Genomic DNA, 56,335 nt, shown 5'->3' on the forward strand with positions numbered 1-56,335 from the left:
GAGAGGTCGGCCATCACCGTATCGGCATTCGCGCCTTCCACGATGATTTCGATGGTGTCGCCCTTGGCCGCGCCCAGCATCATGAGGCCGAGGATGGAGCCGCCCGCGGCCTCGTTATCGCCCTTGGCGACGCGGACCTTGCAGGTTTCCGGCAGCTCGGCGACAGCGCCCACGAACTTGGCACTGGCGCGTGCGTGCAGCCCGCGCTGGTTCACCACTTCGACCTGTTTCCTAATCTCGCTCAACTTGCCTTCCGCGCGCTGTCGAGGTCCTGGCCGAGGAATTCGCTTGCCACGGTGATGTAGTTGCGCCCGGCGGTCTGCGCTGCGCTGACGGCGTCGACCACATTCATGCTCTTGCGTGCGCCGGCGAGGCGGATGAGCATCGGCAGGTTGATGCCCGCGATCACCTCGATACGGCCCGTGTCGAGCAGCGATATGGCGAGGTTGGAGGGCGTGCCGCCGAACAGATCGGTCAGGATGATGGCGCCATCGCCCGTGTCGACGCTGGCAATCGCATCGGCGATGTCCTTGCGCCGCTGCTCCATGTCGTCATTGGGGCCGATGCAGATGGTGGCCACCCCATCCTGCTTGCCGACGACATGCTCCATCGCGTCGATGAAATGTTCGGCCAGCTTGCCGTGGGTAACGAGGATCATTCCGATCATGCGGTCACAAGCGTCCGTTGCGGGTCCCGAAAATATAGGCTCATCATATTAATCGTTGCTGGATTTCAGCGCCGCTCGAGCGGGTCGGCGGAGCGGCTTTCCAGATTGCGGTGCAGGACCGTGGGCGAAAATCCCGCCTCGCGCAAGACCCGCGCGGCGCGCTCTGCACTGTAAACCGACCGATGTCTCCCCCCGGTACAGCCGAAAGCGATGTTGAGATAGCTGCGGTCCTGCGCGGCGTAGCGCGGCAGCAGTTCGAGCAGCGTGTCGGCGATGCGGGCGAAGGCGGGTTCCAGAGCGGGGTCGGCCTCGATGTGTTTCGCGACCGGCTCGTCCTGGCCGGTGAGGTCGCGCAACTCCGGCTGCCAGTGCGGATTGTCGAGGAAGCGCATGTCGAAGAGCAGGTCGGCAAGCGGCGGCATGCCGCGGGCGAAGCCGAAACTGGAGACGGTGACCGTCATCTCGCGCGAGCCGCTCTTTCCGAAGCGTTCGCGCACGACCTGGCCGAGCTGGTTGGCGGAGAATTCGCTCGTATCGATGAGCACTTCGGCCCAGCTGCGCAGGGGTTCGAGCAGTTCGCGCTCGGCCTTGATACCGCCCGCAACGGGCCGTTCTCGCGCCATGGGATGCGGACGGCGGGTCTCGTTGTAGCGTCGTTCGAGCTCGCTCGAGGAGCAGTCGATGAAGAGCGTGGAGATGTCGACATCCTCGCTCGCGCCAAGCACTTCGCACTGGGCGATGATGTCGGCGGGCACGAAACCGCGGGTGCGCGAATCGAAGCCGATTGCGATGGGAGAGCGGCTTTCCGCATCGCTTCCGACGAGATTGGTCAGTAGCCGCAAGGGAAAGTTGTCGATGGCTTCCCAGCCGAGGTCTTCCAGTACCTGCAGCGCGGTCGACTTGCCCGCGCCCGACATGCCCGTGACGAGCAAGATCCGCTGGCGCGAGGGGCTGTCGCTCACTGCGCGGCCTCTTGCCCTTCGCCCGCCACGGCAAGGCCATGCTTGCCGAGCGCGAATTCGGCGCGCAATGCCTGCGTCGCGTCTCCGGGGCGGAAGAGGAGGACGGGAATGTCGACCCCGCCAAGCTGGGTGGTGGCGAGTTCCATCGGATAACGTGGGGCGAGCGTGGTCAGCTGTAGCACCAGCGCAATCGGCACTTCGGTGGTTTCGAGTTCGACCAGTCCGACATTGCGTACTTCGAGGAGGCCGCGCGTGGTCTTCGGCGGGCAGGCGACGGGGTGGCCGCTCTCGTCGTCGATGACGATGCCGTCATCGCCAATCAGCGTCGCGCCGCGGTCGATGAGCGCGAGCGCAAGCGACGACTTGCCCGCACCCGCCTCACCGGCAATCAGCAATCCGCGCCCGTCGATCGCGACGGCGGTGACATTGGGAAGCTTGGTTTTCATCTTTTGGCCGCCGGCAGGTCGAGTACGAAGCAGGCACCGTTTGCGCCGTCACTGCGGCCCTCGACATGGAGTGAGCCTTCATGCGCCTCGGCGATGGTGCGGCCGATGGCGAGGCCTAAGCCTGAGTGGTTGCCGAAATCCTCGCCCTCGGGGCGGTCGGAGTGGAAACGGTGGAACACTTTCTCTCGCTTTTCCTCCGGAATACCCGGACCTTCGTCGCAAACTGTCAGGAGCACACGCCCTTCGCGCCGGACAAGCCTCGCGTCAATAGTGCCTGCGGGCGGCGAGAAGGAGACGGCGTTGTCGAGCAGGTTCTCGATGATGCGTTCAAGACGCATGCCGACGCCGTTCACCACCAGCGCATCGCCGTCTGCAGAAACGGTGAGCGTGCGGCCCTCGTTCTCGCCGCGCTCCTCGCGGCTGGTGACGATGTTGTGGAGCAACTCGGCCATGTCGACCCGCTCGAATTCGGTGCGCGACATTTCGGCATCGATGCGGCTGGCGTCGGAAATTTCGGTCACCAGCCGGTCGATGCGGCGCACGTCGTGGGTGGCGATATCGAGAAGTTGGGCGCGCAGTTCGGGGTCGTCGACCTTGCCGAGGCTTTCGGTCGCGCTGCGCAAGCTCGCGAGCGGGTTCTTGATTTCATGCGCCACGTCGGCAGCGAAGCTTTCGACCGCGTCGATACGGTGGCGCAGCGCGGCGGTCATGTCCGACACGGCGCGCGCCAGCATGCCGATTTCGTCGCGCCGGTCGGGGAGGCGCGGGACCTCGACCTGCCGGTCGCGCCCCTGCCGCACGCGCACGGCGGCCTGGACCAGTTCGCGCAAGGGGCGCACGATGGTCTGCGCAAGGAAGAAGCTGAGCAGCGTCGAGACGGCGAGGAACAGGAGGACGATCATCGCCACGGTGGTACGCGCCTCGCGCACCGACTGGGTGATGTCGACCGGATTGCGTGTCAGCAGCAGCGTGTCGCCATCAAGGCCCACAGGTGCGGCGGCGTTGATGACATGGGTGCCGTCGGGCGCATCGCGCAGCACGATCTGGGTGAGGCTCTCCTCGCGCGCCCGGACGAGTTCGGGCCAGGCTGCGGCATTGTCGACTTCGGGCTGGCGATAGTCGGGGAGGGCCGGTGCGCCCACCACACGGTCGAACCAGCGGTCCATGCGCAGCGCGAAATCGCCTTGGTCGACCTCGGAGGGCTCGGGCAGGTCGAAGCTGGGCGGGGCAAGCTGGAAACTATCGGATTCAAGCTCGCCTTCTGGGCCATAGACGCGGATGCGCAGCCGCTGCTCCTTGCCAATCTGGATGAGCAGCGCTTCCTGCCGCTGCTGCGTCGCGCCCGCCAGCGCCTCGGCGGTAATCTGCGCCTCGACCAGCGCCAGCTTGAACCGTTCGTCGAGCAGCTGCTTGCGGTAGCTGTCGAGATAGAGCACGCCGCCGCCCAGCAGCACCAGCGGCAGGACGTTGACGAAGAGGATACGGCTGGTGAGGGTAAGGCGGCCCGACCAGCTCAGCTTGTCGGAAAGGTGTTCGCCCCGTGGGACGGGTTTCGTCTCAGCCATCGCTGAAGCTGTACCCCGCGCCGTAAAGCGTCTCGATGGCGCTGAATTCGCCGTCCACCTTGCGGAACTTGCGGCGCATGCGCTTGATGTGGCTGTCCACCGTGCGGTCGTCGACGAAGACGTCGTCGGGATAGGCGGCATCCATCAGCTGGTTGCGGCTCTTGATGACGCCGGGATGCGCGGCGAGCGCTTCCAGCAGCAGGAATTCGGTGACCGTGAGCGAGACGGGATTGCCGTCCCAGGTCACGTGGTGGCGCGCAGGGTCCATGCGCAACCGGCCGCGCTCGAGGACTTCGGCGGGCTTTTCGCCCGGCTCGATGGGCATCGGGCGGCGCGCGTCGGAGCGGCGCAGGATGGCACGGATGCGCGCGAGCAGGAGGCGCAGGCTGAACGGCTTGGCGATATAATCGTCCGCGCCCATCTGGAAACCGGCTTCCTCGTCCTGCTCGTCATCCTTGCTGGTGAGGAAGATGACCGGCAGCGGCGATTGCTCGCGCAGGCGGCGCAGCAGTTCCATTCCGTCCATCTTGGGCATCTTGATGTCGAAGATGGCAAGGTCGGGCGGATTGCCGAGGAGGGCATTCAATGCCTGCTCCCCGTCCGAATAGACGCGGGTTGCAAACCCTTCGGCCTGCAGCGCTATGGAGACGGTCGTGAGGATGTTGCGGTCGTCGTCGACCAGCGCGATGACCGTGCGGTCATCGTCCTGCGGGGGCGTGCCGGTTGCGGCTTCTGTTTCCATAAAACAGCCGACTACAGCCATTTGGCGGGCAACACAACGCGCGCTTCACTCGCCTCAAACGAAATTGGGGGCGCTGCGTTTGACGTTGCGGCAGCGCGGGACTAAAGGCGGGGTCGACGGGCGCGCATTCGTATGCGCGAATGATTCTCGACCTACAACTTGTCTCTTTGACGCTGGAGATTTCAGTGACCACCGCACTTTCCCACTCGCTTGCCGCGCAGGGCATCGAGACCGCTGCGACGATTCACCCCAACCTCACCTCGGAAGAGCTGACCGCCGCCGCGCTCGAGCGGGGTGAAGGCCGCCGCGCCAAGGACGGCCCGCTGGTGGTCGAAACCGGCAAGCACACCGGCCGCAGCGCGAAGGACAAGTTCATCGTCCGCAATGCCGAGACCGAAGACACGGTGTGGTGGGACAACAACGCCTCGATGACGCCCGAGCATTTCGCGGCGCTGAAGGAAGACTTCATGGCCGCCGTGGCCGACAAGTCGGACCTCTTCGTGGCCGACCTCTTCGGCGGCTCGCAGCCCGAATACCGCGTCAAAGTGCGCGTCATCAACGAACTCGCCTGGCACAACCAGTTCATCCGCACGCTGCTCGTGCGCCCGACGGCGGCAGAGCTCGAAGGCTTCACGCCCGAATACACCATCATCGACCTGCCGACCTTCCAGGCCGACCCGGAGCGCCACGGCACGCGCAGCGAGACGGTGATTGCGGTCAATCTCGAGGAAAAGCTGATCCTCATCGGCGGCACCAAATATGCCGGCGAAATGAAGAAGAGCGTCTTCGGCATCCTCAACTACCTGCTGCCGCCCAAGGGCGTGATGCCGATGCACTGCTCGGCCAATATCGGCCCCGATGGCAAGAGCGCGGTGTTCTTCGGCCTGTCGGGGACCGGCAAGACCACGCTTTCGGCCGACGCCAGCCGCACGCTCATCGGCGACGACGAGCACGGCTGGTCGGACACGGCGGTCTTCAACTTCGAAGGCGGCTGCTACGCCAAGATGATCCGCCTCGACCCCGAGAGCGAGCCGGAAATCTACGCCACCACCAAGATGGAGGGCACCGTCCTCGAGAACGTGGTGATGGACGAGAACGGCGAGATCGACCTCGACGACAACAGCCTCGCGGAGAACACCCGCGGCGCTTATCCGCTGTCCTCGATCCCCAACACCAGCGCCGACAATCTCGGCCCGCCGCCGTCGAACGTCATCATGCTGACCGCCGATGCCTTCGGCGTGCTGCCTCCGATCGCGCGTTTGACGCCCGACCAGGCGATGTACCACTTCCTGTCGGGCTACACTGCCAAGGTCGCCGGCACCGAAATCGGCGTGACCGAGCCGACCGCGACCTTCAGCACCTGCTTCGGCGCGCCCTTCATGCCGCGCCATCCGAGCGTTTACGGCAACCTGCTCAAGAAGCGCATCGCCGAAGGCGGCGCGCAGTGCTGGCTGGTCAACACCGGTTGGACCGGCGGCAAGTACGGCGTCGGCAACCGCATGCCGATCAAGGCAACCCGCGCGCTGCTCAACGCCGCGCTCGACGGTAGCCTGAACGATGCGGAATTCCGCAAGGACCCGAACTTCGGCTTTGAAGTGCCGGTCAGCGTTCCGGGCGTCGACAGCACCATTCTCGACCCGCGCGCGACGTGGGCCGACAAGGACGAATACGACCGCACTGCGCATAAGCTGGTGCAGCTGTTCGTGGACAATTTCGAACCCTTCGCCGCCCATGTCGACCAGGGCGTGCGCGACGCCGCTCCGGAAGCGGCCTAAAAAAGCGCTGCTCCCGAAGCAGCCTGACGAGACAGCCCGCTAGCCGGGCCACGAGTTGGAGAGGAGGCCCCCGGCCGCGCCAAGGAGAGAGGGCGCGGACCGGGGGCTTTAAATTTGCCGCTCCACGCTTCATGCTGCGGAAAGCCCCCATGCGCGATAGGACCGCCATGAATTTCCGCTCGTTCTTCCTGACCCTTCTCGCGCTCGGCTGCACCGTGCCGCTGTCTGCGCAGGAGGCCACGCCGCCGGTCGCGGTGGAGGAGGCATATAGCGGGCCTACGGTCTACAGGGCCGAAGTCCTTGCCACCTATCCGCACGATGCCAGCGCCTTCACCCAGGGCCTGCTATGGCACGATGGCGCGCTCTACGAGAGCACGGGACGCGAAGGCCAGTCGGTCGTGCGCAAGGTCGATCTGGCGAGTGGCGAGGCGCTGCAGGAGACTGCCATTCCTGCCGACCAGTTCGGCGAAGGGCTGGCTCTCGTGGGTGGTGATTTCGTCAGCCTGACATGGCGCGACGGTGTCATCCACCGCTGGGATGCGGATACGCTGGAGCACAAGACCTCGCGTGCTGAATATCCGCTCGAGGGCTGGGGCCTGACCACCTCGGATGAGGGCCTCGTCCATTCGGATGGCAGCGCTAAATTGCGCATTCTCGACCCCGACACCTACGAAGTGCGGCGCACTATCGACGTCACGATGAACGGCCGTCCGCTCCGCCGCCTCAACGAACTCGAGATGATCGACGGGCTGGTCTACGCCAATATCTGGGAGACGGCCTTCATTGTCGCCATCGACCCGGCAGATGGCGTGGTGAAGCGCCTCATCGACCTGCGCGCGCTCGCGCAGTCGGTGCCCGCGTCGGGCTCCGACGCGGTGCTCAACGGCATTGCCTGGGACGCGGACAACCGCCGTATGTTCGTCACCGGCAAGCTCTGGCCCAGCCTGTTCGAAATCCGGTTGGTCGAAACCGACGCCGAGGTGCGTTAGGAGCCGGTGGGCTTTTTTGCCGCACCCTCTGCCACGGGGTCCTTTGCCTCGTTGCCGGTGGCTTTCGCTTCACCTTCTTCAGGCTGCCACGGCGTGCCTTCCTCGGCCTTTTCGAGCTGTGCGACATAAAGCCGCGCGGTGTCGGCCAGTTCGCCGCCATGCGGATTGTTGGCCACCGGCGACAAGCCCACCAGCGCAAGGGCAATCTTGCCTTCGCCAGCCTGCATCATGGCCGCATTCATCGCCAGCGCCTTGTCGAAGGGAGCAAGCTGCGAGGCGCGCTCCAGCGCATGTCGGGCAGTTTCGCTAGGCTCGGCGCCGCGCTCGACGAAGCTTCGGTAGTAATGGATGAGCGGGACGGGGTGGTCGTTCTCCAGCCGGTTGAGGGCGCTGAAGGTCTCCATCGCCGTGGCATAGGCAGCGTCCTTGTCCTCGGCCTCCTCCGCTATCGAGAATTGCGCATAGCCCTTCTGCACGTAGGCATTGGGCCGCGAGGGGTCGAGCGCAATGGCGCGGTCGGCTGCAGCAATCGCGGCCTCGTTGAAACCGGCATCGAATTCCGCTTCGGCCAGGGCGACCTGCACGCCGGCATCATCGGGATATTTCGCGGCAATCTTGCGCGCTTCCTCGACCAAGTCGAGCGCCTCTTCACGCGTCACCCCGTGCTGTGAGACGATGCGCACGTCCATCATCTTGGCCTCGCCCTTGGGCAGTTCGCGCAATGTAACGGGACGGGTGGTGAGCTGGTCGGGACCGATGCGGAAGAGCGACATCCTCTTCTGCTTGAGGTATTTCTTCAGGTCCTTGTCCAGCTGCTCGAGATCGCCAAACGCCTGCTTGCCGGCCTCCAGCGAGTCTGTGCCTTCATTGAGCAGCCTCCAGTAGCTCGTCAGCTGGCCCTTCCGGGCATCGTCGAAAATCAGCATGTGGAACAGCGCCCAGCTCGCGCCGTAAAAGCTGCCCGAGGCTTCGCGGTCGCTTTCGACGAAGGCTTTCGGGTCGAGCAGGTATTCCACCGGCGGGATGCCGGCGTAGGAGATCTCGTTGGCCCGGTGACGGGCAGGCATGCCCAGCTGCATTCCGCCTTCGGAATCGAAACTGCTCGCGGCAAAGAATTCCGCCGCGCCTTCGCCCAGCCAGCGCGGCATGGAGTGGCGGGCGCTCGAAATCAGGAAGTGATGCGCATATTCATGCAGCAGGATGACGGTCGAGAAATGCGGATAGCCGCTCTTGTTGCGGATGGTCTGCACGAATGCGCGCGAGGCCCCGGCGCGCGCGACATAGAAGCCGCCCACCCACCGGCTGCCGGTGAGTTCGCGCATATCGCCCTTGCCCCCGGCAACGAAGATGACCACCCGGTTGGACGGGCTGGGGGTCTCGATAGCGCGCCCCGTGACGAGGCTCATCGCCGAATGATAGCGTTCGAGATTCTCGGCGAACCTCAGGATATCCTCCTCGCTATCGTCGGCATAGATGACGAAATGCTCGCTCGACGCCTCGTACCACTTGGCCTGTGCGGCAGTGCTGGCGAAAAGGGCCAGAAGCAGGGCTGCCAGGATCTTACGCAATTGGTGCTCCCCTCAAGTCAGGACGAATGTCTTACTTGCGAAACACCAATATAGACCACGTTTTCAAGAAATTGTGAAATCGAGGGAAAATTGCGGCGGCCGGGCGGGGGTGGCGTCAGACCTCGCTGGCGGGTGCGGCGAGCCTGTCGACATTGTCCCACACGCGGCTGACCACGACCGAGCCTTCTCCCACCGCGCTCGCCACGCGCTTGACCGAACCTGCGCGCACGTCGCCCACGGCAAAGATGCCGTCGGTGCCGGTTTCGAAGGGCGTTTCGCGGCCCACTTGGGCGCCGGTCCTCACGAAGCCTTTCTCGTCCACCTCGACCATGCCCGAAAGCCAGTCGGTGTTCGGCGCGGCGCCAATCATGATGAACAGCGCGCGTGTGTCGATGCGCCGCTCGCCGCCGGGATCGGAGAAGGTGACCGCTTCCAAGTGCCCGTCGCCGTGCAGCTCGGTCACCTCGGTGTTGTAGTGGATGGTAACCGAGGGGTCGGCTTCGAGCCGCTGGGTGAGGTAGCTCGACATGCTGGAGGCAAGGCTGTCACCGCGCACCACGAGATGCACATGCGCCGCGCTGCGGCTCAGATACATGGCCGCCTGCCCGGCCGAATTGCCGCCGCCAATGACCACCGCCTCGGTGCCGTGACAGAAGCGCGCTTCCATATCGGTCGCGGCGTAGAAGATGCCTGCGCCTTCCATGTCCTCCAGTCCCTCCAGCGGCAGGCGGCGGTACTGCACGCCGGTCGCCACGAGGATGGACTTGGCGCAAACCTCGTCGCCATCGTCGAGCGCGACGCAGAAACTGCCGTCCCCCTTCCGGGTGACGCCTTGGACGCTGCGCGGCATGGCGAAGCGGGTGCCGAATTTCATCGCCTGTATCTGTCCGCGATAGACGAGGTCCGCGCCGCTGATGCCGGTGGGGAAGCCCATGTAGTTTTCGATGCGGCTGCTGGTGCCTGCCTGCCCGCCGATGGCCGTGTCCTCGATGGTGAGCGCGCACAGCCCCTCGCTTCCCGCATAGACCGAGGCGGCGACCCCCGCCGGGCCGGCGCCGACGATGAGCACGTCGTAGAGCGTCTTGCGGCACACATCGAGGTCGAGCCCGAGGTGCTGCGCCATCTTTCGCGGGGTCGGGTCATCCATCACCTCGTCCTGCCCGAGGATGACCGAGGGCTTGTGGTCGGTGAGGTTGCAGGCCGCCAAGGTCTCGTCGTCGCGCCCGTCCATGTCGAGGCTCTGGAAGGGAATGCGGTTGCGGCTGAGGAATTGTTCGACCTTCTGCACCCTCGGATCGCGGTCGGCCCCGATGAGCTTCACATTGCTGTTCTTGAGTTCGAACTGGCGGCGGCGGCGGGCGGAAAAGACGCGGATGACATGGTCGGACAGCTCGGGCACGCGCGCCATCAGGTCGAGCATGTCCACGCGCGGCACTTCGAGCGTCCGCGTGGGCTTTGCTGCGCGCATCGGGAGGAAATAGGTGCCGGCGTTGAGGAAGGAGAGCTCGCCCATGAACTGGGTCGGGCCGAGCGAGCTATCGAGAAGGCGCGCTTCGGAATAGGGGTCTTTCACTTCGATTTCGCCGTCGAGGACATAGACGAAGGTGTCGACCGTATCGCCGATTTCGGCGACCATTTCGCCCGGCTCGTAGGTCCGCTCCGTGCCGATTTCGCGCAGCATGGCGACATGATTGTCGGCCAGCGGCACGCGCGGCATGGTTTCAAGATTCTCGCCCAGCGCTTCCATCAGGGTCCCCTTGGTATCAGCCCATAGATAGGGACGGTCAGGGCACGAAAAAGGTCCTAGCTGCGCGCGGCCTCGATGTAGCGGGTGACGTTGCGCTCCATGACATTCATCGGGGCATTGCCGCCGAGCACCACCGCGTCGTTGAACGCCCTGAAGTCATAGGCGCTGCCGAGTGCGGCCTCAGCGCGTTCGCGCTGTTCCACGATGCGGCTGTGGCCGAGCTTGTAGCCGGTCGCCTGTCCCGGCCAGCTGCAATAACGGTCGACTTCGCTGCCCACTTCGTCGGGGTTCGAGCCGTTGCGCTCGATGAAGAACTGGCGCGCCTTCTCACGGCTCCATCCCTTGGCGTGCAGGCCGGTGTCGACAACCATCCGGCAAGCGCGGAAGGCGAGGCTTTGGAGATAGCCGAGGCGGCCCACGGTAAAGTCGTCATAGGCACCCAGCTCGTCTGCCATCTGCTCGCCATAGAGCGCCCAGCCTTCGCTATAGGGATTGAAGGCGAGGATCGAACGGATGAGCGGCAGGCGGTTGGCGTATTCGCCCTGCCAGACATGGCCGGGGACCGCTTCGTGGAAGGTCAGGCTGGGGAGGTCGAACTTGCGGTGCAAGTCGGTTGAGCGCAGGTTGATCCAGAAGCGTCCGGGAATGGTCCCGTCCTTGCTGCCCGCGCCGCCATAGGCGCCCGCCGCGCCGGCTTCCTCGGCGACCGGGATGCGGACGACTTCGAGATTTGGGTCCACCAGCGTATTGAAAGCGCGAGGCATCTGCGCGCGGATCCAGTCGATACGCTCGTTGATGAAATCCATGATTTGAGCCCGGCCCGTGTCGCCGTCAGCGAATTTATAGCGGTCGTCCTGCGCCAATGCGGTCATGCGCTCGCCAACGCTTCCCTGCGTGTATCCGATGCTGCGCAGGATGGGGTCCATCCGGCCGTGAAGCGCCCCCAGCTCCTCGAGGCCCTGCTGGTGGACCTCGTCGGGCGTGAGCGTGGTCGTGGTGCTCGAGCGCAGCGCCCAGGCGTAGAATTCGTCGCCTTGCGGACGGGCTGACATGCCGGGTGCCGACGTTGCTACCGCGCGCTGCGCCCTAAGCTCGACCAACTGGCGGTTGAGCGCCTCGGCGATGGGGCCGATTTCGATGACGAGGGCCTGGTCGGCGCGCGTCGTCGGCAAGCTCGATGCGACAAGTTTTTTCCGCAAATCGGCAGAGAACAGTTCACCCTTACCAGCGCTCTCGATGGTCTGTTCCATCTGGGCGATAGCCTTGTCGAGCAGGAAATCGGGCGGCACCAGGCCCAGTGCGCGGGCCTTGCGGATGCGGGCCAGCTCGCCGCCGAACACTTGCGGCACCTGCTCCATCCGCTCGATATAGGCATCGGCATCCTGCGCCGTTTCCACCTTGTGGTCGCCCTGCATCGAGCGCGGCAGGAAGAGGTATTCGCCGCAATTCTGGATGACGGTGTAGGGCGCAGTGCGCCAGTTGCCGACGGGCGTATCGCCATATGGCAGGGCAAAGCCGTCGAGCGCCAGTTCATAGGCGCTTTCGACCACCTCGATATTGGTCAGGCTGTCGGTGTCGAGGCCTTCGCGGGGAAAAGCGCGTAGACGGGCAAGGTCGTCCTTGAGGGTAGAAGCGTAGGCCTGCTGTCCTTCCGGCGACTGGTCTTCCAGTTTGCCGCGCAGATAGGCGTGAGAACCTGTGTCCACGCCCAGTTCCGATGCACGCATCGGCTCGTGCCGGAGGAGGTTGTAGGCGACGCTTTCGAGAAGTTGGTCAACGTTCCCGCTGGATGCCCCGCGCGGCAGAGTGCTGCAACCACCAAGCGTGAGGGCGGTCGTCGCGCCGAGGCCTGCGAGGACCTGGCGGCGGGTGGCATCGAATGTCTGTGTGGTCATGCGGGAAGCATCTGCGCTTCCCGCCTAACACTGTCAAATCAATCGAGGAATTCGGCCGGGACCTTGCCGCCATTGGCCGAAAGTTCACGCATGGTGCGCTTGTGCAGCCAGATATTGTCTTCCGCACTCCCCGAATAGTCCTCGCGCCCGAGCTCGGTCGCCAGAGCCTTGCGGTTCTCGTAACTAGAATCGACCCCGATGAGTTTCATCAGGTCGACAATCGAGGTGCGCCAGTTCAACCGGTCCGCACCGGGCATGGAATCGAGGCTGTTCTCGACATCGACGATGGGCTTGGCCTGCGACTGGGTGACGGGGGCATCGGCCCAGGCATTGCCGGTCTTGGTTTCAACCGGGGCTTCGTTGGCCTTGGCTTCCTTGCCGAAGATGGCATCCTTGATCTTGCTGAAAATTCCCATGGAATACTCCCCTTGAACATGCGGTGCGGCAGGGTGCCGCTTTCTCGGACTATCAACGGCAGGAGTGCAGCCGCGTTCCGGAGCGGATTCCCAAATGCTGCGAATAGGGCTAGGAGCCGGACATGCTCGACTTTGTCCTTTCCGTCGTGGTGCTGGCCGCCATCCTGCTGTTCTTGGGCGCGTTCCTGCTGTGGAAGCGGACAGGCAATTCGAAGAACGCGATGCTGATGGTCATCCTTGCACTGGTGGCGCTGGTGAATGTCGCCATCTGGACCGTGCCGACCGCAGACGGTGAAGCCCCGCTCGACAAGGTCGAACGGGGCTCGCGCTGAGCTTGCTCCCAAGTCAGGAGGTTACTCGGGAAGCTGCCAGCGCACCGAGGAACTGAAGCTTCCGGCAACCGGCTCTCCGTTCGAACCACGCGCAGGCTCGAAGCGGGCGCGGCTCTGGATGAGCTTGCAGGTTGCCTCGTCGAGTTCGGCATGGCCGGTGGAGCTGGTCACACGGCAGCCGGTGACCTTGCCGCTGGCAGCGATGTCGAGCTTGAACCCTGCGACACCCTGATACTCGCGGCGCACCCACGAGGACTTGTAGTCGCGGTCACGCAGCCAGTCGCCCGGATTGTTGCGCGGCTTGGCCGAGACCGGGTCGAAGGTTGCCACCGGCGCGAGCGGCTCGGATTCGGCCTTCGGCATCGTGCCCGGCTGCGGCAAAGGCGGCAGCGGGTCGGGCATGATCTTTGTGTAGTCGATCTTCGGCTCCTCGATCTTGAAGTCGAATTCGCGCGGCGGGATGTAGGGTTTTGGGATCACCGGCGTCTCGGGGATAACCTCCTGCTTCTCGGGCGGCGGCGGCGGGGGCGGCGGGTCCTTCAGCGGGACTGCCACAAACCCCTCGTCCTCTTTCTCGATGATGGTCTGACTCACGGTCAGGCCGGTGATGACCGCGGCCCCGATAGCCAGCTGGACGATGACAGAACTCGCCAGCCCTGCGGCGGATGGCCCTTGGTGTTGGTCGACATATGACATGGTCGGCTCCTCTCCTTGCGACTCCAGTTTGTGTTGATGTTACAACATATCAATTCAATTGCAAGAGAGGTTGTTCCGAGAGTTTCTGCGAGAGTGGTGTGCCGATACGAAAAAGGGCCCGGAAACCGGACCCTCCTTCACTCGAATTGTCAGCAGCCAATCACGTAATGGGGCAGGCCGGGTCGAGGCGGAAGTCGAGGTAATTGTCGACCGACTTCATCAGCTCTTCCTGCTCGTTCTCGAAGAAATGGTTGGCGCGCGGGATTTCCTCGTGGTGCACGGTGATGTGCTTCTGCGTGCGCAGCTTTTCGACCAGCTTCGTCACGGCATTGGGCTGGACCACCGTGTCCTGCGCGCCGTGAATGAAGATGCCGCTCGCCGGGCAGGGGGCGAGGAAGGAGAAGTCGTACATGCTCGCCGGGGCGCCGATCGAAATCCAGCCGCGGATTTCGGGGCGGCGCATGAGCAGCTGCATGCCGATGAGCGAGCCAAAGCTCACACCGGCAATCCACGTCACGCTCGCGTCGGGATGGACCTGCTGCACCCAGTCCAATGCGCTTGCGGCATCCGACAGTTCGCCGATGCCGTTGTCGAAGCTGCCCTGGCTGCGACCGACGCCGCGGAAATTGAAGCGCAGGGTCGCGAACCCGCGGTTGACGAAGGTCTTGTAGAGCCGCTGCGTGATCTGCTCGTTCATCGTGCCGCCGCCCTGCGGGTGCGGGTGGAGAATCATCGCCACGGGCGCGCGCGGGCGGGGTCCGGGAGAGAAACGGCCTTCGAGACGGCCTTCGGGGCCGGGAAAGATGACGGTCGGCATGGGGGAGATGTACCCTGGCAGAAATGTGAGGTGCGCGGCCTGTTAGGGCTTCACGCGAAGTTGCGCGCTATATAGGGATTTGTCTTCAATTCGCAATTATTTCGAGCACGTCCCGTCAAACCGCGCATTTACCTCGACCACGCCGCCACCACCCCGCTGCGCCCGCAAGCGCGCGCTGCGATGGAGGAAGGCTTCGATCTCTGGGCCAATCCTTCGAGCCCGCACGCCGAAGGCCGCAAGGCGAGAGCGGCGCTGGAGGACGCGCGCGAGCGGGTGAAACAGGCGCTCGGCTGGGAGGGGGAGGTCATCTTCACCTCCGGCGCGAGCGAGGCGGCGGCGCTGGCTTTGGGCCATGCGAAAGCTGGCGCGCGGCTGGTGTCGGCGGTGGAGCATGATGCCATCCTGAAGGCTGCGCCCGATGCGGAGCGTGTGCCGGTGAGGACCGACGGTGCGCTCGACCTCGAGGTTCTGACGGAAGCGGTGCAGCGCGAACGCCCGCTGGTGGCGGTGCAGCATATCAACTCCGAGACCGGCAATGCGCAGGACCTCGCCGCGATTGCCGGTGTCGTCGGGCAGGCGGAGGGCCTGTTGCTAGCCGACTGCGCGCAGAGTGCCGGGAAATTGCCGCTGCCGCCCTGCGACATGGCCATCATCTCCGCGCACAAGTTCGGCGGTCCTATCGGTATCGGGGCGCTGCTGGTGAAGGATTTTGCCATGCTCGAACCGGCTGGCGGGCAGGAGCGTGGCTATCGTCGCGGGACGGAGAACCTGCCTGGCGTGCTCGGCATGGCGGCGGCGCTGGAGGCTTGCGGCGAACCGTATCTCGACCCGGCCATCCTCGAACCGCTCGACAGCCTCGCGCAAGAGTGCCGCGACCTCGGCGGCACGTGGCTGTCCGACCGCCTTTCGGACTCCACGCCCTATATCCGCGCCATCGCCATGCCAAAGATGAGTGGCAGCGCGCAGGTGATGCGTTTCGACATGGCGGGCATTTCGGTCAGCCAGGGCAGCGCGTGCTCCTCGGGCACAATGAAGACCAGCCACGTGCTGCAGGCCATGCAGGTCGAACCCGACATCGCCGACCGCACCATCCGCGCCAGCTTTGGCTGGAACACAACGCGCGAGGAAGTGGAACGCTTCTGCGAGGTCTGGGTAGAATTGGCGAAAGCATGATTTACCTCGATTACCAGGCCACCACCCCGCTTGCCCCCGAAGCGCGCGATGCCATGCTGCGCTGGCTCGACGGGCCGGGCGGCACCGGCTTCGGCAATCCGCATAGTCCGCACAAGATGGGCCGCGAGGCGAAGGCCGCCATCGAATTCGCGCGCGAGCAGGTCGCCGCGCTATTCCCGGCAGGCGGCAAGGTCATTTTTACCAGTGGCGCAACCGAGGCCCTCAACCTCGCCATCAGGGGCAGCGGCTCGGGTGGTACGGTGAGCGTCTCCGCCATCGAACATTCCGCTGTCCTCGACACGGCAAAGGACGCGGGCAAGTGCCACGTGCTCAACGTCGCCAAGGACGGACAGTGCAACACGAAGCAGGACCTGCCCGCCGACACGCGGCTGGTCTGCCTTATGCAGGTGAACAACGAGATCGGCGTGATCCAGCCCACGGTCGAATGGCACCGCAAGGCGAAGGAGAACAACGCGCTCTACCTTTGCGATGCGGTGCAGGCCTATGGCAAGATCGAGGTCACCGGCGCCGACATGATTGCCATCAGCGCGCACAAGTTTCACGGGCCCAAGGGTATCGGCGCGCTGTGGGTGCGCGACGGGGTCGACTTGCACCAGGTCCAGACCGGCGGCGGACAGGAATCCGGCCTGCGCTCGGGCACGCTCAGCCCTGCGCTCATCGCAGGCATGGGCGCAGCAGCAGCCGAGGCCAAGGACCGGATGGAGCAAGACGCCGAACACGTCCAGAGGCTCTGGAAACGCGCGACCGAGGTGTTCGAGAACTGGGAACTCAACGGCAGCGCGGAGGCGCGCTACCACGGCAATCTCAACGTCCGTCCGCGCGGCCCCAATGGCGGCGGGCTCGATGTCGGCCGCCTGATGAGCGAATGTCGCAATGTGATGTTCTCGGCCGGCTCGGCCTGCGCCAGCGGTTCGGGGCGCACCAGCCATGTTTTGGAAGCCATCGGCCTGCCCAAGAAACTCGCCAAATGCTCGATACGTCTCGGCTTCGGTCGCTACACAACGCTCGAGGAAATTGAGGAAGCGGGTAAGACCATCAACGAGGCGGCCAAGGCGCAAGGGGCCTTATGAAAGTCACGTTCCTCACCTCGAATGGCGACCGCGTCGACGCGGCAGGCGAGGCCGGCGACAGCCTGCTGCGCGTGGCCCAGGCCGCAGGAATGCCGCTGGAAGGCACGTGCGAAGGCCAGATGGCCTGCTCGACCTGCCATGTGGTGGTCGACAAGGACTGGTTCGACCGGTTGCCTGAAGCCAGCGAGGAAGAGGAAGACATGCTCGACCTCGCCGCCGGCGTGCGGCGCACCAGCCGCCTGTCCTGCCAGATCGTGCTGGGCGAGGAGTTGGACGGCCTCACCGTCGCCATCCCCGCCGAAAGCCATGACATGAGCCGTTAGGCGGGTTTGTCTCCATCTTCCGGCGGGCTTGCCGGAGGAACCCAGCCGTCATTGCCGATGCCGGTCGTAAGTCCCAGCCGTCTCACCAGCTTCACCGCGCCCCAGACCAGCAGGCCGATGGGCAGGACCACGGTCACCAGCAGCATCATCAGCGCGATAAGATTGCCGAAGATGGAGGCGAGGCTGCCCCATGCGCCGCGGATGGGGTCGAGGAAGCCGCCCTCGGTCGGCGTGCCCGCCTCGTATTCGAGCGTCATGGTCGAATAGGCCACGCGGCCACGCATTTCGGTGAGCCAGCTTCGCGCCTGGTCGATTTCCTCGTTCACCTGCGCCACGCCGCGCTCGGCCTCGACCAGTTCGGCGACGGTGCCTTTGCGAGTGCGTAGCACCTCCATCAGCCGGTCGCGCAGCGCGGTGCGGGCGCGCAGGCGGGCCTCGGTATCGACGATGCGCTTGGACAGGTCCTCGCCCTGGATCGAGGAAGAGACGAGTTCGCCCTTCATCCCTTGCGAGGTGGCGGCAAGCGCCTTGCCGAAGGTGCGCGCCTCGCCGCTGGCGATGGCGATTTGCAGGCTGCCATAGGCATAGTCGCCTTCGCTCTCGCCCGAATTCATCGAGACGATGCGGCACACCTGCGGTCCCTTCGCCTCGCACATGTCGGCGTGCTTCTCCTGCATCGGGCGAATGACGGTGGCGGGCACCCGGAAACCATAGGCGTAAGTATAGGCCACCTGCGGCATGCCGACGGGGACCGGGCTGGTGGCAGAAGGCGGGATCGCTTCGCTTTGGGCCCCGCTCGTCCGTGGAGGCGAGGCCGGCGGAGGGGGAGCGGTGCGGGTGATGCCCGGAAGCGAGGGGCCGCTTTCCATCGCCTGCGCGAAGCCAAACTCGTTCTGCGGAGCCTCGTCTGCGGCTTCCACATCGACACTCGTCACGCGCTCTGAAACCGAACGTTCTTCCGACTGGCCGCACGAGGCCAAGGCAAGGCCGGAAATCCCGACCAGCAAAAGGGAACGCTTCATCATGGAATCTCTCCTCACCATATTTCTGCCTCAATATGGCCACATTTGTGCCGCATTCGCAAGTCCAGATTTATGTTACAACGTATCGAGTCGCGAGGTCGGGTCAAGGCGGGACATGGTAAAAGGCCCCGCCACATAGGTGACGGGGCCTTTCAAATCTTTGTATTGTCAGGTGTTTACGCGGTTTCGAGCTCGCGCTTCTCGACGCTCTCACCCAGCATTTCGATCAGCGCCTTGCTGAACGCCGGAATGTCGTCCGGATTGCGGCTGGTAATGAGGTTGCCGTCCACTGCGGCTTCCTGGTCGACCACATTTGCGCCGGCATTCTTAAGGTCGGTGCGGATCGAGGGCCATGCGGTGACCGTCTTGCCCTTGATGAGGTCGGCTTCGGCGAGGAGCCACGGTGCGTGGCAGATGGCGGCAATCGGCTTGCCTGCCATGTTGAATTCGCGGACGATAGCGATCGCACGTTCGTTCATGCGCAGGATGTCGGGGTTCATCTGGCCGCCGGGAAGCAGCAGCGCGTCATAGCCCGAACAGTCCGAAACTTCGTCGACAGTCTTGTCGACGGTGACGCTGTCGCCCCAGTCCTTGTCCTTCCAGCCCTTGATCTCGCCCTTTTCGAGACTGACCACGGTCGTCTCGAAACCGGCGTCTTCAAGATTGGCCTTCGGCTCCATCAGTTCCGACTGTTCGAAGCCGTTGGTGGCGAGGATCATGATGCGCTTTGTCATAAGGTAACTCCTTGATTTCGTGTTACCTGTGCAACGAGCGGGCAGGGGCGTACGTTCCGCCGTGACAGGCGAGGCGTGGCGGTGGTAGGGCAGGGCGAGGAAGGCCGCGCGATGCGGCCTGTTTGCTATCCGGAGTTTGCCGAAATGGGTCTGCGCGAAAAGGTGCGGCAGCTGGTCGAGACACGCGCTTTCGAGCGATTCATCATTGCGGTCATCGTCATCAACGCGCTCGGCCTCGGCCTCGAAACTTCGCCTGCCATCATGGCGAGTGCGGGGCCGGTGATCGTGGCGCTCGATTCGATCGCGCTCGGCATCTTCGTGGTCGAGCTTGCGCTCAAGCTCTTTGCCTATGGCTGGCGCTTCTTCCGCAATGGCTGGAATGTCTTCGACCTTGCCATCGTAACCGTAGCGCTGATGCCCGCCTCGGGCGCCTTCTCGGTGCTGCGTGCCTTGCGTGTCCTGCGCGCGCTGCGGCTCATCTCCGTGGTGCCGAGCATGCGCAAGGTCATCGTCGGCCTGTTCAGCGCTATCCCCAGCATCGGCACGGTCATCGTGATGCTGCTGCTCTTGTTCTATATCAGCGCGGTCATGGCGACGAAGCTGTTCGGCGAGGCCTTCCCGCAGTGGTTCGGCAACCTCGGCGCCTCGCTTTACTCGCTGTTCCAGATCATGACGCTGGAAAGCTGGTCGATGGGCATCGTTCGCCCGGTGATGGAGGTCTATCCCTACGCCTGGGCCTTCTTCGTGCCGTTCATCCTGCTGACCAGCTTCATCGTCCTCAACCTGTTCATCGGTGTGATCGTCAACGCCATGGCGGAAGCCACCGACGAAGAAGCGCATGACGAGCGCGAGGAAATCCTCAACGAATTGCGGGCGCTGCGCGAAGATATCGCCGGACTGAAAAGAGGTGCGGATTAAGCGGTGAATTCGCGAGGGGAAGTCTCCCGCATGGCCGTCCGGCTTGCTAGGAAGGCCGGATGGCCGATGTGACCGATATTCCCGATTCCGATCCGTTCGACGCGATTGTCGACGCGCCTTTCGATAGTGCGCTGTCCGAGCGCTACCTCGTCTATGCGCTGTCGACGATTACTGCGCGCTCGCTGCCCGATTTGCGCGACGGGTTGAAGCCGGTCCACCGCCGCTTGCTGTGGACCATGCGCCAGTTGAAGCTCGATCCGGCGAGCGGGTTCAAGAAATCGGCCCGCGTGGTGGGCGAGGTCATCGGTAAGTACCACCCGCATGGCGATACCGCGGCCTATGACGCGATGGTCCGCCTCGCGCAGGATTTTGCGCTGCGCTATCCGCTGGTCGAGGGGCAGGGGAATTTCGGCAATATCGATGGCGATAACGCGGCGGCCTACCGTTACACCGAAGCCCGCCTGACCAAGACGGCCATGCGCCTGATGGAAGGTCTCGACGCGGGCACGGTCGATTTCATCCCGACCTACAATAACGAGGAAGAAGAGCCGGAGATCATGCCGGGCCTCTTCCCCAACCTGCTCGCCAATGGCGCGAGCGGGATTGCAGTCGGCATGGCGACCAACATCCCGAGCCACAATGTCGCCGAGATCGTCGATGCGACGCTGGAAGTCATCGACAATCCTCACGTCGAGCATTCGCGGCTGATGGAAATCTTCAAGGGTCCGGACTTCGCAACCGGCGGGGTCGTCCCCGAAAGCGCCGAGGTGATCAGCCACGCCTATGAAACCGGGCGCGGGTCTTTCCGTGTTCGCGGGCGCTTCCATGCGGCCGAGGCGGAGAAGGACGAGGACAAGGCTGCCGGTATCGAGCGGCTGGGCGGCGGACAATGGCAGCTGGTCATCTCCGAAATTCCCTACCAGGTCGCCAAGGGCAAGCTGATCGAGCAGATCGCCGCCGCGATTGCCGACAAGAAACTGCCCATCCTCGAAGACGTGCGCGACGAAAGCGACGAGCAGATCCGTATCGTGCTCGTGCCGCGCAGCCGCAATGTCGACCCTGAGCTTCTGAAGGAGAGCATCTACAAGCTCACCGACATGGAGACGCGCTTCGGCCTGAACTTGAACGTGCTCGACCGCACACGCACGCCGATGGTGATGGGGCTGAAGGAACTGCTCGACAACTGGATTGCCAGCCAGATCGACATCCTCCAGCGCCGCAGCCAGCACCGTCTGGACCAGATCGCGCGGCGGCTGGAACTGGTCGAGGGCTATATCATCGCCTTCCTCAACCTGGACCGCGTGATCGAGATTATCCGCACCGAGGACGAGCCCAAGGCTGTGATGATGGAGGAGTTCAAGCTCACCGACCGGCAGGCAGAGGCGATCCTCAACATGCGCCTGCGCAGCTTGCGCAAGCTGGAAGAAATGCAGCTGCGCAATGAAAAGGACGAGCTGCTCAAGGAGCAGGACGAGCTGGAAAAGCTGCTCGGCAGCCCGGCCCGCCAGCGCACGCGCCTCAAGCGCGACCTCAATGCGCTGCGCAAGGAGTACAGCGAAGACACAGACCTCGGCCGCCGCCGCACCACCATCGAAGAGGCTGCCCCGGCGGTCGAATTCAGCATGGACGCGATGATCGAAAAGGAGCCGGTCACGGTCATCCTGTCGCAGAAGGGCTGGATACGCGGGGCCAAGGGACATTTGCCGCTCGACCAGGAGTTCAAATACAAGGAAGGCGACGGCCCGGCCTTCGTCCTCCACGCCCAGACCACCGACAAGCTGCTGCTCATCGGCAACGACGGGCGCGTGTTTACGCTTGGCGCGGACAAATTGCCCGGCGCGCGCGGCTTCGGCGAGCCGGTCCGCAATACGCTCGACATCGACGGGCAGACGCAGATCGTCTCGGTCATTGTCCATGCCGAGGGGCAGGAAGTCCTGCTCGCGGCCACCAATGGCAAGGGCTTTGCCGTCGGCACCGACGCCATGCTCGCCGAGACGCGCAAGGGCCGTCAGGTGATGAATGTGAAGGGCGATGTGAAGCTCGCCGTTGCGCGGCCCATCGACAAGGCCCACGACCACGTCGCCGTGGTGGGCGAGAACCGCAAGCTCGTCGTCTTCAACCTCGAAGAACTGCCGCGCCTCGCCAAGGGGCAGGGCAACAAGCTGCAGAACTACCGCGACGGCGGGCTGTCGGATGCGACCACCTTCACGATGGAAGAAGGCCTCAGCTGGACCATGGGCGGCAAGGAAGGCCGCACGCGGACCGAGAGCGAGATGTGGCAATGGAAGGTCGCACGCGGCGGCGCAGGCCGTCTCCCGCCGCAAGGCTTCCCGCGCGACAACAAATTCGGCTAAGCTCCTTCAGGAAGGGAGCTTTTTCTCATGCGCTCAAGTGAGGTTCTGGCCTTCATGGCCGTTTTGACAGCTACACCTTCGTTGGCTGGCGAACCGTTGACGAAAGAGAAGCTCGATGCGCGCGATGCATCGGGGCTGGTCGAATTACTGCTCGAGCCGGCAACCGCACGCGAAGTCGTGGATGCCACTGTCCAGCCATTGTGGGGCCCGCCCGACACTTGGCGCGCCACCTTTCTCGGCCGCGCGCAGCCAATTGGCACCGACACCTGCTTACGCAAGCGCTTCTGGGTTACGCTGACGGGTACGCCTGACGGCGAATTCATCCGAAAGGATATGCAAGAGACCGAAGACCTCGTGGTGCTGCAGCCGGGCAAACGCGCTACACTTGCGTCGTGCGCGACAGCGGAAGGTTACGTGAACGCCGCTTATTTGGCGAACCGCTTCTATCAGGTTGCGACCTACCGAATGTTCCGGCGCATGATGAGCGATGCGGCCGGCAAAGGCTCGTTGTCCTTCAGGCTCAGGTGCAGCGACAAGGGCGGTGATGCTTGCTCCGACCCTCGTGCTGCGCTTGCCAGCTTGCCGGTAGACAAGCTCTTTTCCGTCAGTGTCCTCAATGTCGAGAAGCGCCAGATGGAAGGCATGAGCAAGGGCGTGTTAACGCATCCGCCTATCGCTATCGGCAAACCCTATACCGTCGAGATCTCCTTCGGTCCGTCCGGAAACGACAGCAAATCGTGGCGCGTTTACTGGACGATGGTGCCGGATAAGAAACCGGTGGTCGAACTCAAGCGGCAGACCGTCTATTATCACTGAGGGCAAAAGAAAGGGCCGAGAGCGTTAGCTCCCGGCCCAGTGCGACCCTGAAATTCGGTGGCTCCAGGGGAACCGTAAGCGCAGCTTATTCGGCTGCTTCACCTTCTGCCGGTGCGTTCGCTGCCATGGCAGCGTCGATTTCGGCATTGGTGTACTTGGCCATCAGGCCGTGGTCGCCGGCGGTGAAGTGGCCGCGCAGCAGGACAACGACGTTGGTTTCGTCGCCGCCGCGCGCGATGGTCACTTCGTCACCTTCGATGAGGGTGATCGTGCCGAGCGGTGCGTGGTCAGCAGCCATGGCCGATGCGCCGACAACGAGTGCCGCGTCGAGCTGTGCCTTGGCGGCTGCAATCTGCTGGTCGATCATGCCGTCGAGCATCGCCTTGGTGGCGGGAAGCGTCAGGCCGGCATCGCTTTCGACATACATCGAAGCGGGCAGCGGGATCTTGTGCTTGCCGGTGTCGATGATGGCATTGCCGCCTTCGATTGCAACGACGGTGCCGACGGTGTTGCCTTCGGGGCCGGTGACCGTGGCGCCTTCGACGATGCCGTTGGCCAGGGCCGGGGTTGCGATAAGGGCGACGGAGGCAAGAGCCAGCTTCGCGAATTTCATGTTCATCTCCAAGACGTGTTCAACTCAATCGCTCCTGACGCGCGGATGCACGCGGCGGTTGCGAAACTAAATAATGAGAGCGGCAACGAGAGTGGATGCCCCGCCAATGGCCGCTTGCCCCCTTCCCGAGGAGCGGCCCGCTCTATGGCAAGGCGATTGCTGCAGTGCAACCGTTGCTGCTCCCTTATGCTGCATTGCAGCTTAAGCGAAGATGAAGATGGAAAAAGCCGCCGTTAAGGTATGGCGGTTAGGCAGCCACGGCTTATAGATATTGCTCGATTTATTCAGGGGGGTCGAGGGTCGCGATGAACGAACAGTCCGTGGACAAGGCGCGCGCGCTTGAGCCGCTGTCCTATCATGCCGCCGTGCAGGACTATCTTGCAGAGCACGAACCTGCCGTGTGGGACAAGGGCTCTGGCGGCATGTCCGAGGAGGAACTGGCCGAACTGCGCGATACCATGCTGCGCAACACCTACCGGCTGGAGGAGGCGGGCCATCCGCAGGTTTTCGCCGCGCTGAGGACCGCGATGGAGCGGCTTGGCATCGACGCTCCCGCCACGCTCTACCAGGCTAACGACGGCACGATGAATGCCTCGCTCTTCTATGTGCCGGGCGAGGTCCATCTCGCCTTTTTCGGGCCCATCCTCGAAAAGCTGTCCGAGGCCGAACTGCTCGCGCTGATGGGGCACGAACTGTCGCATTACCTGCTATGGCAGATGGACGAGGGCGCGCATTACCGCACCAGCCGCATCTTCGACCAGGCGCTGTCCTTTGCCGACGCCAAACCCGCGCACCGCGAGACCGCGCGGCTGCTGAGCCTTTACACCGAACTCTTCGCCGACCGGGGCGGGGCCATTGCAGCAGGCGACACTGCGCCCGCCATCGCCGTGCTGGTCAAGACGATGACCGGGCTGACCTCGGTCGACCCTGAAGCCTATTTACGGCAGGCGGAGGAGCTGGAGGCCAAGGGCGGCAAGTCGCAAGGCCATTCGCATCCCGAGGTCTACCTGCGCGCTCGTGCCCTGAAGCTGTGGTGGGAAGGCGACGCGCAATTGGGTGACTGGCTCGAAGCGCGTGTGCAGGGTCCGCTCTCCATCGAGAGCCTCGACCTGATGGGCCAGCACCGGTTGACGAGCCTGACGCGTGGTTTCCTCGCCCGCATGTTATCCGAAGTGGAGGAAGGCTCGGACGAAATCGTCACGCAGGTAAAGGCGGTCTTCCCCGATTTCGCACATGGAGAGGAGCGGCTCGACCTCGCCGAAATCTCGGTCGAGAAAATCGACGATGCCACGCGCGACTATTTCATCGCGCTGATGTTCGACCTCGCCATGGCCGATAGCGACGCGACCGATGTGGTCATGCTGGCCGCGGCCAAGACCGCCGCGAGCATGGGCGCCACCGAGCGGCTGAAAGCTTCGCTGAGGCGCGACCTCAAATGGACCAAGACGCGGACCGACAAGCTCGTCGCCCAGGCGGAGAAGGCGGCATGAGCATGGACCAGTCCCCCGAAACGCAGCCCGAAACCGCAGCCCCGCCGATGGAGGCAGGTGCCGTGAAGCCGCTGCGCGACGTGCTCTCGCAGACAAACCAGCTGCCGCCCGACGACCTCGTCCACGCCATGCTCGGCCTGATGGTCGAGGTGGCCGAAATCCACGCAGAGGGCAGGGTTGCCAATATCGGCTTCGACAATGTGGTCGAGGCCGCCGACGGCACGCTGGCGCTGGTGAACAAGGAAGGCGAGCAACCGCACTCGAACCTGCGCGCCATCCATGCCGTCCAGCCGCAGGTTTCCAGCGCGCTGAAGCTGGTCGGCAATTACCGCGTGACGCAGGACGAGGAGCGCGGGACCAGCGTCGACGACCTCTCCGTGCTCGACGGCGACGAGGTGGAAGTGACCGAGCCGGTCTACATCACCAAGCTGCGCAACTGGGAAACCGAGCTCGGCCATCACGACGAGATTACCGATGTTTTCCAGCTTGGCATGGTCATGGCCTGCCTGGCCTGCGGGCTGGACCCGATGGAGTTCGAGGACATCGAGCGCTTCTCGATGAACCGCGACAACCTCTTCGCCATCGCGCCGCGCCTGCATCCGGTCATCGCCTCCCTCATCCTCGAAGCGACGCATCTCAACCGCCACGAGCGCGCGACCGATGTCGCCGAACTCGCGCGCCGGCTCGACACATGGCGCGACCAGCCCGCCGGTATCGAGGTCGAGCGCGTCATGGCGGAGGCGCAGGGCGTGCCCGGCCGCCGCGCCGCCGTGCTCGCGCATTTGCGCGACCGGTTGTTCGACCTCTCGCGCCGCAACCGCCTGATCCATTTCCGCGCCACGCAAAGCTCCATCAATTTCACCGATGCCAGCATGCCCATCGTCATGCGTATCGAGAGCGTGCGCGCGGATTCGCTGTGCACGTGGAAGGGCAAGTTCGTCGACGACGTGCTGGCGGGCGCGAAGGTGCCACTCAATCGCTGGCTGCGCTTCGAGGACCAGCCGCAAATCCCGAGCCAGCTCGACCGCATCATGCAGGAGAACCGGCGCAACAAGAACGAATACGGCTTCTCCAGCCTGCGCCTGACGGTCGCCTTCCTGCACTGGCACAACCTCAAGGAAGCGCCCAACGAGCGCATCACTTCGCCGCTGCTGTGGCTGCCGGTCGAGGTGACCAAGCGCAAGGGCGTGCGCGACCGCTATGTGATGACCTGCGCGGAGCCGATTGCCGAGTTCAATCCGGCACTGCGCCATATGCTGCGCCAGCTCTACGATATCGAACTGCCCGAGACGGTCGACCTCACCGAAACCAGCATCGACGCCATCCACCAGGCCATCCGCGCGCAAATCCACGAGAGCGAGCCGGGCGTACGGCTGGAGATGCAGGAACGGCCGCAAATCCAGATGATCCTGCGCCGCGCGGTGCAGCGGGTGAACAAGTTCAACCGCCGCCGTTCGGGCTCGAAACAGACCATCAGCGCCAAGGCCGATTTCAGCTATTCGCGCGACGATTACCGTCCGCTCGGCCTCGCCCTGTTCGAGAAATTCGTGAAGCCCGACCCGCTGCCGCAGCGCGTGGCCTCAGGGGGCAGGGCGCAGCCGAAGCGCGAGTTGATGGTCGCCGAAACCGAGGCGCAAACCTATGGCACGGTGAAGGGCGCGGGCCACAAGTTCAGCTGGGAAATCGACCTTACGCAGGTCACGCTGGCGAATTTCAATTACAAGAAGATGTCGCTCGTGCGCGACTACAACGCGCTCATCGAAACGCCCGAGACGCAGCCCGCTTTCGACCAGGTCTTCTCCATCGAGCCGCGCCCCTTTACCGAAGGCGCGCCGCCGCCGATTGCCCCTGCCGAGCAATGGGGCGTGGTCGCCTCCGACGCGACGCAGGAACAGGCGGTCGCCTTTGCGCGCACGGGGCGCAGCTACATCATCCAGGGCCCTCCCGGCACCGGCAAGTCGCAGACGATTACCAACCTGATTGCCGACTATGCGGGGCAGGGCAAACGCGTGCTCTTCGTGTGCGAGAAGCGCGCCGCGCTCGACGTGGTGTTCCACCGCTTGGGGCAGGCGGGGCTCGACGGCCTCGCGACCATCATCCACGACAGCCAGGACGACAAGAAGGAATTCATCGCCGACCTGCGCGACCATTACGAGCGCTGGGGCAAGAATGCCGACGGGCTGGAAGAGGCAAGGGCCGAGCGCGAGCGCACCGTCGCGGCGCTGGAGGAACATGTCTCCCAGCTTGCGGCGTTCGAAAAGGCCGTGGGGGCCAGCGACACCGAGGGCGAGATACCCTTGCGCGACCTCGTCCGCCGCGCTGCTGCCCTGCCGCCCGCGCCGCAGGGCGTGGGGGCTGCCGAGCGCGAGACGCTTCCGGGTCTCGGCGCGTGGGACGCCGCCCGCCCGATGGCCGACCGCGTCTTCCGCGCGCTGTCCGAAATCATCGGCGTGAGCGACCTCGCCAGCCACCCCTTCGCCCGTCTCGCGCCCGCGTTGGTGCAGGGCGAGCGGCCCTATGCGGTTCTGGAGGCGGCCATCCTTGCTGCCGAGAACCAGCTCCAGCGGCTCGACCCGCTGGTGGAGGACAGCCAGCTCCCGCTTTCGGGCGCGACCCCGCTTGCCGAAGCGCGCTCCGCGCTGACGCTCGCCGAGCGCATGGTTGCGACCGGCCTTGCAACCACGCCCGGCCTGCTCGACCCGCTCTCGCCCGCCTCGCAGGCGCTGCAGGGCGACCTTGCGCGGATTGCGACGCTCGAAGCGCGCGAGAAGGCTGCGGCAGGGGAAGCCAAGGGCTGGCAGGAGCCGCTTTCACCCGCCGATACCGCCGCCGGTCTCGAACTCGCGCGCGCCAAGGAAGGCTCGCTCTTCTCCTTCTTCAGCGGCCCGTGGCGCGAGCTTAAGAAGACCGTGCAGGCTCGCTATGACTTTGCTGCCCATGCGGTGAAGCCGAAGATTGCCGCCGTGCTCGAACTCCTCGCAGCACGCCACCAGGCCGCCGCGGCGGTCGAGGAAGCCCAGGGCGAGGTGCAGGCACGACTCGGCACATCGGACCTGCCCGGCCTGCTCGAATTGAGGCAGGAACTCGCCGACACCGCGCAGGACGGCGCGCCTGCCAAGGTCGCGGCTCTCTCGAAGAGCGGCGACGGTGCGCATGCGCTGGCGCGCCTCGGGCAGGGCGCTCCTGCCATTCGTGCGCTCGGCGAGGCGCTGGACGGCGCGCTTGCCGGTATCGACACGCTGACGCTCGACGAGCTGGCCGAACTCCTGCGCGATTTGCGAGAGGCGCTCGACGATCTGCCCGACCTGCTGCCTTTCCTCTCCGAGGTCCACGGCGCCGACCGCCGCGTGGCGGGCGTGCTCACCTCCATGGCGCAGCCGCTGGCTCAAATCGAGGCGTTGGTGATCGACGAGGCCATCGCCGCGCGCGAGCGGGCCAATCCCGACATCCGCCGCTTCGACATCGACCGCATGATTGCCCTCTCGCGCCGTGCCAGCGCCGCGCGCGAGCTGCTGCGCGACCAGAATGCCGCCGCCATCCGCGCAACGCTCCACCGCCAATTCCGCGATAATGTGAAGCTGTCCGAAACCTCGGTCACCCAGCTCGACAACGAGGGGAGGGCCTTCAAGAAGGTCTACGCCACCGGCCGCCGCGAGCTGGAGCACGAGTTCGGCAAGTCGATGCGCTATAAGTCCATCCGCGAAATGGCGAGCGGCGACAGCGGGCGCGTGGTCAACGATTTGAAGCCCATCTGGCTGATGAGCCCGCTCTCGGTCTCCGACACGCTGCCGCTCGAGCCCGAACTGTTCGACGTGGTCATCTTCGACGAGGCCAGCCAGATACCCACCGAGGACGCCGTGCCTGCGCTGTGCCGGTCGCGGCAAGTGGTCATCGTCGGCGACGAGATGCAGCTGCCGCCGACCAGCTTCTTCTCCGCGACGCTCAACGACGAGGACATGGAAGTGTTGGCCGAGGAGGATGGCGAGCAGATTGCCATCGTGCTCGACGCCGACAGCTTGCTCTCGCAGGCCGCGCGCAACTTGCCTGCGACCCTGCTGGCATGGCATTACCGCAGCCGGTTCGAAGCGCTCATCAGCTTCTCCAACGCGGCTTTCTATGCCGGCCAGCTCGTCACCATTCCCGACCGCACCCTGCGCGCGCAGCATGAGGGCAGCGCGCCGGTGCAATCCGACAGCGAGGAAGCGTGGGCCGAGGGCGCGAACCGCCTGCTCTCCGCGCCCATTACCGCGCACCGGATGGAGGACGGGGTCTACGACCGCCGCTCGAACCTGGCCGAGGCGCGCTATATCGCCGGGCTGGTGCGCGACCTGCTCGCCCGCGAGACCGGGCAGAGCATCGGCATCGTCGCCTTTTCCGAAGCGCAGCAGACCGAGATCGAGGACGCGCTCGAGCGGCTGGCGAACGAGGACAAGGACTTCGGCGCGGCGCTGACCCGCGAGATGGAGCGCGAGGAGGACGGCCAGTTCGCCGGCCTCTTCGTCAAGAACCTCGAAAACGTGCAAGGCGACGAGCGCGACATCATCCTGATGAGCGTCTGCTACGCGCCGGGCCGCGAGGGCAAGATGGTCATGAATTTCGGACCCATCAACCAGCGCGGCGGCGAGAAGCGTTTGAACGTCATCTTCAGCCGTGCCAAGCGCCACATGGCCATCGTCAGCTCGATCCAGCCCGAGCAGATTACCAACATCCACAATGACGGCGCGCGGGCGTTGCGCAGCTTCCTTGCCTTTGCCGAGGCGCAATCGGCGGGCGCGCATGACAGCGCGCAGGCGGTGCTCGGCACGCTCAATCCTGATGCCGCGCGGACCTTCGATGCCGGGTTGCCGCCCGACCCGGTGCGCAGCGCGATTGCCGAGGCGCTGCGCGCGCGCGGACACGAGGTGCACGAGCATGTCGGCGGGGCGAGCTTCCGCTGTGACATCGCCGTGGTCGACCCCAAGGGCGGAGGCTACGCGCTCGGCGTGCTGCTCGACCGCGAAGGCACGGAAGAAGCTTCTATCGAGGAGCGCTTCGTCTTCCGCCCCGGCATATTGCGCGCCTTCGGCTGGCGCGTGGTCGATGTGCCGGTGACAAGCTGGCTGCGCGCCCGCGAACCGGTCATCGAACGTATCGAGCAGGAGCTGAAACGCTCGAGCTGGGACCTCGCCGACGGCGACCCGCTGGCGGGCACCTCGCAGCCCGCGCCGCCGCCCAGGCCAGCGCCGGTGTCGGTCCCGGCGACTGCGCCGGGCGAGCCGGAACCGCCGAAGCCGCCAGAGCCCGAACAGGCAGGCGGCATGACCGAATACCGCCTCGTCGCGGGCGCCTCGAACAAGTTCTGGCGCATTGGCGTAGAGGGGACCGACCTCACGGTCGAGTTCGGCCGCGTCGGCACCAAGGGCCAGCGCGTGGTGAAGAGCTTCGAGGACGAAGACCGCGCGCGGCGCGAGATGAACAAGCTGGTGCTCGAAAAGACCCGCAAGGGCTACGAGGAGTTCGGCTGAGATGGATGCGCTCGACCCTCAGTTGGTGAAGGCGGCGCTGCTCTTCGCCTGCTTCGTGCCGCTGCTGGTGGCCAACCTTCGCAGCGGGACCGTGCCCAACGTCCTGCTTGGCATCCTGCTGGTGGTCGGCGTGGTGACAACCATCCTGTTCGGAACGCTGACACCGGGAATGCTGGTGTGGTGGGGAGCAGGTTTCATCCTTTTCCTCCTCGCGGCGGCCAAGGGGATGATACCGGGCGGGGTGGCAAAGCTGTTCATCGCGCTGCTGCCGTGGTTCGACTTCCAGCCCTACCTGCTGGTCGTGGCCATCGGCATGGGGCTTGCCGCAATCATCGGGAAAATGCGCGGCGGGAACGCGCTGGTCGTCCCGCCGATGATGGTCGCCGCACTGGGTGTGACGCTCTTTCCTCTATTGGGTTGAACCGGAACTGCGGCTGTCATTGAGGTGCTTTACCAAGGGCGCCTGCACCGACCGGTGCTCGATCTTGCTCGACAGGCGCAGGACCGAGTGGCCGATATCATCGCCGCCCATGCCGATGAGCGTGGCGATTGCCGCATTGGCGATGACCTTGGAGCGCATCCCGTCGTCGCCGAAGCTGATATAGGTCCCGGCGCCAAGAGCGGTTTTCTCTAGGCTCTCAATGGCGCGCGCGCGGTCGGGCAACAGTGCGGTCAGCCAAATAACGCCGCGCAGGAAATCCTCGTTCTCGACGCTCAGGCGGAGCCAGCCGCCGAGCCCGCCATAGTGGCTGGCGCCGTTGGCTGCCTTGTAACTAGGATTGGGCATGTCGAGCACGCCGGTGGTAAAAGTATTTCCCTTGTAGCTGTGGTCGTCGAGCCGGACGAGGCTTGGGCGCAGAACGAAAGACAACCCCGATGCCTGTCCGTCGCCGCTGGCGACGACGATGCCGATCGCGCGTCCCAGCGCCGGGATGTCGTCCGCATGCTCTTGCGGCCATTCGGGATGGGTCTTTTCCAGCTCCTCGATGGCCCTGACGAAACGCTCGCCATTGCAGACTTTCGTATAACCTTCGCGGCCCAGCGCGGGCGTGTGGAACAGTTCGAGCCACGCGTGCACGCGCTCTTCCACCTCTTCCAGCCCGACCGCCTCGGCGAGGCCAAGCGTTTCCTTGTTCCATGCCTTGGTCGCGCGCGGCGAGCGGCGCTGGGTTATGAGTTGTTCGACCAGTGCGGTCCAGGCGGGGTTCTCGAGGTCGGCGAGGACATCGAGGCCGGGTATCTGGTCCTTCCCCCAGTGATAGCGCGAATAGGCGACGGCACCGTCGATGGCATCGGGCAAATCGCGATAGGCGGCAGGCTTGGCCCAGCCGTTGCGCTTGCCATTGTGTTCTTTCAGCGCGGCGACCGGCTGGCCGCTGGCCTTCCACTTGGCGAAATCGGGCTGGACCTCGCCGCAGGCAGGCCAGTGCTCCGCAAAGGCAGCGGCGTTCTTGCCCCAGTCGGGCTTTTTCGAGCCCTTCGTCTCGCGGCGGATTTCGTCGAGCGTGACAGCGGTTTCGGCAAGCAAGTCCGCCCAGAACTGCGCATTGGGCCGTTCCCCGTCGGAGAACTCCCACTCGTTTTCTGCGCCTTCGCAGCGCTGCATCAGGAGTTCGGTCGCGCTGACCTCCACCCCTGCTAGCTTCTCCAGCTTCTCGGCGCGGCCGAGCATCTTTTTCTTGTCGGACTTGCTGTAATAGCGGTCTCTCTCGCGGATTTCCGCTGCCATGGCCGCGATGTCCTCGCAATCGCCCGAGGACAGGTAGGCGCCCTGCTTGATGGCGCTGTTTATCAAGCCAAGCATCTTGGCGAATTTGTCATCGTAATAGGACGCGTTGCGAAACTCCTTGATGCCGGTGAGGAACGACAGCAACCCTCCGAGGTCTTCGGCTTTCACCTCGACATCGTATCGCAGCACGTCATCCCGGACCTTCGCTATCACCTGTTCGCGCGGGGTCCTGTCGCGAACGGGCAGGGCCAACCCGTTCTCCTCGCGGGTGACGGCAACGAGCAACTCTCCGCGTTCTTCAGGTGCCATATCGCGAATGAATTCCCACGCGAAATCGGCAGGCGAGCGGCGATAGGTACTTTGACCCTTGGAGGCGAACATTTGCTCACAGTCGGCTATCAGCCGGTCGAGTGCATTACCGTCGCTGCGCGAGCGGAAGCTGCCGCGCGACTGCGGCGCGGCGCCGGCGATATTCTTCTTGCCGAAAACCTTGCCGCCGAAAATCCCGCGGCCGATACTTGCGAAACCCATTGCAAACCCCCTTGCCTTAAATATTCGCATAAAGGGGCGAGGTTGCAAAAGGATTTATAGGGCAGCGAGTTCGCTTTCGAGCAGTGCGAGAACGCGCGTCCGGTCCGGGAAACCTTCCTCGACCCATTTGCGCTCTACCGCCTGAAGCGTCCTGGCGACCTGCGGCCCCTTGGCCACTCCGCGCTCGACGATTTCGCCGCCTTTCAGGGGAAACTGCGGGGCTTCCCAGCCCTCGAGCACACTGGGGTCGGCGCGGGTCAGCAAGAGCCGGTCGCGGGCGCAATCGACGCCTTCGTAATAGGCAAGCGCCAGCGGGGCATCGCCATCGCGCATGTCGCGGGCGGCGACGCAGGCGAGGCGTTCGCGCTGGCTGCGCGAGAGGCGCAGCCGGGCGGAGACGGCTTCCGCGACCGCAGGCACGGGCGGCAGTAGCGCGGCGAGGCGGCGCATGGCATCGGGCTCAACGCCGAATTCGCGCTCGGAGCGGATGAGTTCGGCAAGTTTCTCTGCCTCGCGCTTGCCGCTTTCGGGCAGCACTTCCTGTAGCACGCCCAGCTCGCGCATCATGAAGATGGTCGGCGAGGGGTCGGGAAGGTTCAGCAGGTTCTGCAATTCCCAGCCCACCCGCTCGCGGCTGAGGCCCTTCAGCGTCGAGGCCAGCTCCCCGCAGGCACTCGTCGCCTCGTCGTCCCAGTCATCGCCGAAGCGGGTCTGGAAGCGGAAGTAGCGCAGGATACGCAAATGGTCTTCGCGGATGCGTTCGCGCGCATCGCCGATGAAGCGCACGCGGCCTGCCTCAAGGTCCTCGACCCCGCCGAAATAGTCGCTGATTTCGAGCGTTTCGGGATGGGCATAGAGCGCGTTGATGGTGAAATCGCGGCGCGAGGCGTCTTCCTTCCACTCCTGCGCGAAGGCCACGGTTGCACGGCGCCCGTCGGTCGAGACATCGCGGCGCAGCGTGGTGATCTCGACATTGCCGCCTGGCAGGATTGCCGTCACCGTGCCGTGGTCGATGCCGGTGGGCACGGTGCGGATTCCCGCTTCCTTGCAGCGGTCGATGACCTCTGCAGGCAGCAGCGGGGTGGCGCAGTCGATATCGTGGATGTCCTTGCCGAGCAGGCTGTCGCGCACCGCGCCGCCGACATAGCGCGTGTTGTCCGCACCCAGCGCGGCGATGAGCTGCGCAAGGTCTTCGCGCCGGGTCCAGTCTGCTTGGGGCAATTGCGTCATGGCGCGTGCCTTTAACCGCGTCAGCCCAGCCACGCCAGACGGCGCGAGAGATTGATGCAGATGGCCGCAGTTACGCCCCAGATCCGGTAACCTTCGTGGTCCATCTCGTAATAGCAGCGGTTGGCGCCTTTCCAGAAGACCTCGTTCTCGTTCCAGCGGCTGCGGTCCATGAGGAGGTCGAGCGGCGCTTCGAACCAGCTTTCCACCTCGCGCGGGTCGGGGCGGATGGGAAGGTCGGCGGGCACGGTGGCGAGCACGGGGGTGATGTCGAAGCCGGTGCCGGTCTGGTAGCGGTCGGTCGTGCCGATGACGCGCACCTGTTCATGCGCGATGCCGAGTTCCTCCCATGCTTCGCGCAAAGCGGCTTCGACGGCGTCCTCACCCTCATCGATTTTGCCGCCGGGGAAGGCGACCTGGCCCGGGTGGTCGCGCATGGTGCGCGGGCGCTGGGTGAGGAGGACGGTGGGGTCCTCGCGCTCGGTCACGGCGATGAGGACGGCGGCATCGGCGGTGCGGTCGAGGTCGGCAAAGCGCGCATCGGACAGCAGGCCGTCGAGTTCGCTGGCGTGACCCTGCTCGAACAGTTCTGTCAGGCGGTCGAAGAGCGAACTCATGCGGGCAGGAGCGAGAAGGTCTCGCCGCCGCTGGTGACGGTCCAGTCGTCGCCCTCGGCGAGCGCGATTTGCGCCAGTTGCTCGTAGGTCGAGCGGTTGAGCCGGGCCTCGCAGCCGCGCCGCACGTGTAGGTAGAGCGCGGGCTTCTCCGCATCGCCCTCGGCGCGGAGGCGGTTTTCGGGACCGGCCACCACCAGTTCGTCGGTATTGAGGCGGAAGGCTAGATCGCCGTCCACCCGGCTCACGTCGGTGGCAATGAAACAGGCGTCCTCCACTTCGATGGAGAGCTTCTGGTAGGGCACGACCAGCCAGTAACTGCCGTCTTCCTCGCGGTTGAGCAGGCCGGAAAAGGCGCGCACCATGGCTGGGCGTGTAATCTCGCTACCGTCATGAAGCCATGTCCCGTCGGCGCGGATGACCATGTGGCTGTCGTCTGTATTTTCGGGCGACCATTGCTCGACCGGCGGCAGGCGGCGCTCCGCCACGGCCTCGGCGATGTCGGCGAGGCTCATTCCGGCGAGTTCGGGGGGCGGGGTATAGACCATTGCAGGGACAATGGATGGCGCGGGTCTTGGTGCCGCGCAAGTCCCTGCGCGCGAGTGTTCTCTAGCGCGCGGCTTCGCTCGTCTCTTCGGTCCAGGGGCCGAGCATTCCTTCGGGCGGGAGGATCACGGGATTGCCCGTGCGGAGCAGCAACCGTTCGCGCTCGAAGGGGCCGGGGCAGTGCCAGCCGCCGGTATGTTCGGCAGTGAAGTTCCACTGGCCGTAATAGTCCGCATCGCCGATGAGCACCTGCGGGTAGGGCGGCGCGCCGTCCTCGAAGGCCGCGTCTATCGCGCCGAGGCTCGCCGCCATCAGCGCCTTGCCGAAACCTTCGCCCTGCCGCCCGGGCATGACCGCAACCGGTCCCACCATGATGATCGGGTGCGGGCGGCCCTTGGGGTCGGTCAGCGCGACCGGCCATAGCTGGATCGAGCCGACGAGATAGTCTTCCTCGTCAAGCGCGGCGAAGCTGAGGCCGGGGAGCCAGTCGCTGCCCTCACGGATGCGATAGGCGGTGCGCGCATGGCGACCCTCGCCAAAAGCGGCGTCGAGCAATTGCTCGATCAGCACGGAATCGACCGCGGAGAGGGGAACCAGTGTCGCCATGGGCCGCGGCCACTAGGCGTGCGCGCGCAGCCTGTCGATGAAATTCGGCTTACTTGGGGCGAAGCTCGAGCAGCCTGCCGCCTTCGCCATCCTCCAGCACCCACAGCGCTCCGTCGGGGCCTTCGATGACCGAGCGGATGCGCTTGCCCATGTCGTAGCGGGCGACTTCGCGGGCGGTCTCGCCGTCGATGCTCACGCGGATGAGCGCCTTGGTCTTGAGGCCCGAAATCATCGCATCACCCTTCCATGCGCTGAACAGTGTTCCGTCGAGGATGGTCATGTTGCCGGGCGCAATCACCGGGGTCCAGCCGACCACGGGCTTGGTAAAGCCGTCGTCGGGCGAGTGATCGGGGATATTGCTATCGTTGTAATTGATGCCGTTCGAGCGCAGCGGCCAGCCGTAATTCGCGCCGCGCGCCACGAGATTGAGTTCGTCGCCGCCCTTGGGGCCATGCTCGACTTCCCACAAGCGCCCGGCCGCGTCGAAATCGATGCCGAGGATGTTGCGATGGCCGTAGGACCAGATGTCGTCACCCCACGGATTGCCATCGGCTGGCGTGCCGTCGAGGTTCAGGCGAACGATGGTGCCGAGATTGTTGGAAAGGTCCTGCGCAGGGTCCTTTTGCTGCCGGTCGCCGCTTGCGACATACATGTATTTCTCGTCCGGGCTGAAGACGATGCGGTGCGAATAATGCCCGCGTCCGGAGGTCTTGTCCTGCCGCCAGATGACGTCGAGCCCGGTGATGGCGCAGGTCTGGTGTTCCTCGCACAGGAGCTTGCCGCGCCCGACGACGGCGCCGCGCGTGTCGCCCGGTCCAGCTTCGGCCCAGCTGAGGTAGATGGTGCGGCCCGAGATGTCCGAACTCGCCTCACTCGGCAGGAAGGCGACATCGCCAAGCCCGCCCTGCCCGCCGTAGTCGACCTCCGGCACGCCTTCGAAGAAGATGGCGCGCTCGTTTTCGACATTCTTGCCCCTGATTGTGCCGCTTTTCTCGGTGATCACGATGACATCGGTGCCCGGCACGAAGGCCGCGGCCCAGGGCTCGTTGTAAGTGCCGCGCTCGGTAATCGAGAAAGGAGTACCGTCTTGCTCGATGGGGGCGGGCGTGGAAGTCGCTTCGCCCGCCTCTTCACCGGTGGAATAGCCGCTGCCGCAACTTGCGAGCAGGGCAACAGGCGATAGGGTGGCGGCAAGGACGGTAAGGCGTTTCATGTTTTCAGCTACTCCCGAAAATGGTCTGGGCGATGCCCCGCTGGTAATCGGCGTGGACGAGGCCGGGCGTGGGCCGCTCGCCGGACCCGTGGTCGCTGCCGCGGTGGTACTGTGCAAGCCCTGTCCCGGTGGCCTCGACGATTCCAAAAAGCTCTCCGCTGCCAAGCGTTCCAAGCTCGAGCCGCAAATCCAGTCGCGTTGCGCATGGGGCCTGGCGGTGGTCGAGCCGGAGGACATCGACCGCCTCAACATATTCGGCGCGACCATGCTGGCGATGACGCTGGCGACGCAGCGCTGTGTCGGGGCGCTTGGGCAGGAACCGGTCGAGGTGCTCATCGACGGGAACATGACCCCGCATGGCCGCCGCGAGGAATGGCGCTGGCCCGCGCGCGCCATCGTCGGCGGTGACGGCAAGGAGGCTTGCATCTCGGCTGCTTCCATCCTCGCCAAGGAATACCGCGACCGCATCATGGTCGAGGCTGCGAAAGCCCACCCCCAATACGGCTGGGACAGCAACAAGGGATACGGCTCGAAAATGCACATGGAGGCGCTGCGCCTCCACGGCCCGACGCCCTTGCACCGCCGCAGCTTCGCGCCGGTCAGCCAGATGGAATTGCTCTAGGGCGCGAAGGCCTTCGCCCGCAGGGTTTCGATATAGGCCTTGCCGAAAGCTTCGGCGGCATCGTCGTCGCGCGCCATGCCGCCTTCCTGTTCGTTGGCCGCCGACAGCTCGTCCCGGCTGTTGACGCGGGGAAATTGCACCTGCGGGACCGGTACCTCGAGGAAGCGGCACAGGGGCTCCCATCCCTCCATGGGATGGAACACCAGCAGGCGTTCTTCCGGTAGGCTCGCAGCGACCTCGGCATTCCTGCCCTCGAACCACCTGGTCATGAAGGCGCGGTCGCGAATGTCCCCGCCACCGAAGTGGTCGAAAATGACGCCCTTCATCATGTCCCCCGTCGGTGTGCCGACCAGGTGTGCCTGCATCGCGTCGGAAAAGATCGTCTCGCTCACCGATTCAAACCAGCTGTCGGCATCGCGCACGGTCAGCACGATTTTCGCTTCGGGATGATGGTCCGCAAGCTCGCGCCAGTAGGATGCGCCGGGATAATCGACGGTCGCGCGGAAGCCGCGGAAGATCTCGTCCCAATCCGGCCTGCCCTCGACGACATCGAGCCACAGCGGCACCTGGCGGCGGGCATCGGCGAACAGTTCGGCCATGTGGAAGCATGGTCCGAAGCCAAGATGCTCGAGTGCGAATTTCATCGTGAAGGTTGCCGTCCGGCCCACACCTGCACCGATCACATCCAGCCCCATTCCAGCCTCCGTTTCCGAGGCGACCCATCGATTTCGAACATTATCACAGGCGCGTGAGCAATGCGAAAACGAGTTGAGTCCTTCCTGCCACACCCCACCATCTGGAGTCTGTCCGCGCGTCCCGGACTCAATATCTGGTGGGGGACTCGTTTCGTTCTCCCATGGTTAACAATATCTTGAGAGGTAGCGCCTAAATAACTGTCTTGACTGGGAGTCCCTTTGGACTCACCCTGTGGATAACTACGGACAGGGGTAATGATATGGCGGTCCTGGAGACCACGAAGACCCGCGCCACCAAGGCCGCGAAAACCAAGCCGAAGCAGCTTTCGGTCGAGCTCCCGCTGGGGCAAATCCTCGATGGCGACTGCATCGAAGCCATGCGGTCAATCCCCTCGGCCAGCATCGACCTCGTCTTTGCGGACCCGCCCTACAACCTTCAGCTTGGCGGCGATTTGAACCGGCCCGACGGCAGCCACGTCGATGCCGTGACCGACGATTGGGACAAGTTCGACACCTTCTCGGCCTACGACACCTTCACCCGTGACTGGCTGATCGAAGCCAAGCGCATCCTCAAGCCCGACGGCGCGCTGTGGGTCATCGGCAGCTATCACAACATCTACCGCGTCGGCGCGATCCTGCAGGATCTGGGCTTCTGGATCCTCAACGATATCGTCTGGCGCAAGTCCAACCCCATGCCCAATTTCCGCGGCACCCGCTTCACGAATGCGCATGAGACGCTGCTGTGGTGTTCGCAGGGTGAGAAGGCGAAGTACCACTTCAACTACCGCGCGATGAAGACTTTGAACGACGAGCTTCAGATGCGCAGCGACTGGGTCCTGCCGATCTGCAACGGGGCGGAGCGTTTGAAAGAGGGCGGCCACAAGGTCCACCCGACGCAGAAGCCCGAGGCGCTGCTCTACCGCGTGCTGCTCTCGACGACCGAGCGCGGCGACGTGGTGCTCGACCCTTTCTTCGGAACCGGCACCACCGGCGCTGTCGCCAAGCGCTTGGGGAGATCATGGATCGGCTGCGAGCGCGAGAATGTGTATCGCGACGCTGCTCTGAAGCGGATCGAGAAGGAACTTCCGCTCGACGAAAGCGCGCTCACCACCATGCAGGCCGGCCGCAGCGCCCCCAAGGTAGCCTTCGGCGCGCTGGTCGAGAACGGCTTCATCAAGCCCGGCACCGAGGTGTTCGACAAGAAACGCCGCTGGGTCGCAACGGTGCGCGCGGACGGCTCGCTGGCGCATGGCAAGCAGACAGGCAGCATTCACGGCCTCGGCAAGGAACTACAAGGCGCGCCCAGCTGCAACGGCTGGACGTTCTGGCACTACGAGGTTGATGGGGATGTGAAGCCTATCGACGCCGCTCGGCAGTTGTACCTGCTGGCGGTGGAGGATTGAGTGTAGGTGTTAAAAAGAACTTCGGTAATCTCGGTGGTCCCAATTAATGAGTAGCGTCGACGGCAAGGGCCGTAATTGGGTCTCAAGCAATTTTTTCTCAATTGGGTTGGTCTCTTTGTATCTTGTTGTGGGAGCACTCGCTTTCCACGCCGGATCGATAAACTCTGTGAGAACTTACCAGACTCATCAACATCTTGTAGAAGCATCCGAGATTGCGACAGCTAAATGTCAGAATCGCAAGCGAAGTGCACATGTCGAATGCGTGCTTGAGGTCTTAGAAGCTGCTGGTGAAACTAGTAGGTCGGAACAAGACCTTGTTGCGCAGCAGCAGATGGCGTTTTTCACTTTAGTGCTGTCAGTTCTTGGCATGTTGACGTTGGGTGCGACGATTTGGGCGTTGTTCTATGTTCGGGGAACACTTCTCGAAACTCGAAGAATGGCGGTCGATACGAGCGCCATGGCTAAGCAAGCACGACTGTCGACCAAGGCTGCCCGTGCAGCAGTTACGAAAACGCAAATGATCGGTGAGGCACAAGTAAGGTGCTATCTGCATTTGATTTCGGCCCACCTCGGTTTTTCGCCGAATGGTCAGGCTGTTGTAAAATGCTTGATCAAAAATAGTGGGCAATCTCCTGCCAAAAGTGTGCGAGCAAAGGGTGAGATTTGCTTCATCAATGCAAATGTTGATCCTAAGCACGTAACAAATTTCCAATACAATGAACAAATAGATGTTGTTAGTGAAGCAGACATTCCAGCTGAAAGTTCTCAAGAAATTAGATTCATCATTCCCGGAGATATCAGTTTATTAGAATTCGAGAATGTATCCGTTGAAAATCGAGCACTTTTGACCTTAGATGTTGAGTTAACGGCAGTAGACGTTTTCGGAAATACAAATATTTCTTCAGACACTTCTATTTGCTATCCGCATGAACCATTCGAAATAAACGATTGGATCGAATTGCATCGAGACACCCGCCTCGCTGACCTCTGACACAAGAAAGCTTGGCGTTGTTTCCAAACTGGCTTTTGAGCATGACGATTGAGTTGCGAACCATGCGGTATTCCATCCCGCCAGCAATGCGCTAGGGCAGTCCAACCATGACTGACAGCATCTACATCCGCCCCATCGGCCTCGTCCCCGGTCCGCAGTCCGAGCATGGCAATGCCATTCGCCTCGCCGGAGGCATGGTCTATGCCAGCCGCTTTGCCGTGGTCCTGCGCCGTGACGGCAAGATTGCCGAGCGGTGGCTGGCCTCGCCCGATACCATGGCCGAGGTGCTTGGCGGCCTGCCCGACGAGGTGGGCGCTGAGGCCGAACAGCAGTGGGCCAACCTCACCCTCGCGCATCCGGCGCTGGAGCTGGGCAGCCGGACCATCAGGCTCGACCAGCCGCAGGTGATGGGCATTCTCAACATGACGCCCGACAGCTTCAGCGACGGCGGCTCCAACACCGATATCTCCGCCGCGCGCGAGCATGCTGCAACGATGGTCGAGGCAGGGGCGAGCATCATCGATGTCGGCGGCGAGAGCACGCGGCCGGGCGCAAAGCCGGTGTGGGAAGGGGACGAAATCGAGCGCGTCGTGCCTGCTATCGAGGCCTGCGCCGCGATGGGCGCGGCAGTCAGCGTCGACACGCGCAAGGCGGCGGTGATGGAGGCGGCGCTGGCCGCTGGGGCGAGCCTCATCAACGATGTGTCGGGCCTCACCCACGACATGCGCAGCGCCGAGGTCGTGGCGGCTGCAAGCTGCCCGGTGGTGCTGATGCACGCACCCGGCAGCGGCGCCGACCTGCACGAGGGCGGGGACTACGCCAGTGTGGTCTTCGACGTCTTCGACGAATTGCGCGCCCGCCGCGATGCCGCGCTGGAAGCGGGCATTGCCGCCAGCCGCATCCTGCTCGACCCCGGCATCGGCTTCGGCAAGAGCCTTGCCGACAATCTCGCGCTCATGAACGCGCTGCCGCTGTTCCACGCGCTCGGCCACCCGCTGTTGCTGGGTGTCAGCCGCAAGCGCATGATTGGCGCCATGTCGAACGAAGCAGAGGCCGACGCGCGCCTCGGCGGCAGCATCGCGCTGACCACGAAGGGCATGGATGCAGGCGTGCAACTCCACCGTGTCCACGATGTCCGCGACACCGTCCAGGCGCGCAACGTCTGGCGGGGCCTGCGCGACGCGGCGCTGACCGATTTTGCGGATTTGCCGGGTTAATCCCCCGGCGAGGCAGCACTTCCCGCCAGCAGACCGCCGTCGAGCGTGAGCTCCGAACCGGTCATGTAGCCGCTGTCCGGCCCGGCGAGATAGACGCAGAGCGCGGCCACTTCCTCGACCGTGCCGAAGCGCTTCAGGGGGGTGTCCTTGACCATCGCGGCCTTGCGCTCTTCGAGGTCCGGGCCATTGCCGAGAAGCGTTTCCCACATCGGCGTGAGCACCGCGGCAGGATGGATGGAATTGCAGCGGATCCGCCAGCCCTGCTGGGCCGCGTAAAGCGCCACCGACTTGGTGTGGTTGCGGATCGCCGCCTTGCTCGCTGCATAGGCTGCTGCGCCGGGAATGCCGACGATGCCTGAACGCGAGGACATGTTGATGATCGAGCCGGTGCCCTTTGCCCGCATTGCACGCAGGGCATAGCGGCAGCCGAGAAAGCAGCCATCGGTGTTAACCGCGTGGACGCGGTGCCATTCCTCGAGGCTGGCATGTTCGGGATCGTGCGGGCCGGGACCATCTTCGAAGCCGGTGATGCCGGCGTTGTTCACCATCACGTCGATGGCCGGGAAGGCTTGCGCGAGTGCATCCCAGTCCGCCTCGCTCGCCACGTCGAGCTTGTGCCACTCGCAGCCGAGTTCACCCGCGGCACTTCGCCCCTCCGCCTCGTCGATATCGGTCAGTACGACGCGCGCGCCTTCTTCGGCGAAGGCCTTGCACACGGCCTTGCCGATGCCGCGCGCACCGCCGGTTACCACGCAGAGCAGATTGTCGAGCTTTGCCATACCCCGAGGGGTAGGCCGCTCACGCCGCATTGTCGATGCCGAGCTCGTGCAGCTTGCGATAGAGCGTCGAGCGCCCGATGCCGAGGCGGCGGGCGACTTCGGTCATCTTGCCGCGATAATGGCCGATGGCGAGGCGGATGATGTCGGCCTCGATGTCTTCCAGCGGGCGGATGTTGCCGTCGTCCTGGTAGAGCAGCACGCCAAGCCCGCGCGCGCGGCTCTCGCCGCGGTCGGCATCGCCGAGCAGTTCGTTCAAATGCGGGAAGCTGTGCGCGGTCAGCGCCTCGCGCTTCTCGTGGACGCAGGCGCGGAACAGCACGTTCTGCAGCTGGCGGACATTGCCCGGCCAGTCGTAGGCTTCGAGCAGCGACAAGCCGCTGTCGGCGATGGAATGGTGCGCCATGCCCTCGATCTCGCCGATCTTGGCGAGGAAATAGCGGGTAAGTCCGGGGATATCGCCCGCCCGCTCGCGCAAGGGGGGCATGACGATGCGCGTCGCGGACAGTTTCTCGTAAAGCGCCGCGGAGAATTCGCCATCCTCGACGAGGTATTGCAGCGGGCGATCGCAGGCGGCGATGATGCGCACGTCGATCTTGAAGCCATGCGCCGCGCCGGTGGGGCGCACTATCGCACTGTCGAGCACCTCGGCGAGGCGGTCCTGGATGTCGCGGGGCAGGGTGTCGGCCCCGTCGAGCAACAGCGTGCCGGTGTCGCAATGGGCAAGCGCGCCTTCCTGCCGGTCGAATGCACCCGCAAAAGCGCCTTTCTCGTGGCCGAAGAGCATGGATTCCAGCGTATTGTGCGGCTGGCCCTCGCAATTGACGAGGCGGAAAGGTGCTTTGGAACGGCTGGAAGAATGCTGGATGGCCTGCATCAGCATTTCCTTGCCGGTCCCGCTTTCGCCCTCGACCAGCACATGGCCATGCCCGCGTGCGGCGGTGGCGGCCTTGGCCAGCGCGGTGCGGAACTGCGTGTCGGTGCCCACCATCGCGTCGAATTCGAGGATGGGGGAGAGTTTTTCCGACAGGGGCTGCAATTCGTCGCGGATTTCGGTCACGCCCGAGGTGCCCTGGAGCGCATTGGCGAGCCGTTCGGGCACGACCGGTTTGACCAGATAGTCGCTTGCGCCCGCGCGCATCGCCTCGACGGCAAGCAGCGGCGCGCCGCTGGCGGTGAGCATCAGTACGACGCATTCGGGCCGCGCAGCCTTTACCTTGCGGATGAAGTCGCATGTCTTGTCGCCGGTCAGCCTGGTATCGAACAGGACGGTGGCAATGTCCGCGCCCTCTTCCGAGCCGAGCTTTTCGAGCGCGGCCTCGCAATCGACAACGGCGGCCGTGCGCCAGCCTTCGCGCTGGGCGATAGTGGAAATGGCCCGCGCCTGCGCAGGCTCGTCGTCCACCAGCAGCAGGAGACGGCTGTCTTCACTTGCCATGACCACTCACTCCCCATCGCGCAGCCTGCCGGGAAATGGCACGCGCATCTTGGGCGGGACCTTAGGGTAAAGGGGTAAACTTGCGATTAAGCAGCCATGGCGGGCGCGGCGCGGTGGGGACTTGCGCCGCCATGCCCCTTGCCGCCGGGACAAGTGCATTATAGACCCTCGCCCCAACAGACTTTCCAACTTGAGGGTAATACGCACATGGACTCCGCCAACGACCGCAAGGCTCACGAGAAGACCTACGGCAGCTTCATCTCGATGCTGAAGTGGGTTGTGCCCCTCTTGGCAGTCATCACCGCCGTCGTCGTCCTGCTGATTTCCAGCTAATCCACAGGTGCCCATGCGGATCGCGGTGCTGAAGGAGCGCGCGCCCGGTGAAAGCCGGGTCGCCATCACGCCCGAGACGGTGAAGAAATTCGCCGCGCTGGGTGCCACGGTCGCGGTCGAGGAAGGGGCGGGTCTCACCGCCTCGATTCCCGACGGGGCTTATTCGGAAGCAGGCGCTCAAGTCGTCCCAGGGCCGAAAGCGGTCGAGGGGGCCGACATCGTGCTCGGCGTGCAGGCGCCCGACGTCATGGCGCTGGCCGGTGCAAAGCCGGGCGCATGGGTCGCGGCGATGTTCGATCCGTTCCGCAATGGCGAGACGGTCGAGGCCTATGCCAAGGGCGGTTTCGAAGCGCTTTCGATGGAATTCATGCCGCGCATCACGCGAGCGCAGAGCATGGATGTGCTTTCCAGCCAGTCGAACTTGGCGGGCTACAAGGCGGTGCTGACCGCCGCCAACGAATACGGCCGCGCCTTCCCGATGATGATGACCGCTGCCGGCACGGTGCAGGCGGCCAAGGTCTTCGTGATGGGCGTGGGCGTCGCAGGGCTTCAGGCGATTGCGACGGCCAAGCGGCTGGGAGCGCAGGTGAGCGCGACCGATGTGCGCTCGGCGACCAAGGAGCAAATCCAGTCGCTCGGCGCGAAGCCGGTGTTCGTCGAGGACGTCGCGGGCATCGAGGGCGAAGGATCGGGCGGCTATGCCACCGAGATGAGTGAGGAATACCAGAAGGCGCAGGCCGAACTGGTCAGTTCGCACATCGCCAAGCAGGACATCGTCATCACCACCGCGCTGATCCCGGGACGCCCCGCGCCGAAGCTGATCTCGGACGCGCAGATCGCCACGATGAAGCCGGGCAGCGTGATTTTCGACCTCGCCGTGGCGCAGGGCGGGAATGTGGAGGGCTCGCAGCCCGACCAGACGGTCGAGAAGCACGGCGTGAAAGTCGTCGGCTATTCGAACACCGCAGGGCATCTGGCTGCGGATGCCTCGGCGCTGTTCGCGCGCAATCTTTACAATTTCCTCTCGGCCTTCTGGGACAAGGAGGCCGGGAAGCCGGTCCTTGATGAGGAAATCGGCGATGCCGTACGGCTGACGCAAGGCGGGAAGGTCGTTACTGAGAGGCTGGCCGGTTGAACGAAAGCGGCACAGGATACTCCCCCTCTGGGGGAGGTGGCAGCGCAAAGCGCTGACGGAGGGGGCGAGGCATGGAAAACCACACCATCCGATCGCTCACCTCGGCGCGCAAGCAGCGCCGCGAAATGTCTCTGCCCGAAGGCCTGCTCTGGAACCAGCTTCGCCAGCGTCCCCACGGGGTGAAGTTTCGCAACCATCACCCGATCGGCAGCATGGTCGTCGATTTCTACTGTGCGGCGTCTCGTACAGCCATCGAAGTGGACGGCATATCTCACGATATGGGCGACAACCCCCGTCGTGATCTGAAGCGTGACGCGTGGCTTGCATCCCAAGGCGTCGCCATCTTTCGCATAGCTGCGAAGGACATTCTGCACGACCCGGCAGATGTTGCCGATGGACTTGCGAGACTTTGCGCGAACCAGCCCCCTCCGGCAGCCGCTGTCGCGGCTGCCACCTCCCCCAGCGGGGGAGATTCTGGAGTAATGGAATAATGGACTTCATTTCGATCCTGTCGATCTTCGTGCTGGCGTGTTTCGTCGGCTATTACGTGGTCTGGTCGGTCACGCCAGCGCTGCACACGCCGCTGATGGCGGTGACCAATGCGATTTCATCCGTGATCATCGTTGGTGCGCTGATTGCGGCGGCGGCGGCGGATGTGCCGGGGGCGAAATGGCTGGGCCTGCTCGGTATCGTACTCGCCAGCGTAAACATATTCGGCGGGTTTGCGGTGACGGCGCGAATGCTGGCGATGTACAAGAAGAAGGAGAAGAAGTGATGCGTCGCCTTCTCCTTGCTGCGCCTTTCGCCGTGCTGGCGGCACCCGCCCATGCTTCTACCGGCGAGGCAGTGAACCCTTGGGTGGCGCTCGCCTATCTCGTGTCGGGCGTGTTCTTCATCCTCGCGCTGCGCGGCCTGTCCTCGCCCGCGACGAGCCGGACGGGCAACCGCTTCGGCATGATCGGCATGCTGATTGCCGTGGTGACGACGCTGGTGACGCATATGCCGCAAAAGGTCGGCGATGTGGCGAACAGCTATGTCGGTCCCGACTTCGCCAGTCTCGGCGAAATCCTCGTAGCCATTGCCATCGGCGCGATCATCGGCATCACGATCGCCCGTCGCATCGCCATGACTGCCATGCCCGAACTGGTCGCCGCCTTCCACTCGCTGGTTGGCCTCGCCGCCGTGCTGGTGGGCTGGGCCGCCTATCTCAATCCGGGGGCTTTCGGCCTGCTCGTGGGCGACAGCATTGGCGCGGTTTCCAAGGTCGAGATGGGTCTCGGTATCGCCATCGGTGCGATCACCTTCTCCGGATCCGTCATCGCATTTGCCAAGCTGTCGGGACGCATGAGCGGTTCGCCCATCCTCCTGCCCGCGCGCCATGTCATAAATCTCGGCACGCTGGCGGCAATCATCGTGCTGACCGCGCTGTTCGCCATGGCCGGGCCATCCGAGACCATGCCGCTGATCATCGCGCTGACGGTGCTCGCCTTCGTGATCGGCTTCCTGCTCATCATCCCCATCGGCGGGGCGGACATGCCGGTCGTGGTCTCGATGCTGAACAGCTATTCGGGCTGGGCAGCCGCCGCGATGGGCTTCACGCTCGGCAATACGGCGATGATCATCACCGGCGCGCTGGTGGGCTCTTCGGGCGCAATCCTGAGCTACATCATGTGCCGCGCGATGAATCGCAGCTTCATCTCCGTGATCGCGGGCGGTTTCGGCGCGGACGACAGCGGCGCGGGCGGCGGCGAGGCCAAGGAGCAGCGCCCTTACAAGCAGGGCAGCGCGGCCGATGCGGCCTTCATGCTCGAACAGGCGGAAAAGGTCATCATCATCCCCGGCTACGGCATGGCGGTGGCGCAGGCGCAGCACGCGCTTCGCGAGATGGCCGATATGCTGGAAGAAAAGGGCGTGGAGGTGAAATACGCCATCCACCCCGTCGCCGGACGCATGCCGGGGCACATGAACGTGCTCCTCGCCGAAGCGCAGGTGCCGTACGAGAACGTCTTCGAGCTGGAGGACATCAACTCCGAGTTCGCGCAGGCCGATGTCGCTTTCATCATTGGCGCGAACGATGTGGTGAACCCGGCGGCCAAGACCGACAAGTCCTCGCCCATCTACGGCATGCCCGTGTTCGACGTGGACAAGGCCAAGCAGGTGTTCTTCATCAAGCGCAGCATGGGCGGCGTGGGCTATGCGGGCGTCGACAACGACGTCTTCTACATGGACCAGACCATGATGCTGCTCAGCGATGCCAAGAAGATGGTCGAGGAAATCGTGAAGGCGCTCGATTGATGCGCAAGGCCATTATCGTAATCGCGCTGCTGGCCATCGTCGGCCTCGGCGTATGGGGCTATTTCGGCGGGTTCGAGCGGGTCACCGCGGGCCGTATCGAGACCGCGCTGGTGGAGCGCGGCGTGCCGCAGCCGGTCGCCCAATGCATGGGCACGCGCCTCTCCGAACGGCTCACCATCTCGCAATTGCGCGAGCTCGAACGCCTCGGGACACGCGAGCGCGAGGCGGGGCTGCCCGCCAGCACGGTCGAATTCCTCGAACGCATCCGCACAGTCGAGGATGCCGAGCTTATCGAGGTGGTCGGCACCTCTGCCGCCATCTGCTCCTTCACGGCACGCTAGGGCCGCACCTTCCCAATTGCGCGGTGAAAGGGCATGATGCCGCCTCCACAGGGAGGGACATTATGAACATCCGGCTCATCGCACCTTTGGCACTCGCTCTGGCCACGGCGGCGCACGCGCACGACGGAGAGGGCCACGCGGCAAGCGAGGCGGCGGGCAAGGTCGGCGCCGAGTACATGGTCATGGAAGTGAGCGCGAATGCCGCTGCCGCCGAGCCCTTCCTGCGCGGCCTCGCGCTGCTGCACAATTTCGAATACGGCCGCGCCGCCGAGGCTTTCGAGCAGGCGCGCCTCGCCGACCCGGATTTTGTCATGGCCTATTGGGGCGAGGCGATGACCTACAACCATCCGCTGTGGGAACAGCAGGACCGCGATAAAGCGCTCGAAGTCCTCGCCCGCCTCGGGCCTACACCAAAAGCACGCCGCGCCAAGGCCCGCACCCCGCGCGAGGCCATGTGGCTCGATGCGGTCGAAACGCTCTATGGCGAAGGCACCAAGGAAGAGCGCGATTTCCTTTACCTCGACAAGATGCAGGCGCTGCACGAAAGCGACCCCGCGGATATCGACGCGCGGGCCTTCACCGGTCTCGCCATGCTCGGAACCTCGCATGGCGGCAGGCAGGTGCCGCTCTACATGAAGGCGGCAGGCCTGCTCGAACCCGGTTTCAGCACGCACGAGATGCATCCCGGCATCCTGCATTACCTCATCCATTCCTATGACGACCCGGTCCACGCCCCGCTCGGCGCACGCATGGCGGAGCGCTATGCCGTCGTCGCGCCCGATGCGGGCCATGCGCAGCACATGGTCAGCCATATCTTCCACGCGCTGGGCGATTGGGAGGCTTCGGAGCGCGCCAATATCCTCGCCGATGCGGTGGTCGACCGCCAGCGGGCAGAGCGCGCCCGTGATGCTTCCGATTGCGGGCATTACAACGAATGGCTGGTCTATTCGCTGCTCCAGCAGGGCAAGGATGCGAGCGAGCGGGTCTCGCGCTGCCGGGCGCAGGCGCTTGCCGCCATCGAGGCGGGTTCTGACCGCAAGCTGGGCTATGGCGCAGCGTCCAGCTACACCACCATGGCGCTGTGGCAGGGCGTTCTGACCGACGACTGGCCCGAGGCGTTGCCGATTGATGGTGACAGCTTCCTCTCGCCGCAATTCGACATGGCGACAGCGCGCCTCCTTGCCGGGCGCCGCGATGCAGCAGCGGCAAGGGCTGCGCTCGCCGACATGAAGACCATCGCCGCCGCGATGGAGGCCGCGCTTGCCAAAGAGGACGAGCTCAACACCTACACCATGCCCTGGACCACTCGCCAGATTGCGCAGGGCGAGGCGCTGGTGGCGCTGGCCGAAGGGCGCGAGGCCGAAGCGCTTACCATGCTCGAGGCCGCGGGCGCTGCCGAGGCCGCCTTGCCCGAAGTCTTCGGCCCGCCGCCGATGACCATGCCGAGCTATGAGATGCTCGGCCTCGAATTGATGCTGCGCGGGCGCAAGGAAGAGGCAGCCGCGGCCTTCGACAAGGCGCTGGCGCTCGCGCCCGGTCGCCGCCTGTCGCTGCAGGGGCTGGAAATGGCGCGGCCCGACTAGGCGTCTTGCTTTCGTTCATCCTCTTGGCACTATGGCGGTTCTGAGAGGGAGAGACTCATGAAGCGCATTGCCATATTCGCCGCCCTGCTTGCGAGCGGCAGCCCGCTGGCCGCAGAGGTTCACACCATCACGCCGGGCGACGGCGCGCAGGAGCGGTTGCAGGAAGCGCTCATCCTTGCCGAGCCGGGCGATGAAATCGTGCTGTCGGCGGGGCGCTATGACCTCACCGATGGACTCAGCCTCGATGTCGACAATGTCACCCTGCGCGGGGAGGGCATGGACGGCACTGTGCTCGACTTCACCAGTCAGGCGGGCGCGGGCGAGGGGCTGCTGGTCACTTCCGACAATGTCACCTTGCGCGATTTCGCGGTCGAGAACCCCAAGGGCGACGGGATCAAGTCCAAGGGCGCGGACAATATCGTCTACCACCGCCTGCGCGTCACTTGGACTCGCGGCCCGCATCCCGAGAACGGCGCCTATGCCATCTACCCGGTCGAAAGCACCGGTGTGCTGGTCGACGGGGTGAAAGTGACAGGCGCGAGCGATGCGGGCATTTATGTCGGCCAGTCCGACCGCATCACCGTGCGCAATTCCATCGCCGAGGCCAATGTCGCAGGCATCGAAATCGAGAACAGCCGCAACGCGCTGGTCGAGCACAATATCGCCACCCGCAACACGGGCGGCATCTTGGTGTTCGACTTGCCGAACCTGCCCGTGATGGGCGGCGGCAATGTGATTGTGCGAAACAACCTCGTGGTTGCCAACGACACGCCCAATTTCGCGCCTCCGGGCAATATCGTCGCCGGCGTGCGGCGCGGGACGGGTATCATGGTGATGGCGAATGAGGACGTGCTGATCGAGGGCAATGTCCTCTCGGGCAATCCGACCGCTCCGGTGATGGTCATCGCCTATGTCCAGCCCTACGAGGACGAGCGCTACAACCCGCTCGCGCGCAATATCGTGATTGGCGAGAATGCTTTCGAAGGTGGGGGCTACGACCCGCAGCTGGAAGGCGGCGAGATGCTGAAGGCGGCCTTCGGGGGCGAGCTGCCGCCGGTGATGTGGGACGGCCTCGGCAGCCTCTATGTGGTCGAGGGCACGCCCGGCTGGACGCTTAACCTCACCGAACAGGGCAAGGGACTGGGCGCTGCGAGCCCCGCTCCGCTGACGGTCGAGCCGCCGGTGGATGAGTTCGACGCGAGCGAAATCGGCGCTCCGGCAGAACTGGACGAGCGGCTCTAGTGACGCGCGGGCTGGCTCTTTTCCTGATTGCATCTGCCTCGCTCGCCGGGGCCATCGGCGTGCGGGCGACCACTTTGCCCATGCACCAGGTCAGCGATGCAGCAGTCCTCAGCGAAAAACTGCCGCGGCTCTTGTCGGACTTCCAGTTTTTCGAAGACGGCCCGGCACAGGTGCCCGCATATCGGGTGCTGCCCTACAGGCTGAACACGCCGCTCTATTCGGACGGAGCGGAGAAGCTGCGCTTCGTTTACGTGCCTCTGGGCGAGGAGACGAGCATTGGCGAGGACGGCTTGCTGCAATTCCCGGTCGGAAGCGCGCTCATCAAGACTTTTGCCTTTGGTGCCGGCGAGGGGCGCCGCCTTATCGAAACCCGTGTCCTCCTGCACCGTGCCGATGGCTGGCTGGCGCTGCCCTATCTGTGGAACGAGGAGCAGACCGAGGCGCGGTTGGCGGTCGCGGGCGCACGTATCGACCTCACCACGCCGAAGGGCGAGGCCATCAGCTACCGCGTGCCCAACAAGAACCAGTGCAAGGAATGCCACGGCCTCGACGGGGCGGTAACTCCTATCGGCCCGAAGGCGCGAAATCTCCCGGCAGGTTGGCTCGACGCGAGTTTCGGCCTCTCGCACGAGGAGGCGGGCGTGATGCCCCTGTGGGAAGAACGCCAGTCGGCCAGCGCCGAGGCTGCCGCGCGCGCCTATCTCGACGTGAATTGCGCGCATTGCCACCGTCCGGGCGCGACCGCTTCGAACAGCGGGCTGGACCTGCGCTGGGAGCAGGACGACCCGCATGCTCTGGGCATCATGAAGCGGCCCGTGGCGGCGGGGCGCGGGGCGGGCTCACATCTTTATGACGTGGTGCCGGGCAAGCCGGGCGAGTCTATCCTTCTCCACCGGATGCTCAGCAACGACCCCGGCGTGGCCATGCCCGAACTCGGCAAGGCTACGGTGGACGAGGAAGGGACCGAGGCCGTGCGCAGGTGGATTGAAGGGCTGCCCGAAAGCTGACTTTCCTACTTTGGCGGCAGTTTGATAGGGCAGGGTGCATGGACGCCGCCTGCTCTCATACAGCTGCACATTTCCGCGCTTTTGCACCGGATTTTCGGGTCCCGCATTTTCTTGCGAAGGACTGTGTTCCATGTGTTCCATCCTGTAGGATGACGCTCGAAGGAGACGGGGAATGAAATGGGTCTGGCGCGGTCTGGGCATTGTCGCGGCGCTGCTGGTGGTCGCTTTCCTCATCCTGCGCGTGCCCGATACCGACGTAGACGAAATGCGCGCCAAATATGGCGGCGAGCCGTCGCAATTCATCGATGTGGGCGAGGGCCGTGAAATCCACCTGCGCGACGAAGGCCCGCGCGATGCGCCGGTCATCGTGCTGCTCCACGGCTCGAATGCCGACCTCCACACCTGGCAGCAATGGGCGGACATCCTTTCCGAGGATTACCGCGTCATCCGCTTCGACCAGCGCGGCCACGGCCTCACCGGACCCGCGCCCGACGATGATTACAGTGCCGAAGGCTTCGGCAGGGACATCGATGCAGTGACCGAGAAGCTCGGCATCGACACCTTCACCCTCGCGGGCAATTCGATGGGCGGCGGCATCGCCATGGCTTATGCGATTGCGAAGCCCTGGCGGCTCGATGCGCTGGTGCTGGTCGACGCCAGCGGTGCGCCGGTGGAGCGCGAGGGCGGGGGGAACATCGCCTTCACGCTGGCAGGCTGGCCGGTGGTCGGCGACATCATGAGCCAGCTGCTCCCCCGCAGCCTCGTCGAGAAGAGCCTGTCGCAGAGCGTCTCCAACCAGGATATCGTGACCGATGAAGCTGTGGACCGCTATTGGGAGCTTGCCCGCTATCCCGGCAACCGCAGCGCCACCCGCAAGCGCTTCTCCACTCCGCGCGTGGCCTATTCTGCCGAGGATGTGTCGCAGGTGAAGGTCCCGACGCTGGTTATGTGGGGCAAGGAAGACAGCCTCATCCCCTTCGAGGCAGGCGAATGGTATGCCAAGCACCTGCCGAATGCGACTTTGGTCGCCTATGACGGCATTGGCCATATCCCGATGGAGGAAGCGCCCGAACTGAGCGCCAACGGCCTCCTCATCTGGCTTGGCGAGGCGCTGTTGCCGCCAGAGATGCCGGTGGCGGAACCGGCAGGGGGCGAATCCGTTCTAAGCCCTTGAACATGAGGGGGCCGCGCAGGGGCGGCCTGAAGCACGCTTAGGAAGGCATATCTTGCGAACACTGGGTCTCATCGGCGGGATGAGCTGGATCTCCACCCGCGCCTATTACGAACGCATCAACAAGATGGTGCAGAAGCGCGCCCAGCCCATGGCGAGCGCGCCGATGGTCATCGACAGCGTCGATTATTCGCGCATCGCTACGGCCAAGAACAATGACGACTGGGATTGCATCGCCGCCATCCTCGTCGAAAGCGCCCGCAAACTGGAGACGGCCGGAGCGGAAGCTATCGTGATTGCCGCCAACACCATGCACAAGGTCTACGACCGCGTGGCCGAGGCGATTTCGATTCCCGTCCTGCATATCGCCGATGCGGTGGGCGATGCGATGGCCGAGGCGAAGTGCGAAAGCGCTGCGCTGCTGGGAACCCGCTTCGTGATGACCGAAAGCTTCTATCGCCAGCGGCTCGTCTCGCACGGCGTGGACCTGCTGCCGCCCGACCCGAACGACGTCGAACTGGTCGACGGCATCATCTACAAGGAGCTCATGCTTGGCCGAGTGACCCGCGATGCCGAACGTCAACTGAAGACCATTATCACCATGAAAGAGAAGCAGGGAGCCGACGCCATCGTGCTCGCCTGCACCGAACTGGAACTGGTGGTCGATACCGATGCCAACGTGCTGCCAGTTTTCGACTCGACCGACATACATTGTCGTGCGGCAACGGACTGGATTCTGGAATAATATTTCAGTTTTTGTAAAAATGCGACATTTCGGCGACACTCCTGAATCATTCGGGAAAAGTTAACCACAGCCATCTTGTCGCAGGCTCCTGATATTGCATTCTGCCCTCCTCAATCTCATTGGGAAGGGACTGACGAATTATGAAAATCACTATGGGTCGCCTCGCGACCGTAAGCCTCGTTGCGCTTGCGGGTGCCGGCATTGCTGCGCCTGCCGCAGCTCAAAAAATCGAAAACCAGTATGTCTGCGTCTTCAACCCCGGCCTCGTCGCCAAGGGCCAGGTGAAGGCTGAAGCAAACCGTTCGGCAAATGCCGCCGGTGCGAATGTCCGCTTCACCTACCAGAACACCATCCGCGGTTTCGCTGTGAACGCAGCCCCGCAGGCGGTTTCGCGCATGCAGGCAGCCAACCCCCGCATCGCCTATTGCGAGCAGGACCAGGTCTACACCACCAGCGCTCCGCCTCCGGGCAAGGGCCCCGGTGGCGGCGGTGACGGCGGTACCACGGGTCCTGCACAAAATACGCCCTGGGGCATCACCCGCGTCGGCGGCGGCCAGACCGGTGCCACGGGCCGCGCGCTCGTCATCGACAGCGGTGTCGACCTCGACCACCCCGACCTCAACGTGAACGCCGGCCTCTCGGTCAACTTCACGCGCGACAAGAGCGCCGACGACGGCAATGGCCACGGCACGCATGTCGCCGGCACTATCGCGGCCATCGACAACGACATCGGCGTCGTCGGTGTGGCTGCGGGTGTCGAAGTCATCGGCATCAAGGTCCTCGACCGTCGCGGTTCTGGTTCGACCAGCGGTGTTATCGCTGGCATCGAATATGCTGCCTCGATCGCCAATTCGAATGATGTTGCCAACATGTCGCTCGGCGGCGGGTTCAGCCAGGCGCTGAACGACGCGGTCATCGCGGCGGCACAGGGTGGCCTCAAGTTCGCGCTTGCAGCCGGTAACGAAAGCACCAGCGCGACCACCAAGTCGCCCGCTTCGGCCAACCACCCCAACATCTATACCATCAGCTCGTTCGCGCAGGGTGACAACTGGTCGTCCTTCTCGAACTACGGCAACCCGCCCGTCGATTATGCCGAGCCGGGCTCGTCGATCTTCTCGACCTACAAGGATGGCGGCTACGCCACCCTGTCGGGCACCTCGATGGCCAGCCCGCACGCTGCCGGCCTGCTGCTTCTCGGCGGCCTGCGCAGCGGTGGCACCGTGAACGGCGATCCGGACGGAAATCCGGACACTATCGGCATCCGGTAATTTACCGGGGTCGCTCCTGATTGGGCCGCGTGTCTCTTGGCACGCGGCCTTTTCTTTGCCCCTGCCATGCACCTTCCTGCCGAAAAGGTGGAGGGTTCGCTATTCGTTCACGTTGTCGCGGCGAATCGGCTGACCTAAGCCTTGCCGCTCCATGGAAAGAGCCCCTTACGCTGCCGACCCAGCCCGTTCGCGAGGGCGTGAATTCGCCGAAGACCGCGACGGCGCGCGCGGTCCGCGCAGCGAATTCCAGCGCGACCGCGACCGGATTATCCACTCGATCGCCTTCCGCCGCCTGCGCTCGAAGACCCAGGTCTTCGTCGCGCCCGACGGCGACCACTACCGCACCCGCCTGACGCACAGCATCGAGGTCGCGCAGATCGGCCGCGTCATCGCTCGCGAGCTGGGGCTGGACGAGGATCTGACCGAGGCGCTCTGCCTTGCGCACGATATCGGCCACCCGCCCTTCGGCCATGCGGGCGAGAAAGCGCTCGAAGAGGCGATGGAGCATGCGGGCGGATACGACCACAACGCGCAAGGCCTGCGCGTGCTGGCGCGGCTGGAAAGCCCCTATCCGGACCACATCGGGCTGAACCTGACATGGGAAACGCTCGAGGGCATGGCCAAGCACAATGGCCCCGTCAGCGCTGCCAATTGGGCGCTGGCCGACATCGACGAGGCTTTCCCGCTCGAACTGGGCCAATGGCCATCGCTCGAAGCGCAGGTCGCGGCGGTGGCGGACGACATTGCTTACGACAACCACGATATCGACGACGGCCTGCGCGCAGGTTTCCTCGATTTGGACGACTTGATGGAGCTCGATTTCCTCGCCGACCAGTTCCGGCGCGTGGAGAAGCGCTTCCCCAACGCCCCGCGTGATACCCAGCTGCGTGAACTGGTTCGCAGCCAGATCGGCCTGATGGTCAACGACGTGCTCGAGCACACCCGCGCACAG

Annotated in this window: 53 protein-coding genes (2 of these 53 cut by a window edge); 29 read left to right on the forward strand and 24 right to left on the reverse strand. The window is 64.4% G+C overall.

Annotated features, from left to right (window positions below):
* The 6 genes from K3152_RS00290 to K3152_RS00315 all read right to left on the reverse strand — a co-directional run.
* Positions 1–245, reverse strand: partial view of an HPr family phosphocarrier protein gene (locus K3152_RS00290; protein ID WP_221572121.1) — the 5' portion only. Its footprint begins 34 nt before the window's first position; the window shows 245 of its 279 coding nt (coding positions 1–245); the start codon lies at positions 243–245; its stop codon lies beyond the left edge, outside the window.
* Positions 242–667, reverse strand: a complete 426-nt coding sequence (locus K3152_RS00295; protein ID WP_221572122.1) for a PTS sugar transporter subunit IIA — start codon at positions 665–667, stop codon at positions 242–244. Before K3152_RS00295 ends, K3152_RS00290 begins: the two co-directional genes overlap by 4 nt.
* Before the next feature lie 65 nt (positions 668–732).
* Complete coding sequence (gene rapZ / locus K3152_RS00300) at positions 733–1,629, reverse strand: RNase adapter RapZ (protein ID WP_221572123.1); 897 nt, start codon at positions 1,627–1,629, stop codon at positions 733–735.
* Positions 1,626–2,075: an HPr kinase/phosphorylase gene (locus K3152_RS00305; RefSeq protein ID WP_221572124.1), complete on the reverse strand. Its 450-nt coding sequence runs from the start codon at positions 2,073–2,075 to the stop codon at positions 1,626–1,628. Before K3152_RS00305 ends, rapZ begins: the two co-directional genes overlap by 4 nt.
* Positions 2,072–3,640, reverse strand: coding sequence for a sensor histidine kinase (locus tag K3152_RS00310; protein ID WP_221572125.1), 1,569 nt, complete (start codon positions 3,638–3,640; stop codon positions 2,072–2,074). The genes K3152_RS00305 and K3152_RS00310 overlap by 4 nt, the downstream gene beginning before the upstream one ends.
* The gene (locus tag K3152_RS00315) at positions 3,633–4,382 is read right to left on the reverse strand and encodes a response regulator transcription factor (RefSeq protein WP_221572126.1); all 750 of its coding nucleotides are present in this window, start codon (positions 4,380–4,382) and stop codon (positions 3,633–3,635) included. The genes K3152_RS00310 and K3152_RS00315 overlap by 8 nt, the downstream gene beginning before the upstream one ends.
* 140 nt (positions 4,383–4,522) lie before the next feature.
* On the opposite strand from K3152_RS00315, the gene K3152_RS00320 reads away from it, so the two are divergent.
* Positions 4,523–6,157: a phosphoenolpyruvate carboxykinase gene (locus tag K3152_RS00320; RefSeq protein WP_221572127.1), complete on the forward strand. Its 1,635-nt coding sequence runs from the start codon at positions 4,523–4,525 to the stop codon at positions 6,155–6,157.
* A 149-nt stretch (positions 6,158–6,306) separates the two neighbouring features.
* Positions 6,307–7,146: a glutaminyl-peptide cyclotransferase gene (locus tag K3152_RS00325; protein WP_221572128.1), complete on the forward strand. Its 840-nt coding sequence runs from the start codon at positions 6,307–6,309 to the stop codon at positions 7,144–7,146.
* Here K3152_RS00325 and K3152_RS00330 read toward each other — a convergent pair.
* The 4 genes from K3152_RS00330 to K3152_RS00345 all read right to left on the reverse strand — a co-directional run bounded on the left by K3152_RS00330 (position 7,143) and on the right by K3152_RS00345 (position 12,772).
* A complete protein-coding gene (locus K3152_RS00330; RefSeq protein ID WP_221572129.1) occupies positions 7,143–8,714 on the reverse strand; it encodes a DUF1570 domain-containing protein in 1,572 nt (523 codons plus the stop codon). The two genes, K3152_RS00325 and K3152_RS00330, sit on opposite strands and share 4 nt — an antisense overlap.
* A 115-nt stretch (positions 8,715–8,829) precedes the next feature.
* Positions 8,830–10,461 (reverse strand): FAD-dependent oxidoreductase, encoded by a 1,632-nt coding sequence (locus K3152_RS00335; RefSeq protein ID WP_221572130.1) that lies wholly within the window; start codon positions 10,459–10,461, stop codon positions 8,830–8,832.
* 56 nt (positions 10,462–10,517) lie between these two features.
* Entirely contained in the window at positions 10,518–12,356 is a 1,839-nt protein-coding gene (locus K3152_RS00340) for a DUF885 domain-containing protein (protein ID WP_221572131.1), read from the reverse strand.
* Between the two features lie 38 nt (positions 12,357–12,394).
* Entirely contained in the window at positions 12,395–12,772 is a 378-nt protein-coding gene (locus K3152_RS00345) for a DUF3597 domain-containing protein (protein ID WP_221572132.1), read from the reverse strand.
* A 122-nt stretch (positions 12,773–12,894) separates the two neighbouring features.
* Between K3152_RS00345 and K3152_RS00350 the strand changes: the two genes are divergently transcribed.
* Positions 12,895–13,104 (forward strand): hypothetical protein, encoded by a 210-nt coding sequence (locus K3152_RS00350; RefSeq protein ID WP_221572133.1) that lies wholly within the window; start codon positions 12,895–12,897, stop codon positions 13,102–13,104.
* Between the two features lie 21 nt (positions 13,105–13,125).
* Here K3152_RS00350 and K3152_RS00355 read toward each other — a convergent pair whose 3' ends face one another.
* A complete protein-coding gene (locus K3152_RS00355) occupies positions 13,126–13,800 on the reverse strand; it encodes an energy transducer TonB (protein WP_221572134.1) in 675 nt (224 codons plus the stop codon).
* A gap of 160 nt (positions 13,801–13,960) precedes the next feature.
* Positions 13,961–14,617, reverse strand: a complete 657-nt coding sequence (locus K3152_RS00360) for an alpha/beta hydrolase (RefSeq protein WP_040965597.1) — start codon at positions 14,615–14,617, stop codon at positions 13,961–13,963.
* Positions 14,618–14,743: 126 nt separating this feature from the next.
* On the opposite strand from K3152_RS00360, the gene K3152_RS00365 reads away from it, so the two are divergent.
* The 3 genes from K3152_RS00365 to K3152_RS00375 are packed head-to-tail and all read left to right on the forward strand — an operon-like array spanning position 14,744 to position 17,204.
* Positions 14,744–15,790 carry a cysteine desulfurase family protein gene (locus tag K3152_RS00365; protein ID WP_221573035.1) on the forward strand — a complete coding sequence of 349 codons (1,047 nt, stop codon included), beginning with the start codon at positions 14,744–14,746 and terminating at the stop codon, positions 15,788–15,790.
* A complete protein-coding gene (locus K3152_RS00370) occupies positions 15,787–16,881 on the forward strand; it encodes a cysteine desulfurase family protein (RefSeq protein ID WP_221572135.1) in 1,095 nt (364 codons plus the stop codon). The genes K3152_RS00365 and K3152_RS00370 overlap by 4 nt, the downstream gene beginning before the upstream one ends.
* Entirely contained in the window at positions 16,878–17,204 is a 327-nt protein-coding gene (locus K3152_RS00375; protein ID WP_221572136.1) for a 2Fe-2S iron-sulfur cluster-binding protein, read from the forward strand. Before K3152_RS00370 ends, K3152_RS00375 begins: the two co-directional genes overlap by 4 nt.
* Here K3152_RS00375 and K3152_RS00380 read toward each other — a convergent pair.
* The gene (locus K3152_RS00380) at positions 17,201–18,229 is read right to left on the reverse strand and encodes a DUF4349 domain-containing protein (RefSeq protein WP_221572137.1); all 1,029 of its coding nucleotides are present in this window, start codon (positions 18,227–18,229) and stop codon (positions 17,201–17,203) included. The two genes, K3152_RS00375 and K3152_RS00380, sit on opposite strands and share 4 nt — an antisense overlap.
* A 173-nt stretch (positions 18,230–18,402) precedes the next feature.
* On the reverse strand, positions 18,403–18,960 hold the full coding sequence (locus K3152_RS00385; RefSeq protein ID WP_221572138.1) for a type 1 glutamine amidotransferase domain-containing protein: 558 nt from the start codon (positions 18,958–18,960) through the stop codon (positions 18,403–18,405).
* A 75-nt stretch (positions 18,961–19,035) separates the two neighbouring features.
* On the opposite strand from K3152_RS00385, the gene K3152_RS00390 reads away from it, so the two are divergent.
* From K3152_RS00390 to K3152_RS00400, 3 genes are read left to right on the forward strand one after another with little or no spacing between them, the layout of a single operon-like run.
* Positions 19,036–19,878, forward strand: coding sequence for an ion transporter (locus K3152_RS00390; RefSeq protein ID WP_221572139.1), 843 nt, complete (start codon positions 19,036–19,038; stop codon positions 19,876–19,878).
* Positions 19,879–19,937: 59 nt separating this feature from the next.
* A complete protein-coding gene (gene parC, locus K3152_RS00395; RefSeq protein ID WP_221572140.1) occupies positions 19,938–22,232 on the forward strand; it encodes a DNA topoisomerase IV subunit A in 2,295 nt (764 codons plus the stop codon).
* A gap of 27 nt (positions 22,233–22,259) precedes the next feature.
* Complete coding sequence (locus tag K3152_RS00400; protein WP_221572141.1) at positions 22,260–23,048, forward strand: hypothetical protein; 789 nt, start codon at positions 22,260–22,262, stop codon at positions 23,046–23,048.
* Positions 23,049–23,133: 85 nt separating this feature from the next.
* Here the strand turns inward: K3152_RS00400 and K3152_RS00405 are convergent, their stop codons facing one another.
* Complete coding sequence (locus K3152_RS00405; RefSeq protein WP_221572142.1) at positions 23,134–23,661, reverse strand: hypothetical protein; 528 nt, start codon at positions 23,659–23,661, stop codon at positions 23,134–23,136.
* A gap of 305 nt (positions 23,662–23,966) precedes the next feature.
* Here K3152_RS00405 and K3152_RS00410 point away from each other — a divergent pair, with 305 nt between their 5' ends.
* The 3 genes from K3152_RS00410 to K3152_RS00420 are packed head-to-tail and all read left to right on the forward strand — an operon-like array spanning position 23,967 to position 31,076.
* Positions 23,967–25,151: a M48 family metalloprotease gene (locus K3152_RS00410; protein WP_221572143.1), complete on the forward strand. Its 1,185-nt coding sequence runs from the start codon at positions 23,967–23,969 to the stop codon at positions 25,149–25,151.
* Between the two features lie 2 nt (positions 25,152–25,153).
* Positions 25,154–30,655 carry an AAA domain-containing protein gene (locus K3152_RS00415; RefSeq protein WP_247713091.1) on the forward strand — a complete coding sequence of 1,834 codons (5,502 nt, stop codon included), beginning with the start codon at positions 25,154–25,156 and terminating at the stop codon, positions 30,653–30,655.
* A 1-nt stretch (position 30,656) separates the two neighbouring features.
* A complete protein-coding gene (locus K3152_RS00420; RefSeq protein ID WP_221572144.1) occupies positions 30,657–31,076 on the forward strand; it encodes a hypothetical protein in 420 nt (139 codons plus the stop codon).
* Here the strand turns inward: K3152_RS00420 and K3152_RS00425 are convergent.
* From K3152_RS00425 to K3152_RS00450, 6 genes are all read right to left on the reverse strand, one after another.
* Entirely contained in the window at positions 31,065–32,915 is a 1,851-nt protein-coding gene (locus K3152_RS00425) for a hypothetical protein (protein ID WP_221572145.1), read from the reverse strand. The genes K3152_RS00420 and K3152_RS00425 overlap by 12 nt on opposite strands.
* A gap of 54 nt (positions 32,916–32,969) precedes the next feature.
* Complete coding sequence (locus tag K3152_RS00430) at positions 32,970–34,145, reverse strand: CCA tRNA nucleotidyltransferase (RefSeq protein WP_221572146.1); 1,176 nt, start codon at positions 34,143–34,145, stop codon at positions 32,970–32,972.
* A 20-nt stretch (positions 34,146–34,165) separates the two neighbouring features.
* Positions 34,166–34,759, reverse strand: a complete 594-nt coding sequence (locus K3152_RS00435; protein ID WP_221572147.1) for a CoA pyrophosphatase — start codon at positions 34,757–34,759, stop codon at positions 34,166–34,168.
* A complete protein-coding gene (locus tag K3152_RS00440) occupies positions 34,756–35,304 on the reverse strand; it encodes a DUF1285 domain-containing protein (RefSeq protein WP_221572148.1) in 549 nt (182 codons plus the stop codon). The genes K3152_RS00435 and K3152_RS00440 overlap by 4 nt, the downstream gene beginning before the upstream one ends.
* 61 nt (positions 35,305–35,365) lie before the next feature.
* Positions 35,366–35,908: a GNAT family N-acetyltransferase gene (locus K3152_RS00445; RefSeq protein WP_221572149.1), complete on the reverse strand. Its 543-nt coding sequence runs from the start codon at positions 35,906–35,908 to the stop codon at positions 35,366–35,368.
* Between the two features lie 49 nt (positions 35,909–35,957).
* Complete coding sequence (locus K3152_RS00450) at positions 35,958–37,121, reverse strand: PQQ-dependent sugar dehydrogenase (protein ID WP_221572150.1); 1,164 nt, start codon at positions 37,119–37,121, stop codon at positions 35,958–35,960.
* On the opposite strand from K3152_RS00450, the gene K3152_RS00455 reads away from it, so the two are divergent.
* Positions 37,120–37,743, forward strand: a complete 624-nt coding sequence (locus K3152_RS00455) for a ribonuclease HII (RefSeq protein WP_221572151.1) — start codon at positions 37,120–37,122, stop codon at positions 37,741–37,743. The two genes, K3152_RS00450 and K3152_RS00455, sit on opposite strands and share 2 nt — an antisense overlap.
* Here the strand turns inward: K3152_RS00455 and K3152_RS00460 are convergent.
* The gene (locus K3152_RS00460) at positions 37,740–38,438 is read right to left on the reverse strand and encodes a sulfotransferase family protein (protein WP_221572152.1); all 699 of its coding nucleotides are present in this window, start codon (positions 38,436–38,438) and stop codon (positions 37,740–37,742) included. The two genes, K3152_RS00455 and K3152_RS00460, sit on opposite strands and share 4 nt — an antisense overlap.
* Before the next feature lie 260 nt (positions 38,439–38,698).
* Between K3152_RS00460 and K3152_RS00465 the strand changes: the two genes are divergently transcribed.
* The 3 genes from K3152_RS00465 (at position 38,699) to folP (ending at position 42,049) form a co-directional block, all read left to right on the forward strand.
* Positions 38,699–39,841, forward strand: a complete 1,143-nt coding sequence (locus K3152_RS00465) for a site-specific DNA-methyltransferase (RefSeq protein WP_282098327.1) — start codon at positions 38,699–38,701, stop codon at positions 39,839–39,841.
* Positions 39,842–39,887: 46 nt separating this feature from the next.
* Complete coding sequence (locus K3152_RS00470; RefSeq protein ID WP_221572153.1) at positions 39,888–40,832, forward strand: hypothetical protein; 945 nt, start codon at positions 39,888–39,890, stop codon at positions 40,830–40,832.
* Positions 40,833–40,939: 107 nt separating this feature from the next.
* The gene (folP, locus tag K3152_RS00475) at positions 40,940–42,049 is read left to right on the forward strand and encodes a dihydropteroate synthase (RefSeq protein WP_221572154.1); all 1,110 of its coding nucleotides are present in this window, start codon (positions 40,940–40,942) and stop codon (positions 42,047–42,049) included.
* Here folP and K3152_RS00480 read toward each other — a convergent pair.
* Both K3152_RS00480 and K3152_RS00485 read right to left on the reverse strand, forming a co-directional pair.
* The gene (locus K3152_RS00480) at positions 42,046–42,828 is read right to left on the reverse strand and encodes an SDR family NAD(P)-dependent oxidoreductase (protein ID WP_221572155.1); all 783 of its coding nucleotides are present in this window, start codon (positions 42,826–42,828) and stop codon (positions 42,046–42,048) included. The two genes, folP and K3152_RS00480, sit on opposite strands and share 4 nt — an antisense overlap.
* A gap of 19 nt (positions 42,829–42,847) precedes the next feature.
* Positions 42,848–44,263: a sigma-54-dependent transcriptional regulator gene (locus tag K3152_RS00485; protein ID WP_221572156.1), complete on the reverse strand. Its 1,416-nt coding sequence runs from the start codon at positions 44,261–44,263 to the stop codon at positions 42,848–42,850.
* A 207-nt stretch (positions 44,264–44,470) separates the two neighbouring features.
* Between K3152_RS00485 and K3152_RS00490 the strand changes: the two genes are divergently transcribed.
* The 13 genes from K3152_RS00490 to K3152_RS00550 form a co-directional block, all read left to right on the forward strand.
* A complete protein-coding gene (locus K3152_RS00490) occupies positions 44,471–44,596 on the forward strand; it encodes an aa3-type cytochrome c oxidase subunit IV (protein WP_221572157.1) in 126 nt (41 codons plus the stop codon).
* 13 nt (positions 44,597–44,609) lie between these two features.
* Positions 44,610–45,731 (forward strand): NAD(P) transhydrogenase subunit alpha, encoded by a 1,122-nt coding sequence (locus K3152_RS00495; RefSeq protein WP_221572158.1) that lies wholly within the window; start codon positions 44,610–44,612, stop codon positions 45,729–45,731.
* A gap of 71 nt (positions 45,732–45,802) precedes the next feature.
* Positions 45,803–46,222 (forward strand): endonuclease domain-containing protein, encoded by a 420-nt coding sequence (locus K3152_RS00500; protein ID WP_221572159.1) that lies wholly within the window; start codon positions 45,803–45,805, stop codon positions 46,220–46,222.
* Entirely contained in the window at positions 46,222–46,506 is a 285-nt protein-coding gene (locus K3152_RS00505) for an NAD(P) transhydrogenase subunit alpha part 2 (protein ID WP_006833497.1), read from the forward strand. The genes K3152_RS00500 and K3152_RS00505 overlap by 1 nt, the downstream gene beginning before the upstream one ends.
* A complete protein-coding gene (locus K3152_RS00510) occupies positions 46,506–48,026 on the forward strand; it encodes an NAD(P)(+) transhydrogenase (Re/Si-specific) subunit beta (RefSeq protein WP_247713092.1) in 1,521 nt (506 codons plus the stop codon). Before K3152_RS00505 ends, K3152_RS00510 begins: the two co-directional genes overlap by 1 nt.
* Positions 48,026–48,367, forward strand: a complete 342-nt coding sequence (locus K3152_RS00515) for a hypothetical protein (RefSeq protein ID WP_221572160.1) — start codon at positions 48,026–48,028, stop codon at positions 48,365–48,367. Before K3152_RS00510 ends, K3152_RS00515 begins: the two co-directional genes overlap by 1 nt.
* Before the next feature lie 62 nt (positions 48,368–48,429).
* Positions 48,430–49,950 (forward strand): tetratricopeptide repeat protein, encoded by a 1,521-nt coding sequence (locus K3152_RS00520; RefSeq protein ID WP_221572161.1) that lies wholly within the window; start codon positions 48,430–48,432, stop codon positions 49,948–49,950.
* Positions 49,951–50,007: 57 nt separating this feature from the next.
* Positions 50,008–51,192: a parallel beta-helix domain-containing protein gene (locus K3152_RS00525; RefSeq protein ID WP_221572162.1), complete on the forward strand. Its 1,185-nt coding sequence runs from the start codon at positions 50,008–50,010 to the stop codon at positions 51,190–51,192.
* Positions 51,192–52,199 carry an SO2930 family diheme c-type cytochrome gene (locus K3152_RS00530; RefSeq protein WP_221572163.1) on the forward strand — a complete coding sequence of 336 codons (1,008 nt, stop codon included), beginning with the start codon at positions 51,192–51,194 and terminating at the stop codon, positions 52,197–52,199. Before K3152_RS00525 ends, K3152_RS00530 begins: the two co-directional genes overlap by 1 nt.
* Before the next feature lie 172 nt (positions 52,200–52,371).
* Complete coding sequence (locus K3152_RS00535) at positions 52,372–53,373, forward strand: alpha/beta fold hydrolase (protein ID WP_221572164.1); 1,002 nt, start codon at positions 52,372–52,374, stop codon at positions 53,371–53,373.
* A 52-nt stretch (positions 53,374–53,425) separates the two neighbouring features.
* Positions 53,426–54,115 (forward strand): aspartate/glutamate racemase family protein, encoded by a 690-nt coding sequence (locus K3152_RS00540; RefSeq protein WP_221572165.1) that lies wholly within the window; start codon positions 53,426–53,428, stop codon positions 54,113–54,115.
* A gap of 140 nt (positions 54,116–54,255) precedes the next feature.
* Entirely contained in the window at positions 54,256–55,383 is a 1,128-nt protein-coding gene (locus tag K3152_RS00545) for a S8 family serine peptidase (protein ID WP_247713093.1), read from the forward strand.
* Between the two features lie 151 nt (positions 55,384–55,534).
* Positions 55,535–56,335: the 5' portion of a deoxyguanosinetriphosphate triphosphohydrolase gene (locus K3152_RS00550; RefSeq protein ID WP_221572166.1), read on the forward strand. The gene runs 360 nt beyond the window's last position; 801 of the gene's 1,161 nt are visible here — the first part of the coding sequence; it begins with the start codon at positions 55,535–55,537; its stop codon lies off the right edge, out of view.

Source organism: Qipengyuania polymorpha (assembly GCF_019711435.1).
Classification (GTDB): domain Bacteria; phylum Pseudomonadota; class Alphaproteobacteria; order Sphingomonadales; family Sphingomonadaceae; genus Qipengyuania; species Qipengyuania polymorpha.

Excerpts from the sequence above, each read along its gene's own strand:
- K3152_RS00295 (WP_221572122.1), bottom strand. The coding sequence starts at position 667 with ATGATCGGAATGATCCTCGTTACCCACGGCAAGCTGGCCGAACATTTC.
- K3152_RS00305 (WP_221572124.1), bottom strand. The coding sequence starts at position 2,075 with ATGAAAACCAAGCTTCCCAATGTCACCGCCGTCGCGATCGACGGGCGC.
- K3152_RS00310 (WP_221572125.1), bottom strand. The coding sequence starts at position 3,640 with ATGGCTGAGACGAAACCCGTCCCACGGGGCGAACACCTTTCCGACAAG.
- K3152_RS00315 (WP_221572126.1), bottom strand. The coding sequence starts at position 4,382 with ATGGAAACAGAAGCCGCAACCGGCACGCCCCCGCAGGACGATGACCGC.
- K3152_RS00320 (WP_221572127.1), top strand. The coding sequence starts at position 4,523 with ATGATTCTCGACCTACAACTTGTCTCTTTGACGCTGGAGATTTCAGTG.
- K3152_RS00325 (WP_221572128.1), top strand. The coding sequence starts at position 6,307 with ATGCGCGATAGGACCGCCATGAATTTCCGCTCGTTCTTCCTGACCCTT.
- K3152_RS00335 (WP_221572130.1), bottom strand. The coding sequence starts at position 10,461 with ATGGAAGCGCTGGGCGAGAATCTTGAAACCATGCCGCGCGTGCCGCTG.
- K3152_RS00340 (WP_221572131.1), bottom strand. The coding sequence starts at position 12,356 with ATGACCACACAGACATTCGATGCCACCCGCCGCCAGGTCCTCGCAGGC.
- K3152_RS00345 (WP_221572132.1), bottom strand. The coding sequence starts at position 12,772 with ATGGGAATTTTCAGCAAGATCAAGGATGCCATCTTCGGCAAGGAAGCC.
- K3152_RS00350 (WP_221572133.1), top strand. The coding sequence starts at position 12,895 with ATGCTCGACTTTGTCCTTTCCGTCGTGGTGCTGGCCGCCATCCTGCTG.
- K3152_RS00355 (WP_221572134.1), bottom strand. The coding sequence starts at position 13,800 with ATGTCATATGTCGACCAACACCAAGGGCCATCCGCCGCAGGGCTGGCG.
- K3152_RS00360 (WP_040965597.1), bottom strand. The coding sequence starts at position 14,617 with ATGCCGACCGTCATCTTTCCCGGCCCCGAAGGCCGTCTCGAAGGCCGT.
- K3152_RS00370 (WP_221572135.1), top strand. The coding sequence starts at position 15,787 with ATGATTTACCTCGATTACCAGGCCACCACCCCGCTTGCCCCCGAAGCG.
- K3152_RS00375 (WP_221572136.1), top strand. The coding sequence starts at position 16,878 with ATGAAAGTCACGTTCCTCACCTCGAATGGCGACCGCGTCGACGCGGCA.
- K3152_RS00380 (WP_221572137.1), bottom strand. The coding sequence starts at position 18,229 with ATGATGAAGCGTTCCCTTTTGCTGGTCGGGATTTCCGGCCTTGCCTTG.
- K3152_RS00385 (WP_221572138.1), bottom strand. The coding sequence starts at position 18,960 with ATGACAAAGCGCATCATGATCCTCGCCACCAACGGCTTCGAACAGTCG.
- parC (WP_221572140.1), top strand. The coding sequence starts at position 19,938 with ATGGCCGATGTGACCGATATTCCCGATTCCGATCCGTTCGACGCGATT.
- K3152_RS00400 (WP_221572141.1), top strand. The coding sequence starts at position 22,260 with ATGCGCTCAAGTGAGGTTCTGGCCTTCATGGCCGTTTTGACAGCTACA.
- K3152_RS00405 (WP_221572142.1), bottom strand. The coding sequence starts at position 23,661 with ATGAAATTCGCGAAGCTGGCTCTTGCCTCCGTCGCCCTTATCGCAACC.
- K3152_RS00410 (WP_221572143.1), top strand. The coding sequence starts at position 23,967 with ATGAACGAACAGTCCGTGGACAAGGCGCGCGCGCTTGAGCCGCTGTCC.
- K3152_RS00415 (WP_247713091.1), top strand. The coding sequence starts at position 25,154 with ATGGACCAGTCCCCCGAAACGCAGCCCGAAACCGCAGCCCCGCCGATG.
- K3152_RS00420 (WP_221572144.1), top strand. The coding sequence starts at position 30,657 with ATGGATGCGCTCGACCCTCAGTTGGTGAAGGCGGCGCTGCTCTTCGCC.
- K3152_RS00425 (WP_221572145.1), bottom strand. The coding sequence starts at position 32,915 with ATGGGTTTCGCAAGTATCGGCCGCGGGATTTTCGGCGGCAAGGTTTTC.
- K3152_RS00430 (WP_221572146.1), bottom strand. The coding sequence starts at position 34,145 with ATGACGCAATTGCCCCAAGCAGACTGGACCCGGCGCGAAGACCTTGCG.
- K3152_RS00435 (WP_221572147.1), bottom strand. The coding sequence starts at position 34,759 with ATGAGTTCGCTCTTCGACCGCCTGACAGAACTGTTCGAGCAGGGTCAC.
- K3152_RS00440 (WP_221572148.1), bottom strand. The coding sequence starts at position 35,304 with ATGGTCTATACCCCGCCCCCCGAACTCGCCGGAATGAGCCTCGCCGAC.
- K3152_RS00445 (WP_221572149.1), bottom strand. The coding sequence starts at position 35,908 with ATGGCGACACTGGTTCCCCTCTCCGCGGTCGATTCCGTGCTGATCGAG.
- K3152_RS00455 (WP_221572151.1), top strand. The coding sequence starts at position 37,120 with ATGTTTTCAGCTACTCCCGAAAATGGTCTGGGCGATGCCCCGCTGGTA.
- K3152_RS00450 (WP_221572150.1), bottom strand. The coding sequence starts at position 37,121 with ATGAAACGCCTTACCGTCCTTGCCGCCACCCTATCGCCTGTTGCCCTG.
- K3152_RS00460 (WP_221572152.1), bottom strand. The coding sequence starts at position 38,438 with ATGGGGCTGGATGTGATCGGTGCAGGTGTGGGCCGGACGGCAACCTTC.
- K3152_RS00465 (WP_282098327.1), top strand. The coding sequence starts at position 38,699 with ATGGCGGTCCTGGAGACCACGAAGACCCGCGCCACCAAGGCCGCGAAA.
- K3152_RS00470 (WP_221572153.1), top strand. The coding sequence starts at position 39,888 with ATGAGTAGCGTCGACGGCAAGGGCCGTAATTGGGTCTCAAGCAATTTT.
- folP (WP_221572154.1), top strand. The coding sequence starts at position 40,940 with ATGACTGACAGCATCTACATCCGCCCCATCGGCCTCGTCCCCGGTCCG.
- K3152_RS00480 (WP_221572155.1), bottom strand. The coding sequence starts at position 42,828 with ATGGCAAAGCTCGACAATCTGCTCTGCGTGGTAACCGGCGGTGCGCGC.
- K3152_RS00485 (WP_221572156.1), bottom strand. The coding sequence starts at position 44,263 with ATGGCAAGTGAAGACAGCCGTCTCCTGCTGCTGGTGGACGACGAGCCT.
- K3152_RS00490 (WP_221572157.1), top strand. The coding sequence starts at position 44,471 with ATGGACTCCGCCAACGACCGCAAGGCTCACGAGAAGACCTACGGCAGC.
- K3152_RS00495 (WP_221572158.1), top strand. The coding sequence starts at position 44,610 with ATGCGGATCGCGGTGCTGAAGGAGCGCGCGCCCGGTGAAAGCCGGGTC.
- K3152_RS00500 (WP_221572159.1), top strand. The coding sequence starts at position 45,803 with ATGGAAAACCACACCATCCGATCGCTCACCTCGGCGCGCAAGCAGCGC.
- K3152_RS00505 (WP_006833497.1), top strand. The coding sequence starts at position 46,222 with ATGGACTTCATTTCGATCCTGTCGATCTTCGTGCTGGCGTGTTTCGTC.
- K3152_RS00510 (WP_247713092.1), top strand. The coding sequence starts at position 46,506 with ATGCGTCGCCTTCTCCTTGCTGCGCCTTTCGCCGTGCTGGCGGCACCC.
- K3152_RS00515 (WP_221572160.1), top strand. The coding sequence starts at position 48,026 with ATGCGCAAGGCCATTATCGTAATCGCGCTGCTGGCCATCGTCGGCCTC.
- K3152_RS00520 (WP_221572161.1), top strand. The coding sequence starts at position 48,430 with ATGAACATCCGGCTCATCGCACCTTTGGCACTCGCTCTGGCCACGGCG.
- K3152_RS00525 (WP_221572162.1), top strand. The coding sequence starts at position 50,008 with ATGAAGCGCATTGCCATATTCGCCGCCCTGCTTGCGAGCGGCAGCCCG.
- K3152_RS00535 (WP_221572164.1), top strand. The coding sequence starts at position 52,372 with ATGAAATGGGTCTGGCGCGGTCTGGGCATTGTCGCGGCGCTGCTGGTG.
- K3152_RS00545 (WP_247713093.1), top strand. The coding sequence starts at position 54,256 with ATGAAAATCACTATGGGTCGCCTCGCGACCGTAAGCCTCGTTGCGCTT.